This is a genomic window from Serratia sp. Sp408, from assembly GCF_057180665.1.
Window position 1 is genome coordinate 1 of record NZ_JBXUFT010000006.1, and the last position, 55361, is coordinate 55361.

Consider the following 55361-nt stretch of genomic DNA (forward strand, 5'->3'; position numbering starts at 1 on the left):
TTTGCCTGGCGGCAATAGCGCGGTGGTCCCACCTGACCCCATGCCGAACTCAGAAGTGAAACGCCGTAGCGCCGATGGTAGTGTGGGGTCTCCCCATGCGAGAGTAGGACACTGCCAGGCATCAAATAAAGCAACAAGCCCTACGTGAAAACGTAGGGCTTTTTGTTTTGTCTGTTATCTGCTGTATTGCTCGAGTATGGGCAGGCGCTCTGTCCGTCAGGAACGGATGTGAACCCCGCTGGCTGCGGCCGGTGGGGGTGAGCCTCGGGATAAGACGAATATTGCAGGACACGGTCAGGCATCAAATAAAACAACCAGCCCTACGCGCAAGCGTGGGGCTTTTTACTTTGGCAAAACCCTCTCCGCTGCAATTTTTTGGCCCCAATTACATTATTTTTTATCGCCATCACAACCATACGGTTTTCTGAACCGTGATGTTTATTTTCTTCGCCTGCTAACTCTATTGTTGTTAACTTATAAACAACAATAGAGTCACAATTAACGGCGCGATGCCATTTGGCCTGGAGAATATGCAATGACAGAAACAACCTCGGGTGTAGCAGACAACACGGCGGCGGAGGCGCACGATAAGAAACAGCGCATTTTTGCCATTGTGGGGGCTTCGTCAGGTAACCTGGTGGAGTGGTTTGACTTCTACGTTTACTCCTTCTGTTCGATTTACTTTGCTTCATCATTTTTCCCGGCAGGTAACAGCACCACCCAGTTATTGCAAACCGCCGGCATATTCGCCGCCGGTTTTTTCATGCGCCCGATCGGCGGCTGGCTGTTTGGTTATATTGCCGACAAACATGGCCGAAAGAATTCGATGATGATTTCGGTATGCATGATGTGTGCAGGATCGTTGGCGATTGCCTGTTTACCGGGCTATGCCGCGATTGGTTATTGGGCGCCGGTGTTGCTGCTGGTCGCACGGCTGTTCCAGGGGCTGTCGGTCGGAGGCGAATACGGCACCAGTGCTACCTATATGAGTGAGGTGGCGATTGCCGGTCGTCGCGGATTTTTTGCCTCTTTCCAATACGTTACTCTGATCGGCGGCCAGTTGTTGGCATTATTGGTTCTGGTGGCGCTGCAACAGGTGTTGTCTGCCGATGAATTGAAGGCCTGGGGCTGGCGCATCCCGTTTGCACTCGGCGCGGTGTTGGCGATTGTCGCGTTGTTTCTGCGCCGTGCGTTGAACGAAACCTCTGATGCCAAAACCCGTAATCATAAGGACGCGGGTTCACTAACCGGGCTGTGGAAGAATCGCCGGGCTTTCTTGATGGTATTGGGTTTTACCGCTGGCGGTTCGCTGAGTTTCTACACCTTTACCACCTATATGCAAAAATATCTGGTCAACACCGCGGGCATGGATGCCAAGCTGGCCAGCGGCATCATGACCGCCGCCTTATTTGTCTTTATGTTGCTGCAACCGGTGATTGGCGGGCTGTCTGACCGTATTGGTCGCCGCAATTCGATGCTGACTTTTGCCACCCTGGCAACGCTGCTGACGGTTCCTATCCTGTTTACGCTAAAAAGCGTCACCAATCCATACCTGGCGTTTGGCTTGATCGTCGTGGCCTTGTTGATCGTCAGTTTTTATACCGCTATCAGCGGTCTGCTTAAGGCCGAGATGTTCCCACCGGAGGTGAGGGCGCTGGGGGTGGGGCTGTCTTATGCGGTAGCCAACGCCATGTTTGGCGGCTCGGCCGAATACGTGGCGTTGTCATTGAAATCGTTTGGTATCGAAAATGCCTTCTTCTGGTATGTGTCCGGCATGTGCCTGTTGGCGTTGATAGTCTCACTGCGGCTGCATGCCAAGGGGAAAGAGATTCAGCTCTAGCTTAACGGGTGGCGTGGTAGAGACTATAGCCGGTTGCGGCGCCTGCCACGTCCCAGGCGAAGTCCTTCCAGCTCCAGCCGGAACCGCCTGCGCGACTGTCGTACAGCTCTTTGGCGGCACCAAGACCGATGGAAAACGCCAGGCCGAAACTGCGGCTATGAGGCTCACTCCAGCCCTGGCGATCGCCATAAGCGCTGCCGGCGGCGGCAAAGGTGGCGGAGGCGATGAAATGTTGTGCCTTGTCTTTTCCCGTCCACGCGTCGTTGGCCCAATGGCTACAGCCACTGAGCAGCAACAAGGGAAGCAAAACAGTCGATCGCAGCAAATGCATTATGAAAACATCCTGTTGTCATGGCGCATAAAAAACCCCAGCCTCGGCCGGGGTCGATTACAGCAAGTATAGCCGGATTAAAGTATACGGCTTATCAATCGGTCAATGCGGATCCGACGCAAACGGCGGATTAGCTTGCGCACTTTGATCGGGTACTGCTGAATGCTTTGCAACTCTTGGAAGTGGCTCACTACGGTGGTATGGGTGCGGATGCACTCCAACTCTCTGTGGCGCTGCTCGCGAATTTCCTGCTTGGGATCGTGGATCAGGATGGCGTTTTCCAGATCGAGGCGCCAGGCGCGCGGATTCAGGTTATTGCCGGTGATTAACTGCCATTCATCATCGACCCACATGCCTTTCAGATGGTAGCTGTTATCGCCGTCTTTCCATAGGCGAACAATCAGTTGTCCGGTATCGACATAACGCTGCAAGCGCGTCAGAAAACGGCGCAGGTTGATTTCGTACAGGTATGGCAGCGCGCCGATGATCTTGAACGGTTGATCTTCCGGGATATAAAAATCGTTGGCGGTTTTGTCACCGACGATGATTTCTACCTGTTTACCCTGACGCAGCAGATAAATGATATTGCGTACCAGCAACGCCGGCAGGTTGAAGTATGGTGTGCATAGCGTCAGTTTTTGGTCGGCGCAGGCCATCAGGTGATGAATGGTTTTGTTCAACACGCTTTGCTTGCCTAAACCCACCAGTGGCGTTACCGCCAGTTCATCATTACCTGCCTTGCCACGGAAGTGGTAGCCCGCTCTGCGTAGCGCAAAGCGAAAGTTCCGTGTTTCGTTTTTGATCTCCGGGCTGCTGGGGCGATCGCAGCGATCGAGGCGTTGCACGGCCCCGGCGGTCAGTAAATGCTGTTTGATGTAATCGATCATGGTGTCGGCCAGCACGACGTTGCTAATCAGCTGGTAACGGTCGTAACGGTATTTTTCATGCTGATGCAGATACACGTCGTTAATGCTGGCACCGCTATAGATCACGGTGTCATCAATGACAAAACCCTTCAGGTGCAGTACGCCCATGGCTTCGCGGGTATTTACCGGCACGCCGTATACCGGGACCGATGCGTCAGGGTGCTGGTCTGCCATTGAACAGTACCAGTCGGCATTGGTATTGGTCGCCTCGGCGCCAATGCGCCCGCGTTGTGCGCGGTGCCAGTCGACCAGTACGCAAACTTCCAGTTCAGGACGGTTTTGCTTGGCAAGATACAGCGCGTTCAGAATATCGCGGCCGGCATCGTCGTGTTCCAGGTACAGAGCCACCAGATAAATGCGTTGCGTTGCGTTGGCGATAGCATCGAGCAGGGCGGCGCGATAATCAGACGGCGTGTATAGAGTACGGACATCGGCCACCGTCTGGGGGAGTTTTGGCAATTGTGCAAGGTGTTGTTGATGTTTGCTACGTTTAAATTTTGACAACATCACAGTGCGCTTCTTCTCTCATAATTAGATGGCCGGAACGCCACATGCATTAAAACATTAAAATAAATAATCGGGCGATAATACCACTAGTTGCCTCGATTGTGCGTATGTTTTGGCGTTAAGTAATGGATTCGTAGCGCATTGCGACGCCGGTCACTTCTCGGTGCCAGTCCGTAGCGGCAGGGTCAAATTGACGATGCCGTCTTCAAGCTGTACGTCAACCGCAAAGCCCAGCTTTTCGGCCAACGCCACCATACCGCGATTATTCGGCATGGTGATACCGGTCAGGCGCAACAGGCCGTGGCTGTGGGCGTAACCGATCAGCTTTTCCAACAGCTGGCGACCCAGTCCCAATCCCTTAAGGTCGGAACGCACCAGGACGGCGAATTCGGCATCGGTGTTGTCGGGGTCGGACATCGCGCGCGTTACGCCGATAATTTCCTCCCCCTGGCGAACGGCAACAAAAGCCATCTCCCGATCGTAGTCGATCTGCGTCATGTTAGCCAAATCGTCATGGGTGAACTCGTTGATCTCACTGAAATAGCGATAATAAAGATCTTCTTTGGTGACGCGATCGATAAAGTGTTTCAATGCCGGTTCGTCTTCCGGCAGGATCGGCCGGAACAGGCAGTGCGATCCGTCTTTCAGCGTGATGGTTTCTTCCAGCTCATGTGGATAGGGGCGGATCGCCAGCCGGGCCTGAGGATCGCCGCTAAACGGTGCCAGCTGCATTGAAACGTCGAGCAAGGTGAATTCGTCGCCAGCGGCCAGTACCGGGTGAATATCCAGCCGGGTGATTTCCGGGCAGTCGAGGATCAGGTTGGAAACCTGTACCAGCAGCCGGCTCAGACCAGGAATATCCAGCGGGCGCAAGGCGCTGCGCCCACGGATCTTGCCGCCTTTTACCGCCTGCAACACCAGATAGCGCGCCAGTGCCATATTGAGCGGCGGCAGGGCAACCGCCACCTGATTTTCCTGACGCCATTCAAGGCCGCCTTCGCCCAGCATAATCAGTGGGCCGAAGATCGGATCCTGCTCCACCGCGATGCGCAACTCCTGCGCACCAGCGCGATTCGCCATGCTTTGCACCAACAGGCCGTGGATCCTGGCCTGCGGGTAGGTACGTTTGACGCGATCGAGAATGGCGTCTGCGGCGCGCTGCACTTCAACCGCGGTGCGCAGATACAGCATCACACCCTGAACCTCCGACTTGTGCGGGATGTCAGGCGAACGCAGCTTCAATGCGACCGGATAGCCGATCTGCTCGGCGATATGCACCGCTTCGGCACTGTCGCCGGCAATCCAGGTGGGTAGCGTGCTGAGACCATAAGCTTGCAGGATCGGTTGTACCTCGTGGGTGTCGAGCTGCTTGGCGCCTTCCTCCAGCGCCTGGTGTATCAACTGATGTGCTTCGGCAGTGTTGGCCGTCAGGCCGATGGGCAGCGCGGGCGTTTCCTTCAACTGCTTCTGATTGCGGCGATACTCCACCATATGCATAAACGCCGTCACCGCCCCTTCCGGAGTGCGGTAGGTGGGAATGCCCGCTTCGGTAAACAGCCGCCGTGCCTCCTGCGAGGAGTATTCGCCGCACCAGTTGGTTAACAGCGTAATGCGTTTGCCGCGTGGATGGCGGCGTATGGCGTCAATCAGCGTCTCGGCGGTGTCGGTGCCCGGTGCGGCGGCGCTGGGGGCGTGGATCAACAGCAAGGCATCGTAATCCGTACTGTCGAGCAGGGCTTCAACCGTGGCCAGATAGCGGGCCGGCGTCGCGTCGTCACGCAGATCGATCGGGTTGCCGAGGTGGATGACCTCAGGCAGCACGTTGCCGATTGCTGTCTGGGTGGCTTCGCTTGGCACCGCCAGTTTGCCGTTGCGACGCAGCAGTTCATCCAGCGCCATAGCCGCTGGCGCGGCGCCGTTGCTGACGACCATCAGGCGTTCGCCACGCAGCGGATGCATGTGGCTTAGGGTTTCTACTGCGGAAAACAGTTCATGAGTGTCCTGAACCCGCAACAGCCCGGCGCGTTGTATTGCCGCGTCGTAGGCCGCGTCCAACCCTTGCTGACTATTGAGCAGGCGCTGCGCCTGCTGGCTACGGCCACTCTTGATCACCAGAATGGGCTTATTGCGCGAAGCGCTGCGCGATGCCGACAAAAAGCGGCGGGCATCGTTGATATTTTCCAGATACAGCAAAATGGCGCTGGTTTTGCCGTCGCGTGCCAAAAAGTCCAGCAGGTCGTCAACGTCGATATCCAGGCTGTCGCCGAGCGCGATAAAATAAGAGAAACCGACTTCACGCTGTTGTGCCCAGTCAAGAACGGTGTTGGCCACCGCGGCGGACTGTGAAATAAACGCCAGTTTGCCTTTCTGTATCGGTACCGGCGAGAAACTGGCGTTGATGCCTTGCCACGGCGCCAGTAACCCCAGGCTATTGGGGCCGAGCAGCCGCATGGCGTAACGCTGCGCGCAGGCTTTCAACTGTGGGAACTGCGCCGGTGGTGACGACAGCACAATGGCGGTTTTGCAGCCGCGTTCGCCGAGCGCTTCAAGGAGTTCCAGATTACGGCTGGCGTGGGTGCAGAGTACGGCGAGATCGGGCGTTAGCGGCAGGCTGGCGACGTCAGGATAGGCCATTACGCCACATACCGCGTGATAACGCGGCGTGACCGGCAACACCGGGCCGCCAAAGCCACCGTTCAGCAGATTGCGCATCATCAGGAATCCGGCACGTCCAGGCTGTTGGGATGCGCCAATCACGGCAATCGATTTGGGACGCAAAAGCGCTTCCAGGCCTCGCTGGCTCATAACCTCACTCCTTAGCGGAAACGTTGTTGCCTGATTCTATACCCTTATTCCCTGCGCTGTATCTTTGTTGGTCGCCTTTGCTCGCTTCGGTCACAGAGTTGGCGTCGTTTTGCTGACCTGAGCGCGGGCCACGTAGTGCAGCACGTCAGCCAGGATCGCTTTGCGGCACGGCGTGCAGCGTCGGAGCCGCCGGCCGCGTAGGTTTGCCGGCCAGATATTGCTGGCGGAAATGGCTGAAGTGTTGACTGAGCCCCTGCGCAGCGGCGCCGTCACCTGCCTGGAGCAGCAAGGCTGCGGCCACTTCGGCGGTACAGTGCTGTTCTGTTCGGCTGGCTTCGCGCAGCTGATAGTCGGAGGCGGCGGCAACGTTCAATGAAAACACCGGAAAGCTATTGAGGTACGGGCTTTTGCGAAACATTTTGCGCGCTTCTGCCCAGGTGCCATCGAGCATGATGAACAGCGGCGGTTTAGCGTTGGCGGGCAGCTCGCTGCATACCGGCCGTTGGGGATCGGCGTAAGAGGCCGGGAACACCACATAGGGCTGGCGTTCGGGGTCGTTGATGGCAGCCAGCAGCGCAGGATCGATCTCGGTACGGGACCAGAGAAACGCCTGGGTATCTGGCAGAATATCGGCAATCAGCCGGCCGGTGTTGCTGGGTTTTAACGGCTCGGCGCCGAACATGATCAGGCAGAAGCGGCTGGTGGCCTGCTGCGGCGTAATGGTATCGCAAAGGCAGTTTTTTTGCGGCAGCAGGCAGCCCTGACAACGCGCCACGCGGCAGCCGCGCGCCAGAAACGGGCGGGTTGAACGATCCAGACGGAATTGACGCAGGCGAAGTACGGCGTTGTCGGTCATAGCAGTCCTGAATAAAACCGCTATTGTAGCGTAGAAAAAAGCCCGGCGGGAGTGCGCGCGGGCTTAAGTTCGCCTGGGCGCCGTACATAATGGCCGGCGGCGTACAGGGCGTTTATGCGTTAGACTAGCTCATTGAGCCAATTGTCAAATGGCGCTTTGGGCATGGCACCGTTGAGCATGTCGACCATTTTACCATCGCGGAAAAGCATAATGGTTGGAATGCTGCGGATGCGGAAACGGGCGCTCAGCTCCGGTTCGGCTTCGGTGTTGATCTTGACGAAACGAACTTTGCCGGCGCGTTCTTCGGCCACGTCTTCGAAAATCGGTGCAAAGTTGCGGCACGGGCCGCACCACGGTGCCCAGAAATCGACCACGATCGGCAGATCGTCTTTTAACAACTGGTCAAAGGTCGCGGCAGTGGCGTTGATGACGTCACCGTCGAATAATTCATGGCCACAGCGCCCGCACTTGGCGCCGTCTGTCAGACGATCTTCCGGAACGCGATTGGTGGCGTTACACGCTGCACAAACTGTATTCATGGTTACCTCGGATACGCAAGCTGGCATACCGCCCCGGCAGGGCGCAGGTATGCTTCTGTAATAGTGTCTATTATCGTTAAAATGATGTAATTGAACAAAGTGGTTTGTTCAATGAATTTAATAGTCGGGGGCTTTTATCGCCGTCATACTGCCGCATGTCTCTCTGTCGGTGACGGTGACTCGGCTCGGCAAGGGATCCTGCCCCGTCGGGGCAGGGATACGCGCAGGTGCTGCGGCAATGCGACGCGAATTATTGCGCATGGCGCAAGTTAGTGGCTAAGTGCACCGACATCAGGTAATCTTCGCGCCCTGCGCGTTGGTGGAGAAGACAATGAACGACTCATTTAGTGGCAAGAACGGCAAAGTTAAAGTGATGTACGTCCGCAGTGACGACGACAGCGGCGACGACCGTAACAAAAACAAACGTCCGGCAGGCAAGGGCCGTCCGGCAGACAATGCACGCGGCGCCCGTAGTGGCCAGGATAAACCGCGTGGCGGCAACGATCGTCGCACCAGCGATTCGCGCCGCAGTGATGGCGATCGTCCTCGTCGCCCGGCGCGCAGCGAAGAGCGTGGTGGTTATGATTCACCGTGGAAAACCGTGTCCCGCGCCCCGGACGACGAAGCGGCGTTCGATCACGGTGGCATCAGTGGAAAAAGTTTTATCGACCCGGAGCAGCTGCGTCGCCAGCGTGCGGAAGAAACGCGCGTCTACGGTGAAAACGCCTGTCAGGCGCTGTTCGCCAGCCGCCCGGACGCCATTGTGCGTGCCTGGTTCGTGCAGTCGGTCACGCCGCGTTTTCGTGAAGCGTTGCGCTGGATGGCGGCCAACCGCAAGGCCTACCACGTGGTGGATGAAGAAGAGCTGGCGAAGGCGTCCGGCACCGAACACCACGGCGGGGTATGCTTCCTGATCAAAAAACGTCAGGGGCTGGATGCGCAGACCTATCTGCAAAGCGCGCCGGCGAAAGACTGCGTGCTGGCGCTGGAAGAAGTCGGCAACCCGCACAACCTGGGCGCTATCGTGCGTTCATGCGCGCATTTCGGCGTGAACGGCGTATTGTTGCAGGATCCGGCGCTGCTGGAGTCTGGCGCAGCGGTGCGTACCGCCGAGGGTGGCGCGGAGCATATCAAGGCAATCAATGCAGATGACTTCCTGTCGGTGCTGGATACCTTCCGCAAGGCAGGCTACACCATCGTCACTACCTCCAGCCATAAAGGGACTACGCTGGCACAGGCCAAACTGCCGGCCAAAATGGTGCTGGTGCTGGGTCAGGAGCGCGACGGTCTGAGCGACAGTGCATGGCAGCAGGGCGACATGAGCATCTCCATCGGTGGTACCGGTAAGGTAGAAAGCCTCAACGTATCGGTGGCAACTGGCATTCTGCTAGCCGACTGGTGGCGTCAGAACCAGGCATAACCGCGGTTTTTCGCATAAAGAAACGGGCGCTCAAGAGCGCCCGTTTTATTTGGTCTGCGATCAGTGCGCGCCACCGCCGCCGCCGCCGGAACTGAATGGCGGTTTGGCGAACCACACCAGCGCCAGCAGGATCAGGAAGACCCCTGCGGCGAGCCAGAAGATCTCGTTAGCCGAGATAATCAGCCCTTGCGCGGTGATTTCGTTGGCGATGTAGGCCGACGACTGCTGCTGGCTCATGCCGAGCTGCTCCAGTTTGTGGTACATCTCCTGCGACTGCGGATTGTAAGGGTTTACAAATTCCGCCAACTGCGAGTGGTGTTGCGATTCACGCTGTGTCCACAGCGTGGTGGTAATCGAGGTACCAATCGAGCCGGCCAGCGTACGCACAAAGTTCGACAGACTCGACGCCGCCGCCATACGTTCCGGCGGCAGCCCTGACAGCGTGATGGTGGTCAGCGGCATGAAGAAGCAGGCGATGGCGAAGCCCTGGACAAACTGTGGCCAGGCCGAGGCGCCAAAGTCCATACCCGGTTCAAAGGTGTAGGCGCGCCAATAGAAGCACACGGCATACATAATGAAGCTGAACGTCACTAAGCGGCGCATATCCAGCCGGTTGCCGAACTTGCCGATGATCGGCGACAGCAGCACCGGAATCAGCCCGATAGGCGCCGACGCCAGTCCGGCCCAGGTGGCGGTGTAGCCATACACCTCCTGCAACAGCTGCGGCAACAGCACGATGGCGCCGAAGTACAGCATGTACGCCAGGCTGATACAGAGCACGCCGATGGTAAAGTTGCGCGACTTGAACAACGACAGATCCACCACCGGATGGTCATCCGTCAGCTCCCACACCACCAGGAACAGCAGCGCCACTACCGCTACCACCGTCAGGGTGATGATCTCGGTCGAATTGAACCAGTCCAGTTCCTTGCCCTGATCGAGCATTACCTGCAGTGAACCGATGCCGACTACCAGCAGAATCAGGCCGACGGTATCGATAGGCTTGATTTCGGTTTTGGTTTCCCGCCCCTTCAGCGTCGCCATGGCGGCCAAAATCACGAACAGCCCAATCGGGATGTTGATGAAGAAGATCCAGCCCCAGTGATAGTTGTCACTGATATAACCGCCGAGGATTGGCCCGAAAATCGGCGCGACGATCACTGTCATCGACCATAGCGCCAGGGCCATGGCCCTTTTGGCCGGCGGATAGTTGTTCAGCAACAGGCTCTGCGACAGCGGAATTAACGGCCCGGCCACCAGACCCTGCACCACGCGGAAGAAGATCAGCATGCCCAGACTATTGGAGATGCCGCACAGCCACGAGGCGAGGGCGAACAGCGCCGTGGACCACAGGAACAGGCGTACTTCGCCGAAACGCTTCGCCAGCCAGCCGGTGATCGGAATGGAGATGGCATTGGCCACCCCAAACGAGGTGATCACCCAGGTCCCCTGGGAGTTGGATGATCCCAGGTTACCGGCGATGGTCGGTATCGCAACGTTGGCAATGGTGGAATCCAGTACCTGCATAAAGGTCGCCATGGCAAGCGCGATCGTCATCCAGGTTAGCTGGGCTCCCTCAAGCGGTTTTTGTGCCAAGGTAGCCTCCCGCGCGCTTAACCGGCGTTCGCATGAATGACATCGGCGATCAACTGGTCAACCGGCGCCAGGTTCAATGCCAGCGCATCGCTCTGGTAGCGTGGTTTGTCGCGCACCACATCAGACAGCACACGGCCGTTGAGATCGGTGGTGTCGACCGTTACCAGCGTAGACAAACCGATGCGTAACGGATGATCGGCTATCTGCTTGGCATCCAGTTCGATACGTACCGGCAGGCGCTGAACCACCTTGATCCAGTTGCCGGTGGCGTTTTGCGCTGGCAGCAGCGAGAATGCGCTGCCGGTACCCATATCGATACCGACCACTTTGCCGTGATACACCACGTCGTCGCCGTAGACATCGCTGACCACGGTAGCGGATTGACCGATGCGCATATTGGCGATCTGGGTTTCTTTAAAGTTGGCGTCAACCCAGACGTGATCGGCCGGTACCACCGCCATCAACGGCGAACCGGCGGCGATTTGCGCGCCAACCTGCACGCTGCGGCGCGAAACGTAACCGGTGATCGGGCTGATGATGCTGGTACGTTGCAGCGCCAGCCAGGCGTCACGCATTTGTGCCGCCGCCTGTTTGATCGCCGGCTGTTGTTCCAGCGGCGTGTCCAGCACCATCGCCTGATTGGCGTTGTACTGTTGCACCGCCACGTCGAGCGCGGCCTTGGCACTGGCGACCGCGTCACGGGCGTGTTGCAGTTCTTCGCGGCCGATGGCGTCGGCGTTGCCCAGTATCACACGGCGCTTGAGATCATTTTCCGCCTTGCTCAGGTCAGTTTTGCGCAGGGCAATATTGGCCTGATACTGTTTGCTATTGATGATCAGCTGGTGGGTTTGGCGCACGCTGTTGGCCAGCGCGGTTTTTGCCCGCTCGAACGCCTGTTGGGCATCGGTCGGATCGAGCGTAACCAGCACATCTCCCTGCTTGACGTAATCGGTGTTATCGAAATTAACACGGTTTACGCTGCCGGAAACCTGGGCCATGATCTGGACCTGGTTACCGGCAACATAGGCATCATCGGTTTCCTGATGGTGACGCAGCACCAGGAACCAATACACTAAATAAGCCACCCCAATAACAATGAAAATAACCGTCAGCAGCAGCAGCCAGAATTTACGCTGCTTCTTTTTGCCTTTCGGTTGCTGCGGGGTTTGAGTCTCCGCGCTTACGCTCATGGTGTTCTCCACGCTCTAATTCCCTTGAAGGGATATCTATTATTATGCTTTCGAATCCGCATTGGTTGGGGCCTGATAGCCACCGCCCAGGGCACGGATCAATCCTATCTTCGCCTGCATCATATTGCTGCTGGCGACAACTTCCGCCTGTTGCTGCTGAATCAGCTGCGTCTGGCTGGATAACAGCTCGTCGCGCCCGATAATCCCTGCCTGGTATCGAGCGTTTGCGACACGGTACACCTGTTGCATCGATTGGGACGCTGATGCCGCCTGCTGCAACTGCTGGGCAGTGCTTTGCTGAACGGTAATGGCATCGGCAGTTTCCTGTACGGCATTCAGGATAGTCTGGTTGTAGCCTTCTACCGCCTGATCGTACAGCGCGGACTCTTCGCCCAGTTTGCTGCGCAGCGCGCCCGCGTGGAAGATCGGCAGCGAAAGGGCCGGCGCGATATTCCAGGCCTGGCTGGCGGCCTCAAACAGGTTCGGGCTGGTACCACTGGTATTGGTGGTGGTCAGGCCGGCGAAGGCGGAAATGGTCAGGCTGGGGTAAAACTCTTTGCGAGCGGCAGAAACGCGCTGGCTATACGACTCGACCAACTGGCGCTGCGCCGCAATATCCGGCCGTTTACCCAGCAGATCGGCGGTCAGTTCCCCTTTCGGCGCCAGCAGGCTGTCTGCCGGCAAGCTCACCGGACGCAGTTGCTGCATGGCGTTCGGCCCGTGACCGGTCAGGGCGGCAAGTTGGTGCTTGAGCTGTTCTATCTGCGATTGCAGTTGCAGAATCTGCTGCTTGGCGCTGTCAGACTGCGCCTTGGTTTGTTGCGGCACGTCAACGCCGGACAGGCCGGCCTGATATTGCTGCTGGCGCAGCTGGGTCAGGCGGTCGTTGTTATTCACTTCCTGCTGGAGCAGTTTTTCCTGCGCATAGTTGCTTTGCAACAGGTAATAGGCGGAAGCCACCGAACTGGTCAGCGTGAGGGCTGCCTGTTCCTGCTCGGCACGTGCGGCGTCGACCTGGGCCTTGGCGGCTTTGACCTGGTTGCGGTATTTACCCCACCAGTCAAATTCATAGGCCAGATTCAGCCCCAGCGAGTTGGAGCTTTCATAGATCGGCCTGTGCGGATACCCCAGCCCCATATTGACGTTTTGCGGAATGCGCTGACGGGTAGTGCCGGCGTTAAGGTCCAGGTTCGGCCCGTTGGCGGCGCTGGCTTCACCCATCACGCTCTGGGCTTCGCGCACGCGTGCGGCGGCCTGTCTCAGCGACGGGGAGCTTTGCAGCGCCTGGGTCATCAACCTGTCCAGTTGAGGATCGTTGAGTGAGCGCCACCACTGTGGGCTGATCGCCAGCGAGCTGACTTTCGGCTGTGCCAATTGCAGCTGCTGCGTATCCATCAGGGTCGATTGGGGCGCTATATTGTCGGTAGATGCACAACCCGCCAGCAGTAATACCGCGAACAGCGGGGTGAATCTCCAGTTAAACGGGGATCGCATAAGTTTGGTTACCTGAACAGAAATTGAGGATTAGGATAACTGTTCTGTGACTTCCATTTGATCCAGACGTGCCAGCAGCTTGCGCGTCAATTGCTCAAGCTGTTGCTGTTCATCGTTATTCAAGGTGGACCAAAGGAAATGCAGACATTGGTGCTGTGGCGGCAGCAGTTGAGCCAGGAATTCTTCTCCTTGCGGCGTCAAATGCAGATGCAGACAGCGGCGGTCATTGTCGCTTTCCCGGCGTTCAATCCATCCGCGTTTTTCCAGTTCGTCGGCGATACGCGTAGCATTGGTGCGCGACGAGCCGAGCGCCGAACTGAGCTCGGAAGGCTGGATGCTATGATTTTCCTGCGCATCCAGGGTAATCAGTGCCATAAACAGAGTTTCGTTAATCCCTTGCGCCTTCAGCATTTTATTGCGGTTTTCCAGCAATTTGCTTTGCATATGCATGCAAAGGCGCGTCAGCAGAATTTCCTGGTAGGGGAAGTTCTTTTGACGTTTTGCACGGCAATTCAGCATGTTTTCAATGGGAGTAAACGAGCTTTCCATAGTTTTTGGCCTCATTAATTTCGTTCGATATAGTAACGATAGTGATTAATAATGTAAACGTTCAGCACGGTGAATAATTTAGCAATTCGTGTCATTTGTAAGCCGTTTGTAAATGCCTAACGCTGGAAATGGCAGCATTTTGGGCGCTGGCGCACGAAATTGCCCATCACGTCAACTGAAAATCATAAATAATTTTAATGTAATGCCAAACGAGAGCGCACCAACCAAGGTGGAGAAAATGATGCTTTTGCTGCGATAGAAGCAGAGGCTTAATGCGGCAAAACCCACCAGCGTCGGCAGCAGTTTGTCAGGTTCGCGCATTACCACTGGGGTGCTGGAGACTACCAGCAGCGCGCAGATCGACGCGATGCCGATACTGTCGAGCAGCAGCGCCGTTTTGCCCCGTTTCAGGCCAGGTTGTCGCTGGCGTGTCGAGCTCAGACGCAAGGGCAGATAACGGAACAGATAATTGGCTGCGCCCACCAACAGACTGATGACGATCACTTCAGTTTTCATCAACGATCTCCGCCCGCGTCGGCTGCAATAGCGCAGCCAGGCAGCCGGCGCCGATCCCGGCCAGAATGGCCACCGGAATGGAGAAAAACACCACGCCAAGCAGGGCGCCGATCAGTGAGAGGGTGATAATCAAACTTTGCGGTCGTGTGAATGCCGCCAGCAGAAAACTGAGGAACAGCGCCGGCAGCATAAAGGCAAGAGAGGCTTCGATCACCGGAAACTGCGCTAATGGCCCATTGCCAAACAGCGCGCCCAGCGCGGTGCCGGCTACCCAGGACAGCCAGGAGCAAAGCGCGATGCCGAGCATCCAGTTTTCACTCCAACTGCGGTTGTCGCGCATCAGTTTGGCAGTGGCGGCAGCGAACACTTCGTCGGTCAGGCCGAAGGCCCAAAGCGCAGTTTTACCGGGTGACAGGCGTGAAACAATGCGGTGGCGCAACGCCGGACCGTACAGAACATGGCGAACGTCCATCGCCATCACCGTCAGGGCGGCGACCCACAGCGACATGCCGGCGCTTAACAGCGCGGTAATCACGAACTGGCTGGCGCCAGCGTAAATGATGCAGGAAAACAGCAGGCTTTCCAGCGGCGTAAAGCCCAGTTTGACGGTGCTGAGGCCAAACGCGAAAGCGACCGGAATATAGCCAACCACGATCGGCAGGCTATCGACCACGCCATTGGCGAAGGTGGAACGCACGGCTGGGGGAAGCAAATTCTCTGCGGCTTGGCTTTGCATGTTATCGGACACAGGGTAGATAGGAGGTCAATAGTTTATCTTCAGAACATTACCAGAGTGGGCGTAATGTTTATACCCTGTGCCGCTAATAAATTGCCGTTGTGATTGTTCGCTTGCTAATCAGATGCTCGCCGTGCCGGGGGCCTCATGGCGTTTGCCGCGCCACCAGGTCAGCAGGTTCAATACGCACAACATGCCGCCCGACGCCGCCACGCCGTTCCAGCCGGCATGTTGGTAGGCAAAGGCCGACAGCAGCGAACCCAGCGCTCCGCCAATAAAATAGCTGGTCATGTAGCCGGCGGTCAGCCGATTACGGGCGTCGGGCATGATGCGGTAAATTACGCTCTGATTGGTCACGTGAACCGCCTGCACCGCCAGATCCAGAACCACAATGCCGAGTAATAGTGCCCACAGTGATTGTTTAGCCATGGCGATGGGTATCCACGACAGCAGCAGCAAAATCAAGCCGACGGTGGTGGTCAGCCCGCCCTTGCCTTTATCAACCAGATGCCCGGCGCGCGTGGCGGCCAGTGCCCCGGCGGCACCCACCAGACCGAACAGGCCGATGGTCGCTTCGGAATAGCCAAACGGCGGCGCTGCCAGCAGAAAGGCCATCGAGGTCCACAGCACGCTGAAGTTGGCGAACGACAGCGCTCCCAACAACGCTCGGGTACGCAGCAGTGGCGTACCGCCGAACAGGGAAAAAATCGACTTCAGCAGTTGTGGATAATTCAAACCGCTATGCTGCTTGTAGCGCGGCAGGGCGCGCCACAGAATCAGCGCCATGGCAATCATCAGCACGCTGGCTACCCAGTAGATGGTTCGCCAGCCGCCAAGGGTGGCCAGGGCGCCGGCGACGGTACGTGCCAGAAGGATGCCCAGCAGCAATCCGCTCATGATGATGCCGACGGTTTTACCGCGTTTTTCCGGATGGGCCAGCGTGGCGGCCAACGGCACCAGAATCTGCGCTACCACGGAAAACAGGCCGGTCAGCGCGGTGCCCAGGATCATGATCGGCAGGGTGGTGGAACTGGCGGTAATCAGCATGCCGCCGGCGGCCAGCAGCGTCATGAAGACGATCAGCCCGCGTCGTTCGAACATGTCCCCGAGCGGTACCAGCAACAGCAGGCCGACCGCATAGCCCAACTGGGCGGCGGTGACGATAAAACCGGCCTGATTGACCGACAGGTTGAAATGCTGCGCGATGGTTTCCAGCAGCGGCTGGGCATAGTAATTGCTGGCGACCGCCAGACCGGTAGCGACGGCAATCAGGGCGATCAATACCGGACTCAGGCCCGGCTGTGAAGGTTGTTGGCTCATAAGATATCAATCAAGGAAAAAAGTTAGCCGAAGTATCAGGCAGGACGACGTGCGAAACCAATGTATAATTTTCATTTGATTAATCTCATTTTGCGATAAATGCCATGAACCTGAAACAGATCCGCTTTGCGCTGGCGGTGGCCGAAGAGCAGAGCTTTACCCGGGCGGCACAACGCTGCCATACGGTGCAATCGGCTCTTAGCCACCAGATTGCCAAACTGGAGGAAGAACTGGGATGTGCATTGTTCGAACGCACCTCGCGGCGGGTTACACTGACCACCGCCGGACAGGCGTTTATTCAACCGGCGCAGCGGCTGCTGGCGGCGAAACAGACACTGGTCGAAGAGGTGGTTGCGGCCAGCGGCACGGTGTCTGGCACCTTGACCATTGGTACCATATCAACCATAAACGCGATTGATCTGACCGAGAAACTGGGGAATTTCCACCGCCATTATCCGGCGGTGAATATCCGGCTGTATGTGGGGATGAGTGAAGCGCTGCTGGAGGATGTCCGCCAGCAAAAAACCGACGTGGCGTTTGTTGGTATCTGGCCGGGAGATATTGACATGTTGCCGGTGTCGCATCGGCAGTTGACCGATGAGCCGCTGGTGGCGCTGGTGGCGGCGCAGCATCCGTTGGCCAACCGTCAGCAGGTCAATTTGCATACCCTGTCACAAGTGCCGCTGGTGGACTTTTACAGCGGTACCGGCGCCCGGCGGCAGACCGATCGCGCGTTTCAGGCGGCAGGTATCAAGCGGCATGTCAGTTTTGAAATCGACCATATCGAATGGCTGGAGAATCTGGTGCGGCGAGGACTGGCGGCGGGCATTGTACCGATCTCGACGGCGCAGCGCCTGAATTCGCTGGTGTCGATTCCGATTGAGGAGGGACCGCGGCGGCAGGTGTATTGCGTGTGGCCGCAACCGCAGTCCAGAACCGCCGAGCGTTTTTTACAGTTCAGCGGGATAGATATGGCGCAATAGCGTTGGGGCGCAGCAACCTGCGCGCCCCGCGGCAATTATTGTTTCGCGGCCTGTTCCGCGCTTTTCACCCAGCCATCGAAGGTGGCCTGGTGCGCCTTGATCCAGCCATTGACGTGGTTTTCGATATCCGCTTCGGACGACTGGCCTTCATGCATCCGCAGGTTTTGCGCATTCACGTCGGCAATCGGCAGTTTCATGATGGCAAACAGTTTGGCGGCAGCCGGGTTGGCCTGTGCCCATTGCTTGTTGGCGGCGATGCGCATAGTGTTCACCGGGAAGCCGTAGTTGGCGCCGTTAGGCAGCTTGGTATCGACGTTTTTCTGTTCGCCTGGCAGAGAGGAGAACGGCACTTGCAGCCATACCACATCGCGGCCCGGTACCAGCACGTCGCTGACCCAGTACGGAGTCCAGGTGTAGTACAGGATCGGCTTGCCTTCTTTGTAGCGGGTAATGGTATCGGCGATCATCGCCGCGTAGTTGCCCTGGTTGTGCTCGACGGTGTTGCTCAGGTCATAGGCCTTCAGATGGTGATTGATTACCGCCTCGCAGCCCCAGCCCGGCGTACAGCCGGTCAGATCGGCCTTGCCGTTGCCGTTGGAGTCGAACAGTTTGGCGATTTTCGGATCCTTTAACTGCTCGACGTTGGTGATGTGATACTTTTCGGCGGTTTTCTTGTCGATCAGGTAACCCTGCGCTGCGCCGTCGACATAAACGCCTTCACGATAGAACTTGGCATCGCCGCCGGCAGCCTTGTACTGATCGGCATGCAGCGGATCCCAGTTCACCGCCAGGAAGGTGGCGTCACCGGAGGCGATCGAGGTGTAGGCAACGTTGTAATCCACTTCACGTGGCGCTTTGACGTCATAACCCAGTTTTTCCAGCGCCTTGCTGACCAGCAGCGTCTGGAAGGTTTCTTCAGAGATGGTGCTTTGTACCGGCTGTACGCTGACGCCCTTGCCGGGCAGATCGGCGGCGTAGGTCATCTGTGAACCGATAAGTGTGGTGAGGGCCACGGCCCATATTCCTGTCTTGCGCATAGTGAAATACCTTTAATAATGATGTTAAGCCGGGATTTCCGGCGCGTAAGGGCTATTTCGCTGCCGCAGCAGCCGTACTGACCCAGCCGTCAAAGGTGGCCTGGTGGGCCTTGATCCAGCCATCTACGTGGCGTTGAATATCGTCGGCGCTGTTTTCCCCGTTATGCATCCGCAGATTTTGCGCGTTCACGTCCGCCAGCGGCAGCTGCATGATGGCGAACAGCTTGGCGGCAGCCGGGTTGGCCTGGGCCCACTGTTTATTGGCGACGATATGCTCGTTATTGACCGGGAAGCCGTAGTTCTTGCCGTTTGGCAGTGCGGTATCCAGATCCTTCAGCGAACCGGGGTTGGCCGAAAACGGCACCGTCAGCCACACCACGTCGCGGCCGGGAACCAGTTCGTCGCTGACCCAGTAGGGGGTCCAGGTGAAGTACAACACCGGTTTGCCCTGCTTAAAGCGCGACAGGGTATCGGCGATGATGGCGGAATAGTTGCCCTGATTCTGCGTGACGGTGGCACTCAGGCCGTAAGACTTGATTTGCGTGTCAATCACCCGGCCACATACCCAGCCCGGCTCGCAGCCGGCCAGGTCAGCTTTGCCGTCGCCGTCGGCATCGAACAGCTGCGCCAGCTTGGGATCCTTCAACTGTGAAATATCGGTAATGTGATACTTGTCGGCGGTTTTTTTATCGATCAGATAACCCTGTGCCGCATTAGTGATATACGCGCCTTGACGGTAAAACTTTTGCTCGCCGCCGGCGTTGTTGAACATGTCGGTCTGCAACGGATCCCAGTTCACCGCCATATAGGTGGCGTCACCGGAGGCTATCGAGGTATAGGCGACGTTGTAATCGACTTCGCCGGTTGGCTGGACGTCATAACCCAGTTTTTCCAACGCGCGATTGACCAGTTCGGTTTGGAAGCTTTCTTCGGCGATGGTGCTTTGCAGTGGTTTCACCGTGACGCCTTTGCCGGGGAGATCGGCGGCGAACGCCTGTGTGCCTAGCAATGAAGTCAGGGCAAAGGCCCAAATTCCTGTCGAGCGCATAGTGGTTCCTCACGTTTTAACGATGCAGCCTCTGCCCCCGGCGCTAATGCCGGCCAGGGGCAGGAGCGGTCAAGACTTCTTGATGAAGGGGCGGCTGAGCAAGCCGATTGGGCCATGAGCGTACCAGCGCCCCATGCCCTTGGAGCGGCGATCGCGCCCCAGCGACTGGGTGAGGCGATCGAGAATGATGGCCAGAATGACGATACCAACGCCGCCAACCGCCGCTAACCCCATGTCCAGACGGCCAATACCCCGCAGCACCATCTGGCCCAGACCACCGACGGCAATCATCGAGGCGATCACCACCATCGACAGCGCCAGCATCAGCGTTTGGTTGACGCCGGCCATGATGGTCGGCATCGCCAACGGCAGTTGAACTTTGAACAGTAGCTGACGCGGGCTGGAACCAAAGGATTCCGCCGCTTCGATCAGGTCTGCCGGTACCTGGTTGATCCCCAGAATGGTCAGACGCACGATCGGCGGCAGCGCAAAGATAATGGTCACCACTACGCCCGGCACGTTACCAATACCGAACAGCATCACTATTGGCACCAGATAGACGAACGCCGGGGTGGTTTGCATGGCATCGAGCAACGGCCGTATCACTTTGGCCGCATGCCGACTGCGAGCCAGCCATATCCCCAACGGCAGGCCGATAATGATGCAGAAGAACAGGGCGGTCAGTACCAGCGCCAGCGTCACCATGGCCTGCGACCAGGCGCCAATCGCGCCGATGGCGATCAGCGACACCAGCGTTGCCGCGCCCATGCCGAGGCTCGACAACTGCCAGGCGATCAGCGAGAACACCAGAATGGCAATCGGAGACGGCATGCCAAGCAGCAACTGCTGAAAGCCGCTGAGAATGAAATCGACCGGGACACGGATGCCCTGGAACAGCGGGCGGAAATGCAGTACCAGCCAGTCGATGCCGTGTGTAACCCAGGAGTCCAGCGGCAGCCAGGTTTTATGGAACGGATCGAGCAGGTTGAAGTGTTCCGGCTGCGCCGGCGCGCTGTTGAGCCAATCCGCTCCTTGCGCCGCAGGGTGGGCGGCATCCGGCGTCGCCGGAGGTGGATTGGATGACCAGGCATCGGCACCGCCGCTGGCGGCGGGAGTTTGTGCCGGCGCGTCGGCCGCGGCGGCATTTGACCAGGGATCGCTATTGGCGGCGGCAGGCGCAGCCTGAGCCGCGGCATCCTGGGTTGGGGCGGCGGAAGTGGCCGCCCAGGGATCTTGGGTAGTATCACTCATGCGCTGGGCCCTCTTTATCTAAAGCCTGCAACAGCTTGGCTTTGGAGATGATTCCGATATAGTTGTTTTCGTCGTCGACGACCGGCACGGCGCAGGGCGCCTGTGCTACCAGCGAAATCAGTTCGCTGAGCGGCATATCGGCCGGAACCGGCGCGGGGGCATCCAGCAACGCGTCGTCGAGTTTTTTGTTCTCCGACAGCGCCTTTTCCAGCGAGTCTATCGACACCACGCCGATAAACCGTTTGCCGCGTTCGAGGACGTAACCATAATCGCGGTCTTCGTCGCGCAGTAGCTGCAAGGCCGAGCGCGGTCCAAAGCCGGGGGTTTTGCGAATCAGGGTGACCGGTCGGCGCTGGGCGATATCCTTCGCGCTGAACACGTGGCTGATATCGACGCCGCGGAAGAAGGTGCGGACATAGTCGTTGGCCGGATTGTTCAGTATTTCATCCGGCGTGCCGACCTGAATCACTTCGCCGCCCTGCATAATGGCAATACGGTCGCCAATGCGCATCGCTTCGTCCAGATCGTGGGAAATAAACACGATGGTGCGTTGATGTTTGGCCTGCAGTTTTACCAGCTCATCCTGCATTTCGGTACGGATCAACGGATCGAGCGCCGAGAAGGCTTCATCCATCAACAGAATATCCGGGTCATTGGCCATCGCGCGAGCCAGGCCGACACGCTGGCGCATACCACCGGAAAGTTCGTCGGGATAAGAATGGGCGTAGTTGTCCAGCCCCACCTGCCGCAATGCGTCCAGCGCTTTTTCCTGCCGCTCCTGTTGCGGCACGCCGGCTAATTCCATACCGAACGCGGTGTTATTTAGCACGTTCATGTGCGGCATCAGCGCGAATGACTGGAATACCATGCTGATCTTATTTCTGCGTACGGTACGCAGCGCGGAGTCTGATATTTTGGCAATATCCTCTCCGTCGATCAGCACCTCACCACGAGTGGGTTCTATCAGACGATTGAGAAGGCGTACCAGGGTGGATTTTCCGGAACCGGAAAGGCCCATGATGACAAATATTTCGCCTTCTTCAATGGCCAGATTGGCATTTTTAACGCCGAGCGATAATCCGGTTTTTTCAAATAGCTGGTCTTTATTGAGACCTTTGTCTATCAGTTTAAATGCCCGTTCTGGATGCTCGCCGAATATTTTATATAAGTTCTTTACTTCGAGTTTAATTGCCATGCAATTTGCTGTTTCCTCTGGTGTATTTCAAACGATAAAAAACTTCCTAGTAGAAAATAATAGTGCCCTATACCCTATCACAGTGAGTATCTGAGACAAGCCTCAATATCCCGCAAATGTGTCGAACGGTGGTTTACATCATACTTTCCATTAGTTATGGTAATGTGGCGAGCAATCAAAATTATCGTGCTTCGTCGGGCGGAATAATGGGCGTGAAGCGGCGGTTTTTTAACGAAAATAATTGTGCGATAAACAAGGGATATTTCGCCATTTCGCCGGCGTTACAGGCAATAAAAAACCCGGCAAACGACCGGGCAAAATTCATCAGTATTCAACCACAGATAGCGACACCGGGCAGATATCGCGGCACCGATGCCAACAGGCCAATATGACAGTCAGATGTCGCCTGATGCCTTACGATATAATCGCCTCGGATGACCAATATTACCGTATACCATTTCCACTCGGACAAATTGCGTATTGGCGCAATATTCCAGATAACGCCGGGCGGTGGTCTTGCTGATCCCGGCCTGTTCAACGATATCCTCCACCGCCAGAGCGCGATCCGGCTGGTTAACAAACAGCGTCTGTACCCGTTCCAGCGTATTGGGTTCGATGCCCTTGGCGCTGGGCTCGTTGGAGAATTGCTTGGACTGCAGGTTATACAGCGCGTCGACGCTGCTTTGGTCGATCACCTTGAAGCTGCGCTGGGTCTGCACGAATTGCATAAAACGCTCCAGTGAGTTGCGCAGCCGCTTATAGGACACCGGCTTGATGATGTAGTCGAAGGCGCCGTTGCGGATCGCCTGGCTGCAGGTATGCATGTCGCTGGCGGCGGTGATGAAAATCACCGAACAGCCGGGTGTTTTCACCGCTGGCTGTTCCATCAGTTCGATGCCCTGACCGTCAGGCAGGTAGTTGTCCAGCAGGATCAGACGCGGTTGATGGCTAATGACCTGGCTTTTGGCTTCCGCCAGGGTAGTCGCGTAGGCTACCACGCGCAGGTTAAAATTATTTTCGATAAATTCTGCGTGCAGCGTTGCCAGCTGTGGTTCGTCTTCGACAATCAGAACGTCGAGTGCTTGATGATGCATCATTCATTCTTCCAAATGTTCAGGCTTTCGGGATAAACAACGAAAAAATGGCCCCGTGCGGATCGTTGTCCGACACTTCTATGCTGCCATGGGCCTGCGTCACATGGCTGGCTACCAGGTGCAGGCCGATGCCATGATCGCCTTTTTCCTTGGTGGTGACGCCGTGTTCAAACAGGGTTTCACGGATCTCCGGTGCCAGACCGGTGCCGTGGTCCGCCACTTCAATCACCAGTTCATTACCATTGTCATTGATATAAAGTTCTACCGCGTCATGCGGCGCGGCGCAACGCAAGGTTGCTTCCACCGCGTTGTCCAGCAGGTTACCGACGATCGACATCAGCTCGGTTTCATTCAGCGCCGCCGGAATGTGCTGCAGTTGGCAGGCGGGGTCAAAGCGCAGTTCTACCCCTTTTTCGCGTGCGGCGGCATACTTGCCCAGCAACAGCCCCGACAGTGCCGAGGAATTGAAGCGCTGCGAGATAAAGTCGAGCACTTCCTGGGCACCTTCCGACTGCGCCTCGACGTAGCGAATCGCCTCGTCGTAACGCTGCATATGCAACAGGCCGGCCAGGGTCGCCGTCCAGTTCAGCTGTTCATGACGCAGGATGCGCAGCGTATCGGCATAGCGTTTAACCTGGCTGAGTTGGCTGCTGAGGGTATTGATGTCATTTTTATCGCGGAAACTGATCACCCAGCCCTGCAAGCTGTCGGCTTCCATTATGCGCACCCGACTGGCGATTACCCGAATACCGTTGAAGCGACACGCCTCATCGTGGGTATCGTGCCCAAGCTGCGCGGCGGCAAAGAAATCCGGCTGTGCCTGAATCACTTCGCCGATGCGGCGGCCGATCGGGTCGCTCTCCGATTGGCGCAAATTCAATAATTCGCGCGCGGCACGGTTGAAGGTAATAATGCGCAGCTGTGGATCGATGGCAATCACGCCTTCGTAAATCGCTTCCAGCAGCGCTTTTTGCTGGCGTACCAATAGCGCAATCTCTTTCGGTTCCAGCCAGAACATTTGCCGCTTCAGGTTTTTTGACAGTAGCCAGGAAAAAATAAACAGCGCAACCAGCAGCAGGGCGATAGCGCCGACAATTTGTGTCAGAGTGCGGGCATTGACGTTATCAATATGGGATTTAAGGTAGCCGACGGAAACAATGCCGATCACCTGATTATTTTCGTCCACAATAGGTGCTTTACTGCGTAACGATATTCCTATGCCGCCTTTGCGAATCGAAATAATACTTTTTCCTGCCAGGACGTCCTTATTATCCCCGCCGACCATCGGCGTGCCGAGACGATCCTGATACTGCGAATGGTATAAATGTCGCGCCTGTCGATCGCCAATGACAATATAACTGGCATCGCTGCGGGCGCGGATTTTTTTCATCAGCGTATCGATGGCGATAATATCGTGACGTTGCACCGCCGCGCTCAAGGTCGGGATCAGCGCGATCTCCCGCGCCTGCACCTGGGCGCGGGCACCCAGATCGCGGTGCAACTGGGCATCAAGCCGATAGTAGGTATAGGCGCCAATCAGCGTCAACAGCAGGCTGGAGAACGCTACCAGACAAATAAACAGCTTGATCTGAAAGGATAAGTTTAATCGCATGCCGGCCGTTCACCCTCAAGCGTGCCAAAAGACAGGCAGGCATGATACACGCCAGAGGCAAGATTGAGGGCGATCAAATTGCGATTGTGCGCGTTACGTTATACTGAGCGTTCGCCGCCGTCAGCGATGTGTTAATAATCCTGTAATGTTTATATTCTCCGTAGCATTAACGCCATAGAATCCACGTCATATTTTACATAATCATAATAAACACCATACAATCCATTAACACCATTAAAAACCCTTTTTAAATTTGAACAGCATCACAACCGATAATCCGTGCCTTTTCTTATGATGGCCGAACAAACCAATAAGAGGCCGGATTATGAGCACAACTGATGATTCTTATCTCGTCGCCAATGATAAAGCCGCAGAGGTTCCCCTGCGCGAAAAATGGTGGCGGGTGTTGGATAATTACAAGATAGGCATCATTCCGTTGCCGTTCTTTATTCTGGCCGGCGTACTTATTTTACTCGATTGCCTGGCTGGGAAACTGCCGAGCGATATTGTGGTCATGGTCGCTACGTTGGCATTTTTTGGCTTTGCCTGCGGTGAGTTCGGTAAACGCCTGCCGCTGGTTGGCAAGATGGGAGCGGCGGCGATTTGCGCTACCTTTATCCCGTCGGCGCTGGTGCATTATGGCCTGCTGCCGGACGTGGTGGTGCAATCGACCACGGTGTTCTACAAGTCGACCAACATTCTGTATCTGTATATTTGCTGCATCATCGTCGGCAGCATCATGAGCATGAACCGCCAGGTATTGATTCAGGGTTTCCTGCGTATCTTTGTGCCGATGCTGTGCGGCGAGGTGGTTGGTATGCTGGTGGGTATGGGCGTTGGTATGGCGCTGGGACTGGAGCCGTTCCAGATCTTCTTCTTTCTGGTGTTGCCGATCATGGCCGGCGGGGTAGGCGAGGGCGCGATCCCGCTGTCGATGGGCTACGCGGCGATCTTGCATATGGAACAGGGCGTGGCGCTGGGTCGCATACTGCCTATCGTGATGCTCGGCAGTCTGACGGCGATCGTGATTGCCGGTCTGCTTAACCAACTGGGCAAGCGTTATCCTCATCTGACCGGCGAAGGCAGCCTGATGCCAAGCAAAACCGCGGGCGAGGTGGTGTCGGCCAGCAATAAAACCATTGGCAATGTCGACGTCAGCACTTTGGCCTGCGGTGCGCTGCTGGCAATACTGCTGTATATGGTCGGCATGTTGTTGCACCGTATGATTGGGCTGCCAGCGCCGGTCGGCATGCTGTTTGCCGCAGTGGCGGTGAAACTGGCGCACGGGGTTTCACCGCGCATTCAGGAAGGCTCGCAGGTGGTGTATAAATTCTTCCGTACCGCAGTCACCTACCCGATTCTGTTTGCCGTCGGCGTGGCGATTACCCCATGGCAGGAGCTGGTGGACGCGTTCACCCTGCAAAACCTGGCGGTGATTGTCTGTACCGTGAGCGCGCTGGTAGGCACCGGTTTCGTGGTGGGCAAAAAGATCGGTATGCATCCCATTGATGTGGCAATTGTTTCCTGCTGCCAAAGCGGTCAGGGCGGTACCGGCGACGTTGCCATTCTCACGGCAGGCAATCGGATGTCGTTGATGCCGTTCGCCCAGATAGCCACTCGCATCGGCGGGGCAATCAACGTCTCGCTGTCATTACTGGTACTGTCACACTTTTTCTAGTCAACCTGTTCTTTGCCTTGCCCCGCCCCCGCGGGGCTTTTTTATGCCTGATTGCGCGCGGCAAACGCCTGACTAAACCAGTCGATAAATACGCGCACCCGCGGCGACAGTTGGCGGTTGCGCGGGTACAGCAACGATACCGGCATCGGCGTGGGCGGATACTGCGCCAGCAACGGCAGCAGCGAGCCGCGAGCCAGATCTTGCTGCAGGTGGTAATGCGGCACCTGAATAATCCCCAATCCCAGCCGCGCCGCCGCCACCATACTGTCGCCGCTGCTGACGGTGAGCGTGGTCGGTAGCGTGATTGAGCGTGGCTTGCCATCGACCAGAAACTCCAGCGGCATCAAGCTGCCGGTGGCAGAAGAGCGGAAGCCGATCATCCGGTGGTTGGCCAGCGCCTCAAGTGAATCCGGTACGCCGAAGCGCTGCAGATAGTCCGGCGAGGCGCAGGTCGTTTCGCTCAGGGCGCCGATGTGGCGCGCTACCATATCGCTGTCCTTCAGCTTGCCGACGCGCACCACGCAGTCGACCCCTTCACGCAGTGGGTCGATCAGCCGATCGCCTTCGCTCATAAACAGCTCGATGTCCGGATAGCGGGCTAAAAAGTCCGGCAGCCCCGGCAGCAGAAAATGACGCGCCAGCGTACCGTGCACGTCAATACGCAACAGGCCGCGCGGTTTGGCGCCGGCGAACGCCATTTCGGCATCCTCGATATCCGCCAGAATGCGCAGGCAGCGCTGATAGTACGCTTCGCCATCCAGCGTAGGGCTGACGTGGCGCGTGGTACGTTGCAGCAGCCGTACCTTGAGCCGCGCCTCCAGCTGTTTGATGGCATCGGTGACGGTCGAACGGGGTAGCGCCAGATCCTGCGCCGCCTGCGTGAAACTGCGTTGTTCCACCACCCGGGTGAAAAGCCGCATTGCATCGATTCTGTCCATTGCCATTGTTCGCTGATTTCGGATAGTGATAACGAATATTAGGGGATTATCCGCCAAGCAGAAAGAGGCATGATGTTTTTAGCGCAGTAAACACCGTTAACTCACCACCAGGAGTATCCAATGAACAGTCCACAGCAACAGGTTGCTATCGTCACTGGTGCATCGCGCGGCATTGGCGCGGCGATCGCCGAACGACTGGCCGCCGATGGTTTTACCGTGATTATCAACTATGCCGGCAATCAGACGCTGGCCGACGCGCTGGTACGCAAGATTGAACAGGCAGGAGGTCGGGCGTTGAGCGCGCAGGCCGACGTCAGCGACGCGGCGGCGGTGGCACGGATGTTTGAGCGTGCCGAACAGGCCTTTGGCGGCGTCGATGTGCTGGTAAACAACGCCGGCGTGATTGCGCTGGCCCCTCTGGCGGAGATCGACGATACCGAGGTCGATCGGGTGATCGACATCAACCTGAAGGGTACCGTCAACACGTTGCGTGAAGCCGCCAAACGTCTGCGTGACAATGGCCGCATCATCAACTTTTCGTCCAGCGTGGTGGGGTTATTGCAACCCACTTACGGCGTGTATGCCGCCAGCAAAGCGGCGGTTGAAGCGCTGACCAGCGTGCTGGCGAAAGAGCTGCGCGGGCGCAATATCACCGTTAACGCCATCGCACCGGGCCCAACGGCAACCGATTTGTTCCTGGAAGGTAAAACGCCAGAATTGATCGAACGGCTGGCCAAGATGGCACCGCTGGAACGGCTGGGCGAACCGCAGGACATCGCCGCCACGGTGGCTTTCCTGGCCGGGCCTGACGGCGCCTGGGTCAATGGCCAGACTCTGCGGGTCAACGGCGGCATTATCTGATCGGATGCCGCACCCACATGGTAGCGCGGGAGTGGCCGCCATGTGGGCCGCCAGCAGGCGATAGTCCGACTGCCGGCAGCCAGGCGATCAGAACTCCCAGTCTTCGTCCTCGGTGTTGACCGCTTTGCCCATCACGTAGGACGAACCGGAACCGGAGAAGAAATCATGGTTTTCATCGGCATTGGGTGACAGCGCCGACAAGATGGCTGGATTGACCTCCGCCATCGACGGCGGGAACAGCGCCTCGTAACCCAGGTTCATCAGCGCCTTATTGGCGTTGTAATGCAGGAAGGTTTTCACGTCCTCGGTCCAGCCAACGTCGTCGTACAGCTCTTCGGTGTAGCGCACTTCGTTATCGTACAGATCCTGCAGCAGATCGAAGGCAAAGCTTTTCACCTGCTGGCGTCGCGTTGCGCTCACCTGTTCCAGTCCTTTTTGGAACTTGTAGCCGATGTAGTAACCGTGCACCGCTTCGTCGCGGATGATCAGGCGGATCAGATCGGCGGTATTGGTCAGTTTGGCGCGGCTCGACCAGTACATTGGCAGATAAAAGCCGGAATAAAACAGGAACGACTCAAGGAACACGCTGGCGACTTTCTTTAACAGCGGATCGTCGCTGCGGTAGTGCGCCAATATGATGTCGGCCTTTTTCTGCAACGCGCGGTTTTCTTCGCTCCAGCGGTAAGCATCGTCTACGTCACGGGTCTGGCACAGCGTCGAGAAAATGGAGCTGTACGAACGCGCATGTACCGCTTCCATAAAACTGATGTTCGAATATACCGCTTCTTCATGCGGGGTGATGGCGTCGTCAATCAGCGTCGGCGCACCGACGGTGTTCTGGATAGTGTCCAGCAGCGTCAGACCGGTAAACACGCGAATGGTCAACTGCTGCTCCTTGGCGGTCAGCGTCGCCCATGACGGGATATCGTTCGACAGCGGCACCTTTTCCGGCAGCCAGAAATTGGAGGTCAGTCGGTTCCATACCTCCAGATCTTTGTCGTCTTCGATTCTGTTCCAGTTGATTGCCTGGATGCGTTGCATTTTCATAAGATCCCTCACAGCGCGCAGGACACGCAGCCCTGAACTTCGGTGCCTTCCAGCGCCATCTGGCGCAGGCGGATGTAATAAATAGTCTTGATCCCCTGACGCCAGGCGTAAATCTGCGCGCGGTTGATGTCGCGGGTGGTGGCGGTATCGCGGAAGAACAGCGTCAGCGACAAACCTTGATCGACGTGTTGAGTCGCAGCGGCATAGGTGTCAATGATCTTTTCCGGCCCGATCTGGTAGGCATCCTGGTAATAATCCAGGTTGTCGTTAGTCATATAGGGGGCAGGGTAGTAAACGCGACCGATTTTGCCCTCTTTGCGGATCTCGATCCGCGAGACGATCGGGTGAATACTGGAAGTCGAATTGTTGATGTACGAAATCGATCCGGTTGGCGGCACCGCCTGCAGATTCTGATTGTATAAGCCGTGCAGCATCACTGACTGGCGCAGCGCCAGCCACTGCTCTTGCGTCGGGATCTCTACGCCGGCCTCGGCAAACAGCTGCCGCACCCGCTCGGTTTGCGGCTGCCACTGACGATCGACATATTTGGCGAAGTAGTCGCCGCTGGCATAGGCCGAGTGTTCAAAGCCGTCAAAGGCGTTACCGCGTTCAATCGCCAGCTGATTGGACGCGCGGATGGCGTGATAGGCCACGGTGTAGAAATAGATATTGGTGAAATCGATGCCTTCTGGCGAACCGTAGTAGATACGTTCACGCGCCAGGTAGCCGTGCAGGTTCATTTGGCCAAGGCCGATGGCGCGCGAGGCGCGGTTGCCTTCGGCGATTGATGGCACCGAACGGATGTCACTCATCTCCGCCACGGCGGTCAGGGCACGGATGGCGGTGTTGACCGCTTTGCCAAAGTCGGCGGCATCCATGGTTTTCGCAATGTTCAACGAACCAAGGTTGCAGGAGATGTCCTTGCCGACCTGCGCGTAGCCGAGGTCGTCATGATACTTGCTGGCGCGATTGACCTGGAGGATTTCCGAGCACAGGTTGCTCATGTTGATACGACCGGCAATCGGATTTTCGCGGTTTACCGTATCTTCAAACATCATGTACGGATAGCCGGATTCAAACTGAATCTCCGCCAGCATCTGGAAGAAATCGCGCGCGTTGATGCGTGACTTGCGGATGCGCTTGTCATCAACCATCTCGCGGTATTTTTCGCTGACGCTGATGTCCGAGAATGGCATGCCATAAACCCGTTCTACGTCGTACGGCGAAAACAGGTACATCTCTTCGTTGTTTTTTGCCAGTTCGAAGGTAATGTCCGGGATCACCACCCCCAGCGACAGCGTTTTGATGCGGATCTTCTCGTCGGCGTTTTCACGCTTGGTATCAAGGAAGCGCAAAATATCCGGGTGATGGGCGTTGAGGTACACCGCGCCGGCACCCTGGCGTGCGCCCAGCTGGTTGGCATATGAAAACGCGTCTTCCAGCATTTTCATGATTGGAATCACGCCGGAAGACTGGTTTTCGATGCGCTTTATCGGCGCGCCGACCTCGCGAATATTGCTCAGCAGGAACGCGACGCCACCGCCGCGCTTGGACAGCTGCAGCGCCGAATTGACCGCGCGGCCGATGGATTCCATGTTGTCTTCAATACGCAGCAGAAAGCAGGAAACCAGTTCGCCGCGCTGGCGTTTGCCGCTGTTGAGGAAGGTCGGCGTCGCCGGTTGGAAACGCCCGGAAATCATCTCTTCCACCAGATCTTGCGCCAGTTGGCGATCGCCGGCCGCCAGCGTCAAGGCCACCATGCAAATCCGATCTTCGTAGCGCTCCAGGTAGCGTTTCCCGTCGAAGGTCTTCAAGGTGTAGCTGGTGTAATACTTGAAGGCGCCAAGGAAGGTTTCAAAGCGGAACTTCTTCGCATACGCCTGCTTGAACAGCTGCTTGATAAAGGGGAAGTCGTACTGCGCCAGTACCTGTGGCTCGTAGTAGCCTTCCTCCACCAGATAGCGCAGCTTTTCTTCCAGGTTATGGAAGAACACCGTGTTCTGATTGACGTGCTGGAGGAAGTAATGCCGCGCCGCCAGTCGATCCTTGTCGAACTGGATGTGACCTTCGGCATCGTAAAGATTGAGCATCGCGTTAAGCGAATGGTAATCCTGCGCGTTGGTTGCGGGGGTCAGTTCTGTCGTTGCCAAAATGCGGTTACTCCCTGTCGAACGTTTGCAACGTCTTGTGCGGTGCCAAGTAGCTCAAAACGATATAAAAAAGGCACCTGGCATTTTTTGGCGATGATATCGCCGGCAATGCCATACGCTGCGCCGAAGTTGGTGTTCCCGGCGGCAATCACGCCGCGCAGGAAACTGCGGTTCTGTGGCTGGTTTAGAAAACGGATCACCTGGGTGGGCACTGCGCCGGTGCTGCCACCGCCGCCGTAGCTCGGCACAATCAGAATATAGGGCTGAGCCATCAGCAACGGGCTGCGGCTGCCGGCGATCGGAATACGCATCGCCGGCAGGCCGAGTTTCTCAATAAAGCGGTGGGTGTTCTCCGAACTGCTGGAGAAATAGACCAATGGATTCATGGTCACACCTCACGATGCCGTGGCGTGGGCCAGTGCGCCTATTTTATCCGGGCGGAATCCCGACCAATGATCGTCACCGGCGATAATCACCGGAACCTGCTGGTAACCTAATGATTTTACATGGGTCAACGCCTGCTGATCCTGAGTGAGATCGACCACCTGATAGTCCAGTCCCTGCTTATCGAACGCACGATAGGTCGCATTGCACTGGACACAGTCAGGTTTGCTGTAAATAATAATCATCATGATTCGTATTCACCTTTTATCTTGAAGGAAAGGCGGATAAGCCAGAAATAATTCGTTCAAAGGGCAGTTTCTGGCGGTGTAATCAACCGGTAAGCATCCCTGTGGTTGACGTTTTAAATACTATATATTGATCCTGATTTTATCAACCGCACCATATATGGTGTTTTGTCGCAATTTGATGGCAGGGCGCAGCAGGACTGGATTTAGGCGGGGAAATTTATTTTTGTCGGTCAGTGGGCCGGCAGTGCCGGCCCGGTAACATCACTTCTTCATACTGACCGCCAGGCGATTGAAGGCGTTCATGATGCAGATGGCGAACGTCAGATCGCTGATCTCGGCCGCGCTGAAATGCTCTTTAAGCGGCTCAAAGACGCTGTCCGGCGCATGGCTGGCGGCGATCAACGTCACCGATTCCGCCCATTCCAGCGCTGCGCGCTCACGCTCGCTGAACGCGTTGCTGACCCGCCAGCCGGCCAGCATGTCCACTTTGCCGTGACTGGCACCGCTTTCCCGCAGCGCCTTGCCATGCATCTCCAGGCAGTAGGCGCAGCCGTTAAGCTGTGAAACGCGCATGAATATCAGCTCGATCAACGGTTTTTCCAGCGGGCCGTGCTCTAGAGCGAGCAGGGCGCTGACCATGCTTTTGTACGGCGCCGGCGACAGTTCGACATAGTTTAAACGTGGCGTAATCATCGGAGTTCTCTTCTCGGTTAGGTGTCGGCAGCCACTTTAACCACGATATGGACTATGCTATAGAGCCATAAAATGATTATTTAACCAGGCCATAATGCGACCATTCTTTGCTTCCCTGCGGCTGGACAGCCAACTGGCTGAACCGCTGTATCGGCAGATTTATCTACGTATCAAACAGGCGATAGGACAAGGCGCGCTGCCGGCAGGCAGCCGTTTGCCGTCGGTGCGTGGTTTGGCGAGCGATCTGGGGGTGGCGCGCGCGACGGTGGAAAGCGCGTATGCGCAACTGGTTGCCGAAGGATTTTTACAAAGTCGCGGCCAGGCGGGCACCTATGTCTCGGCGCAATTGCCGCCGCTAGCGCGGCAATTGACGTTGGCGGCGGCGATGGCGATGCCGACGGTCAAACCGCCTGCGTCGCCGTTCAGCCCGGATGGCGCAACGCTGGCGCCGTTCCAACTGGGATTGCCGGCGCTGGACGCCTTTCCACGTGCGGTGTGGCAACGGATCGTCGCGCGGCAACTGCGCGCTACCACGGCGCTGTCGTTGGCGCACCCGCCAGCCAGTGGTTTGAGCGCCTTGCGTGAGGCGATTAGCCACTATCTGGCGTTGTCGCGCGGTATTCATTGTGGTCCGGATCAGATCTTTATCTGCAGCGGCTATCAGGCTCAACTGGATCTGATCGTCAATACGCTGTTGCAGCCGGGCGATGCGGTGTGGCTGGAGGATCCCGGTTACCCGATTACGCGACCGTTGTTACACGCCGCCGGCATACAGACGGTGCCAGTACCGGTTGATTCGCAAGGCATGAATATAGACCTCGGTATGGCCCGGCGGCCAGACGCCCGCATGGCAGTGTTGACGCCGACTCACCAAAGCCCGTTAGGTGTGTCGCTCAGTCTGGCTCGGCGTATGGCGCTGCTTGAATGGGCACAGCAACGGCAGGCGTGGGTTGTCGAGGATGATTATGACAGCGAGTTTCGTTATGTCGGCCGCCCATTGCCACCGTTAAAGAGTCTTGATGGCCAGCAGCGGGTGCTGTACGCCGGTTCGTTCAGCAAAACGCTGTTCCCGTCGTTGCGTCTGTCTTATCTGGTAGTGCCGGCAGCTCAGGTGGCGGCGTTTGAGCAGGTTGCCCGCCAGCGTCTGTGCGGCAGTCCTCCGTTGATACAGGCCAGCGTGGCGGCATTTATCAGCCAGGGGCATTTTTACCGACATCTGAAGCGCATGCGGCCGCTGTACCGCCAACGCCGACAATGGTTGGCTGACGCATTGCAGCAGCAGTTAGGCAGCGTTTTGAGCGTGGCGGCGCAGGCGGGAGGGATCCAATTGCTGGCGCGATTGACAACGGGAAGCGACAGCGCGCTGGCGGCGGCGGCATGGCGTGACGGGTTGGCGGTGCAGGCGCTGTCTGACTGGCAGCAGACGTCCGCGCTGCAGCAGGGCATCTTGTTGGGGTTTACCAATTTTACCCAGCAGTGGGAGGCGGAGCAGGCGGTGGCGAGGTTGGCGGCGGCGTTGGTCAGCCTTAATTAAACGGCCCGCGGTTTCCCGCGGGCCAGACGCACATTTGTCTTATCTTTATGATGACTGCAAGGGGTGTTAACGCCGGGCGAGCAGAACGCCGAGTACGATGCCAACAGCGGCTCCGATACCCACGCCCTGCCAAGGTTTGTCATGCACATAATCGTCGGCGTGACCGACCGCATCGCGTGCGTGCTGTGTCAAACTGGTGGAGCCATTAAAACGCGCACGGGCGTCGCGTAATACGCCTTTGGCTTTATTGTGCAGCTCACTCAGTTCCTCTTTGGTCTTGTCGCCTGAAGCTTTTAACACTTCATCCAGTGTATCGGCCAACAAGGTAAGGTCCTGATCGATGTCTCGTTCAACTTTTTCTGTTTTCTTAAACATTCGACTCTCCGTTTGGACACATGTCCTTTAAGTGTAGACCATTTCTTAAAATGTGTCGGCGATCGCACAAAATACCGAATTTTATTTTGAGGCCTGGCGCGGACTGTCAGGTTGTACATTTGGTTACTCGGCGAAACCAATCACTCACTGAACGGCAACATCGCTTGCACTAGTATCTGCTGCAACGGCCCCACCGGGGCTTGCCGAAAAACACTCTGAGGAAGCAAAGATGAAAAAAGTATTAGCACTGGTTGTTGCCGCCACTATGGGTCTGTCTTCTATGGCTTTCGCTGCCGAAACCACCGCGGCGCCTGCTAGCGCACCGGCTGCGACCACCACGACCAGCGCAGCTGCCGTGAGCAAGACTCCGGCGAAAACCACCCACAAGAAAACCCACAAGAAGTCGAGCAAGAAAGCCGCTGTGCAAAAAGCGCAGGCCGCCAAAGCCAAGAAACACAGCAAAAAAGCACCTGCTCAAAAAGCACAGGCAGCAAAAAAGCACCATAAAAAAGCCACCAAGAAAGCCGCAGCACCTGCCGCTTAATCTCTCGGCCCCAACGACGCCGTCAGGGCGTCGTCTGATATAGCCCGATGCCAACACCCGGCCCCTTCCGGGTGTTTTTTATTGGAGCGTCTATGATAAACCGCTATCTGTTCGAGCTGATGTTTAGCGCGGTGGCGCTGTGCGGCGCGATCGTCGCCTGGCCGTTGTTCGCCGAGAATTTTCTGTAATTAGCCAACCAGCGGTGTTTCGTGCAGATGTCGCCACTGAATCTGCGCGTCAAGCTGGGTAAATACTACGGTAGAATAACGCAGCGTAGCCGTCTGGCCAGGCAGCGTTTGCCGCTCTCGGTAGTTCACCACCGCGCCGCCCGGCCATTGCGCCAGCAGCGTCATCTCTTCAATGGCGATGCGCAAGCCACGCTTGGCCGCATGATGAGCCTGAAAAAAAACGCGCAGCGCTGGAAAATCCAGTTTGCTGCCGTTGAGCGCAATCAGGGTAAAATCGGCATCAAATCGTGCCAGTAGCGCGTCGAGCTGGCCTTCGCCTTGCCCCAGCCAGTTTTCGATCGCCACGTGGGCGTCCAACACTTCGTTAAAATAACGGTTCATGATATCTCCTGTTGCAGATGGATATGGCGCACCACCGCCCGATTGGCGATGCGCAGGCACAGCAGCAATGGGATTGGCGTTGCTGCGGCGGCCAGATAAAAACTGGTTTGGTAAGCGTTAACGCCGGGTGCATAACGTTGCAGCAGGTTGAACGCCAGGCTCAGCAGCGCCACGCCAAAGCAGAAACTGAGCTGACGATTGATATTCCATAGTGCGCTGGCGTCGGCCAGACGCGCGTCGTCAAGGGTCAGGAAGGCGCTGCTCTGTGCGGTACTGCTGCATAAACTGCCGCCAAATCCCATCATCGCAAAGGCGGCAAGTTGCCATGCGAGCTGGTCGGCGGCGCTGATGTGCGCCAGCGTCAGGATCCCCAGCCCCTGCATGATGCAGCCGAGAATAAATAACGGGCGTGGGCCAAGACGGTTGAAGCTTTTGCCGGTCAGCGTAATCGCCAGCAAAGAGGCCAGAGACCAGGGGATCATCAGCGCGCCCACCGCGGCGGCCGACATCGCCAGCTGATTTTGCAGGTATAACATGGCGAGCAGATTGACGCCGAGAAACAGTCCGGGAATGGTCTGGTAAACCAGCATCGAAATACGTAGCAGCGGGTTTTGCATCAGGCGCAGATCGAGCAGTGGGTGCGGGTGGCGCAGGCTATGGCGCAGATAGATAGCCATAGCCACGCCAGCGCCGACCAGCAGCAGCGCCGCCGAGCGTTGCGTCTGTGGTTCGCCCAACCGGCTCAGACCAAGCAGCAATAAACTCAAGGTAGCGCAGGCGCTGAGCAATCCCCAGACATCCAACGGCGAACGCTGCGACGACGGTGCATCACGGCGTAGCCACAGGGCGGACAGCAGCAACGCCAGTAGCGCCAGCGGCAGATTGGCGAAGAATACCCAGCGCCACTCCAGGCGATCGACGATGAGCCCCCCCAATAGCGGGGACAGCGCCGGCGCCAGCAGACCCACCAGCATGATGGCGGCAGACAGCCGGGCGCGTTCATGGCTGCGATACAGCTGATAGGTCAGCGTCTGACCGATCGGGATCAGCAGGCCGCCGCCGATGCCTTGCAATACTCGCCAACCAATCAGCGCGCCAATCGTGCCGGCAAAACCGGCGGCGGCGGTGGCGAGGATAAATACGGTCAGTGACAACAGAAACACCCGTCGTGCGCCGATGCGCTGCGCCAGCCAGGCGCTGAGGGGAATGACCAGCGTCAGGCCGAGAATATAGCCGGTGCTGACCCAGGCCAGTTGGTTGACGCTGGCGTGCAGCGCGCGGCCAATCGCCGGGTAGGCGATGTTGGCAATGAACATAGTGATCAGATCGACAAAAAAACCAAGCAGATAGATGAGCGCGACGCGAGTACGATACGGCATAGGGCCTCCGGTTGAAGGCGTGCAGTGTAGCGGGGGGAAAGCAGCGGATAAATCGGCGCCAGGCGGTTACACTGTCAAAATAATTTTGACAGTCATCGAGGATTCCATGCTCAATTTACAGCGGCTGGCTATTTTTGTTGCCGTGGTCGAGGCCGGTAATTTCACCGCGGCGGCAAACACGCTGGGGCAAAGCAAAGCGGTGGTCAGCTTTAATATCAAGCAGTTGGAAAGCGAGCTTGGCGTATCGTTGTTGGCGCGCAGCACGCGGAAACTGTCGCTGACCGACGCCGGCGAACGGTTTTATCAGCGCAGTCTGCGCCTGTTGCAAGAGGCAGAAAACGTCTTGGATGACGTGCGGCGCGACCACCACGGCCTGAGCGGCACCTTGCGCATTACCAGCACGCCGGAATATGGCGCTCACGCGGTGGTGCCGGCGCTGGCGGCTTTTGCCCAGCTGCACCCACGGTTACGTATCCAGCACGTTTCTTCTTCTCAGCATGCGGATTTGATTGCCGAGCGCTTTGACGTGGCGATTCGTCTGGGGCGCATGGCAGATTCAAACCATCGTGCGGCACGCCTCGACGATTTCGCCATTTTGCCGGTCGCGTCACCGGACTATCTGGCGCGACAGCAGATTGTTTCGCTGGCGCAACTGGCGCAGGCGCAGTGGATTGTTCACAGCCGATTAGCGTCTCCGCTCAGTTGGCAGGTGGTAACGCCGCAACGGCAGGCGGTGCTGTTCGACGTTGAAACCCCTGCCGCGCTGACGGCCGACAGCGCGACGGCGCTGCTGGCGTTCGCCCTGCACGGCGCCGGCGTTGCCCTGCTGCCGGACTGGCTGGCTCGCCCGGCACTGCAGCGCGGGCAATTATGTCAGCTGTTGCCAGACCACCGCTTCCCGACACAGAGTATTTATGCGCTTTACCCCAATACGCGCCACGTACCGGAGAAGGTGCGGGCATTTATCGATTTTTTGCGGTCCTGGTTAGCCAAGGGTGAATAAACTGCAATACCGTGGCAATGGTCTGTTGATGTACTGCTGCACGCTGCGCCGTTGTCGAGTCACAAATAAAGCTTTCCCCCTCCTGCGCCAGCACGGTTTTTGCCCGTGGGGTGCATAAGGGCAAGAAATCAAAATGACTGCTGTCAGGGATTTGCACGCTGGTAATGGGGTGCCTGCCGGCATACTTCGCCAGCGACGCCCCCCCCAGACCGTCCGCCGTTGCCAGATAGCGCTGCGCTTCGACAATCAGCAGCGGGGCGGAAAGCGAGCCCAGGCTGGCGGGCAACAGGTAGGATGCCATGCCGGGATCGAGCGCAATGGCAAAGCGAACGCGGCGATCCTGATAGTCATGGTTGAAGCGCTGGGCTGACAGCTGCCGCAACTCAACCTTGGCCTGCGTATAAAACTGACAGTTGGCTGAATGCGGTGCGCGATGGCAGCCGTGAATAAACTGGCGTAGATCAAGGCGCCCGCCGACCAGTGCAATGGCGCTGTAGCCGCCTTTGGAATGCCCGATAACGCCAATGGCGTTGGCATCGATCCGTTGGCTCCAGCGCGCATCGTCGAGCATGGCGCCGATCAGCGCGGACATATCCTCGGGTTGCAACCATAGGCGGGCAGACTGCGCCGGGAGAGAATTGCCGGTAGTACTGCCGGGATGATTGGCCGCCGCTACGATTATCCCTTGTTCAACCAGAGCCTTGGCCAGCCAGGCCTGACTGGCGTTGTTACCGCCGCTGCCGTGGCTCAGGATCACCAGCGGGAATCGGCCCTGGGCAACGGGCGCATTAATCCTACTCGGGATACCAGCAAACACCGGGTTGGCTGCCAGCACATGTTGCGGGCCGCTATCCTCGGTGGGGTAGTAAATGCGGCTGTCGAGTACTCTGCCGTTAGCATGAAAGGTGTGTTGTGCGTCGGCAAGTTGATAAGGGGCGGCGTTGGCGAATGAACCGATCAATGCCAGCAAGATAACGAATGTCTTCATGATGCTTCCTTGACAGGGAAAGCGGCCAATTTGCAGCAGGGGGATAGGTTGTGGCGACCTCGATCGCGATTTAGGTCGTTAACGGTTTGTTTTTGCAAGCTTCAGATTTTACACTCGCGGACACCTTCCCGGTTATTGCGAACCCTGGCCATGCCGCTTATTCCACTGACATTTGTCTTTGCTGCCGTGTATCTGGCACTGTTGATTCGCCTGGGGGCTCCCCAGCGTCAGCGCTGGGTATTTCATCTGTTACTGCTATTGTGCATCTGGCAAAGTCTGTTGGTCGGAGTGCGTTATGGCTATCATTTCAACCAGTTCAACGCGCTACAACCCTATGGCGCTATCGCCATTCCCGCGCTGATTTATCTGGCGCTTACCGCGAGCGCGCAAGGCGGGCGTTGGCACTATGGTCTGGTGGTGGCGATGCCGTTGGCGATTGCTGGTTGGGCGCAGCTGTGGGCACCCTGGCTGTTGGATGGTCTGATCATTGCGGCCTATCTGGGGTTTGCCCTCGCCATGCTGTTGTTTTTACGGCAGGGGGAAAACAGCTTACCCAGGGTAGCGCTGACGGAAAGTTGGCTGAGTCTGCGCCTTTGGCGCGCGCTTGGCATGCTTTTATTGGCCGGTGGCTTAGCTGAAACGGCCATCGCCTGGGATTTTGCCTTTCATGCCGGGGAGCATGCTGGTGCCATCGCTACCTTGAGCAGCCTGCTGGTGGTGCTGGGGCTTGGCGCCATTCTGCTGCGGGCGCATTTACCTGCGCATACGGTGGAGGAGCCTCCAGTTGAAGCCGAGCAGCACAAGCCGACCGAGGAATGGTTCGCGCTGATTGAGCGCCGCCTCAGGCAGGATGGCCTGTATCTGGACGCTGAGCTTAACCTGACTCGTCTGGCGCGTAAGGTTGGCTTGCCGGCACGCAAGGTGTCCCAGGCGATTAATCAGCATGCCGGGATGAACGTATCGCAATTTGTGAACCAAATGCGCATTCATCAGGCAGCTCATTGGCTAAGCGCAAGCGATCGGCCGATTACCGACATTATGCTGGAGGCCGGTTTTACCACTAAATCCAATTTTAACCGCGAATTTCAGCGCATTTTGGGCCTCAACCCCAGCGAATGGCGCAAACGCCATGCGTTAGCCAAGCAATAATGGTCTGGCCGTCGCTATGATCCCGGTTTACCGCCGCTTGGGGGCGAGGGGGGGATTCCCGGTGGCAGGTAGCCAGCGCTGTCGTTGCCAACCAAAGCGTTGCCTGCGCAATCCTCGCTCCCATTGGGGAATGACCGTGTATCGTTAGCTGCCTGCGATGCGTGAAACAGCCACGCCAGCCTTGGCTCAAGCTGATGATTAAGGATTATTCCGAAACCCGGATGCACTCTGAGAAATTTATTGTTTCAGCCAATGATTCCGGTAAGGTCGCACTGCGGTTCAGAATGAGAGGAGGAATCGATGTATTTACGGCCGGATGAAGTGGCTAGAGTGTTGGAGAGTACCGGTTTTGAACGTGATTATGTCACCGATCAAGCCTACGGCTACCGCAAGGGCGATCACTATGTGTATGTTAACCGCGAAGCGCGGATGGGCAGAACTGCGTTGGTGATACACCCTGCGTTAAAAGAGCGCAGCGTGCACTTTGCGACCCCGACGTCGCCAGTGCGTACCAGCGAACAATATACTGAATTCCCATTGGATCTCACCGGCGACACGCCAAACCTGCGTTACGGCATTCCGCACGGCTTCAGCTCGCGCGAAGCGCTGTCCCGCTATCTTTACAGTATGTTCCTGTAACCAGGGAGCGCAGTCCGCTGCGCCCATGGCTCACCCGTTGACGATGGCATCCAGATTGAAGCGCTCGTTATAGGCGCGGCGAAACTGCGCCAGTTCAAACGCATCCAAATCCAGTTCAGCAAAGTAAAACAGCGCCGACTCGGTGTGTTCGGCGTGCAACTGCGGCGACAGACCCGCGCGGATCAGGGTTTCGCGCCACAGGCCTATCTGCGTATCGTCCGCCTGTTTGATAAAGGTGACATAAATAAACAGCAGGTAGGCCGCACGGTGCATTTCTTCGGTGTAGCCGTTGTTCAGCATCCGGATGAAGCGTTGGCCGTTGTGCCCGCCCATTTCCTGCACCATCGATTCAACCAGCATCGGTTTGACCTTCAGCCAGTTCGCCAGAGAATCAATGGCCTTGCGGGTATCGGAGGTCAGCAGGCGGTAACCGACAATAAAGACCACGATCAGGGCGGCGATAATAATCCACGTCATTGGGGTGTCTTGTACTCGTTAGTTGCCAGCAACTGGCCAGGGGCGCCGCTGACGGCGCCGGTGATGTCAGTGTTGTTCGCCGCTGAAATTATCCGCTGCCCGTGGTGGCTGATTATGCACACGGTGATTGAAGGTGGCGGCATCCTTGGCCAGCGCATCCAGGTGGGCGCCGAGCATTTTGATTTGCTTCACCAGCGCATGCTGTTCCGGCACCGAGCTGGCGGTGCTCAGTTTCCGCGCCAGCTGTTCGTTCTGTGCACGAAGGGCAGCTTCGCGTTGTTGAGCTTCCAGCAATTGTTGTTGCAGTGCGTGATAGCGTTGTTGCCATTCGCGGTGCTGCTTTTCGAAGCTGGCCTGCAACTCATTCATTGCATTCTGAAACTGGATTTCCAGTTCGCGCATTGTCATGGGCTCGATCCTTTGCGGCACTCAATATTGGCTGGCAGTATAACGAAAACTACGCGCAAGCTCACCCGCTGGTGACAAAAGCAGACAATCCCCAGCGATAAATCGTCACTTGCAACCTCGCCATGGCGTCTTACAATCAAGCTCATCCCCCCGCAATACAGGAACCTCGGTCGTTTTCGGTATTAACTTCTAGGTGAGTGGCAGCGAGATGAACAACGAAGAAAAAGGTTTTTTTGAGCAGGCAATGGCCGACGTTACCCCCTTATCTGGGCGGCAACAGACGCTGTATCTAAAAGCCGACCATCGGGAGGACCAGCGCGCGCGCCGCGCCGCGCAGGCGCTGCAACAGGAAAATCCGCTCAGCAGCGACTTGCTGGAGATTATTCCCTGCGATGTGCCACTCGAATACCGGGGCGAGGGTATTCAGCAAGGGGTGCTGGAGAAGCTGCGCCATGGCCGTTATGCGCCGCAGGCCAGCCTGAACCTGCTGAAACGCCCGGTGGAAAGCTGTCGTCAGGAGCTGTTCCGCTTTATCGTACTGGCGCAGCAGGAAAACCTGCGTTCGCTGCTGGTGGTGCATGGCCGTGGTCGTGAAGATGAAAGTCATGCCAACATTGTGCGCAGTTACCTGGCCAAATGGCTGGCGCAACTGGAACCGGTGCAGGCGTTTTGTCGCGCACTGCCGCGCGACGGCGGCGATGGAGCCTGTTACGTAACGCTGCGTAAATCGGCGCAGGCCAAAGCGGATAACTTTGAGCGCCATGCCAAGCGCAGTCGCTAAGCGGGCAACCCGCGTCAGGCCGGCAGCGGATTGGCTATTTCGATCAGGTTGTTGTCCGGATCGCGCAGGTAGATCGAGACGATCGGCCCGTTGGCGCCGGTGCGTTCTATCGGACCTTCTTCAATAATCACCCCCAGATCGTCCAGCTCCTCCATGACCAGCGCCAGCGGGGTGGCGGCGATAAAGCACAGATCCGCCGAACCGGGCGTCGGGCGATAGGCCTTTGGTTCGAACTCGTTGCCAGCCTGATGCAGATTGATCTTTTGCTGACCGAAGGCCAGCGCCTTGCGCTCGTCGGCGAAAGTGATGATATCGAATCCCAATACCTGTTGGTAAAAGCGGCAGCTGCGTTCAATGTCTGCCACGGTTAACACCAGGTGGTCCAGTTTATTTATCTTCATGGTAAAGCGCGTCGTCGTTGAGGTGGATTAAATCGGCCAATAGCGTGCTTGGCTATTGGCCGTGGCTAATTATTTATCGAACAGTTTATGATCCAGGGAATAATGCCCGGCACCGGTAACCGCCAACAGCAGCAGGCCGCCAATGATGCTGATATTTTTAAAGAAGTTTATTTCATTGCCCATCATCTCCGCACCGGTCATATTCCAGAACGGGTGGCCGATAAACGCCGTACCCAAAACATACAGAGCAAAAATAACCGCGATAGGTCGCGTGAAAATGCCGACGATTAACGCGATGCCGAAAATAAATTCAACCACCACGGCAATAATCGCGGCAAAATACGGCATTGGCGTGCCGTAGCCTTCCATTGACGTGACCGTGCCGCCAAAATTGGTCAGTTTCATCCAGCCAAAAATAATGAACAGGATCATCAGCAATATTCTGGAGAGCAGAATAACGCCGTCTTTTGAGCTATCACCCATGTTGAACTCCTTAGCCACTGCTGAAAATTATTGTTGCACTGCTGATTAAAGCGTAGACCAGTTGGCCGGTTTTTCTAGGCACAGCAGGGGATTGCGCACGTTTTTACGCCGCTGACGGGGCCGAGGGTTTGTTGGCTATACTTAAACCAATTCAGCACTGGGTAAACGCACTCAGCCGGCAGCATCCTTTAAACCGTGAGATGAAAATATGGACCTGGAAATATTACAAGACGACACCCGTTTCTTTATTAATGACCAGCAGGGTAACGCTATTGCCGAGATTTCTTTTGTGCCTAGCGGTGACAGATTAACCATTATCGATCATACCTGGGTAGACGAAACGCTAAAGGGTCAGGGCGTAGGGAAAGTGCTGGTGGCTCGGGTAGTGGAAAAAATGCGCCAGCAAGGGCGCAAGATTATTCCGCTGTGCCCATTTGCCAAACATGAGTTTGACACCACGCCGGCTTATCAGGATATTCGCGCATAAACTTGCCAAGGCGGCCGAATACTGGGGGAGGCGACCTCCCCAATAATGGATGTGTTAATGGTGTTTAGTTTATGGCGAGCATTACTGAGCGGGTTTCTGCGCGGCAAGAATAAATATCATCGGGCGCTCCTTTTCTTCATCCAGCGCCGGGTTGTCGTGGATTTGCCGTGCTGAAGGCCCCCATTCATTCAGATAGGTGATAGTAAATCCTTGCTGTATCAACATATTGACGTAGCTGCCCAACATGCGATGTTGCTTGATCACCCCTTCCGCCAGCCAGTTGGAAATACGCTCGCCCTCCTGCTGATAGCTATTGACCGGCCACGATTGTTGCCCATCTTCGGCGACCAGCCAGCCCTGCTGCCTGGGGGCGCTATAAATCGGGTGTTCGGCGGTGAAGATAAACTGCCCGCCCGGTACCAGCGACTGAAATACCGTGGCGAACAGTTTCTGCAGGTTGACGATGTAATGCAGCGTTAGCGAGCTGTAGGCCAGATCAAAACGCTCCGCCGGCAGTTGCAGCGCCTCCAGATCCTGTTGGCGATAGTCAATCGCCGCATCGTTGGTCATTTTCCGCGCTTTATTCAACATTTTCTGCGACAGATCGAGCCCCAGCACGCTGGCGGCACCCTGCTCGCGCGCGCTACGGCAGAACCAGCCATAGCCGCAGCCAAGATCGACCACCTGCTTGCCGTGCAGGTCCGGCAGAATACGGCGAATGGTTGGCCATTCCGGCGCGCCGTCGAGGCCGTTGACCGAACGCTCAAGTTGGGCGTAGCCGTCAAAGAAGCGCTGATTATCATAGATATTTTGTGACATAGAGACTCCTTTTTTACCGTGCCGCATGCTGCGGCAGCTGCCAGAGAATACGCGTTGGCATCCTGGTTCTCAATCATGCCGGCAGGGTAGCGTTCTGATTAGGTTGTGCCAGCGCTGACAGGTCGGCTTTGGCTGGTTTGTTATTCCGCTGGCACGTTACCTTATTCGGGCGTTAACGGATTACGTACCAATACATCACGGGAGAACGGGATGCGACTTTATATTTATCTATTGCTGGCGGGCTGCTTGACATTATCTGGCTGCGTCGCTGCGTATTATCGCTAAGGAGCAAGGATGCGTCATTTTTTATTATTGTGCCTGGTGCTGTCATTAACGGCCTGCGCCTCGCTTTATTACCGGTGAACGAATGAAAAAAATCATACTGTTTGCCGCGTTGGGGTTAAGCGGCTGCGTCTGCGTGTATGGCCCGACCAAAAGCGGCAACGTGCCGCAGTCTGATGCGAGTGCCTCTCCGGCGGTGGCGCCCGTTGACGCGACAACGCTGATTGGCAACCGGCGGCCGGACGAACTGTTCAGCAAGGCGGAAGCATGGTTTGCCAGTAAAGGGATCACGCCGGTGGTCAGCAATGAGCAGAGCGGCATCATTGCCACGATTGGCGACTCCCCGGCGCTGGCGCAGAGCTATCTTGATTGCTCTGCGTTAGGACAATCGCAGCCGCTGCAGCGACAATATCGGCTGGTGGTACAGGCGTACAGCGCTGGGGAGGGCAGCCGAGTCAGCGCGCAGGCCAGTGGAACGGCACGGTTAACCGCTGCAGATGGTAACGACAAGATTAAACCGGCCGAATGTCGCTCAAACGGCAATTTTGAAAAGGATATGCTGGAGACGCTGCGGAAATAACCTGGATTCTGCAAGGTCTTTTTCGCATTGACGAGGGCATAGCTAACTGATATTACGTCTCATTAGCATTGTTGTCGGGGCTCCCCCCGAATGAATCGTACCGATCAGGAAATCTTATGCCGTTGTTTTGTTGTCGTTTTAAGTGGGTGGTAACCAGCTTGCTGTTGGGGACGCTATTACCGGCAATGGCCATGGCCAAGCCCGATCTGCAGCGCAAGATAGGCGTGACCGTGGCGGATACCGGCGCGCGTGATTACCGCTTTAGCGACCTGCGCCTGGACTCGGCAGACGGCAAGCGCCACTATCGCATTCGTATCGCCCAGCCGAACCAGGCGCCGCCGGCGCAAGGGTATCCGGTGGTGTATTTTCTGGATGGCAACGCGGTATTAATGGAGTTAAATACCAAGCTGCTATCCCGCCTGGCGGCCGGGGCGCATCCACCGCTGTTGGTAATGCTGGGTTATGACAATGACTTGCGGATTGACGCGCCGAGCCGGGCGTACGATTACACGCCGAAACCCCCGCAGGAAGCGCAGCAAAAGCCTGTGCCGATGCCGCATTGGCCCAACGGCGGAGCCGATGAGTTCCTGCAATTGATTGAACAGAAAATAAAACCGGCGGTAGCTGCGCAGGTGGCGGTCGATCCCCAGCGACAGACGCTGTGGGGCCATTCGTATGGCGGCGTTTTTGTGTTGCACACGCTGTTCAATCAACCGCAGGCGTTCCAGCGCTATATCGCCGTGGAGCCGTCGCTGTGGTGGGGAAACGGTTTTATCCTCAAAGAGGCGCAGGCCTTTATGCAACAGCGGCCGGCGCTACGGGCGCAATTGGCATTATGGGAGGGTACCCGGCGTCAGCAGCAAAGGGCGAGCGGAGATGCACCTCCCGGGGCAGGCAACGCCTCGCCGTCCGAGGGGACACAGCAACTGGCGCAGCGGCTGTCGACGCTCAACGGGCTACGGGTGAATTATCACGCATGGCCACAGCAGGGCCATGGCGGCATGCTGGCAGCGGCGGTCGCACCGGCGTTGCTGGAGGCGTCGGAGTGAGTAATGCCAGGCGTTAGGCACAAAAAAGCCTGCAAACCATAGGAATGCGGGCTTTTTCGTTATTGCCACCGGGTCTGTCTGGAACTGGGGGGATTGGGTGGGGGAGTCTGAATACGTCGCAGTAATACATCGTGCCGCCATCCGGCCTGAACCAGACGCTGTTCGGGATAGCGACTTCGGGCTGAGGAGGCGTCTCAATCGTTAGCGTAGCCATGTTAATAAGTCTGTGAAATTTACCGACGACTTTCAGCGGATAACCTTCATCCATGGTGCTAAAGACAAAATTTCCCGAGCGATCGCAACGCCCATCGTCTATTCGTGTTCCGCCAGTCCCTGCTGATGCCGTCACAGCGGTAAAAATCTGGGGATTCAGATCATAGAGGCCAGTCTTGCACTCTGTCAGTGCAGAAAACGCTCAGACAGCCGATCGCCGAACAACATGATGACAAGACCGGTCAGCATGACCAGCATTCCCCCCAGCTTGAGCAACGAAACCGGTCGTCGTATGGCGCCCAGCAGACCAAAATGGTCGATCATCTGAGACGAGATCAACTGTCCGACAATTGCCAGCCCGAGTAGGGCTGAAAAACCGATTTTCGGCGCGAGCACGACATAACTGAACAATGCGCAGGCACCGATCAGACCGCCAGTCAGACTCCACAAAGGCTGAGACGGAATGGTCGTCAGCGAGGTGAATAATCCCCCGCGCAGCAGCGAATAAACCCCAAGGCTAAATGCCCCGGCCGCGAAGGAGAACAGTGCGGCGGTGACCGAATCGCCTCCGAGTCCTTGAGCCAGTTGGCTGTTCAACGTCGTCTGCAGGGTAATCCCGAGACCTGCGGCAAAAGCGATTACGTAATAGGTCATGCCCATGCGTGTTGTCCCTGTCAGTGCGCCGGCTTCAGCGGCAGGAAGGTTTCCGCAAAAATGTCAGGCGCATGCCCGGCGGCGGCAAACAGATGTTCACGCGATTCATCAATCGCGGCGCGAAGACGCGCGCTGTCCACGCCCTGGACTTTTCCGTTCTGCTTGACGATGCGCCCGCCAATCATGACGGTATCAATGTTACTGCGTTCTGTAGCATGTACCACCGTGCCAAAGGCATTGCCGGACGGATAGAGGTTGATGTCGCCGGCGTTAATCAGGATCAGGTCAGCCTGTTTGCCCGGCGTCAGGCTGCCAATCTTGTCCTGCAGTCCTGCGCAGGCAGCGCCATCGACGGTCGCCGCTTTAAGAAGTTGCGCTGCCGGGAGTGTTGTCAGCGAATGCTCTGAATCACAGCAGTGCTGCTTATGCATGCCCATCACCCGCTGTAGGTAAAATGCCACGCGCATTTCCATAAACATGTCGGTACTGTAGGACGTTTCATTGTCAACGCTCAGACCGGGGTTGATGCCATGACGTTGCGCAGCTTCAATAGCAAACATACCGTCTTCGATGCCATAGTGCGCATCGGAGCGCGGGCAGACGTTCACTCGCACACCCGCTTCCCGCAGGATCTTCCATCCCTCGTCAGGCAGCGCTGTGCAGTGATTGAAAATATTGTCTGTGCCAAGAAGGCCCTGTTGATGCAGCGATTCAAGCTCTGACGCCATCTCAGCGCCAAAGAATTCAGTGACGATTGGCAGTCCCAGCCTGCGAGCTTCGGCCCACAACTCTGGCTCCAACTGAGCCATGCCACCAAGAGAAACAAGGCTTTCAGAATTGTTCGTGAAATACTTTTCCTGTAGACGCTGCCAGTTACCCGGCCAGTGCGCTCTGTCCCAGTCACCTGATACCGGCGCTCCGGAGGCATGGATGGCACGAATGCCCGAGTCAAGCAAGGCCTCTACGGCGGCGTCCGAATGCGCAGCGGTACGACTGTTATGGGAATTATCAATGATTGTAGTTATGCCCGCGTCAATAGCTCCCAGGGCAGTCAGCAGGTTACCGATATAAATATCGCCGGGGCGATAGTATTTGGCGAAAGAGAAATGCGTGGCGTTGCTGTAGTCGTCTAGACAGGTGGCATTAGGGTTGATGCGGCGCAACTGTCCTTCCCATGCGTGACGGTGAGAATCCACCATCCCCGGCATGGCAATCATGTTCGTGGCATCTATCTCGTGGGCACTTTGCGCGTCCAGGTTCTGACCCACGGCGGTAATGGTTGATCCGGTGATAAGAATATCACCGCGCTCAATATTACCCACATTATCATCCATGCTCAGTATGGTTGCGCCACGGATCAACGTTACCGGTGGGTTTTCAGTCTGATTATTAACAATATTTCTAATGTAATCGGTCATTTAAAGTGTCTCTTTTCTCATCAACAGGGAAAAGATACGTCACTCTATTAATATGAAAAAGATGCTTAACGCGTTTTCATTATTCATAATTCACGAATAATGATGTTAACTATGGGCAGATTTATCGGCACTGGGGAGAAGGAATGTGGATCGTATTCAGGCTATGCAGATCTTTACGCGGGTGGCCGAAGCCGGAAGCTTCGTGCGCGCGGCGGAAACGCTGTCACTGCCTCCGTCGACGGTAACCAGCACCATAAAAGGCTTGGAGAAATACCTGCAGGTGCGTCTGCTTAACAGGACAACGCGGCGGGTGAGCCTCACCCCTGAAGGGTTACAGTATCTCGCGCAGTGTCGGGAAATACTCTTCTTGATCGACCATGCGGAAGCCAGTCTGACGGATTCGGTAAAGCGGCCGCAGGGGCGCTTGCGGGTAGATATGCCCGGTGGAATCGCCCATTTCATTGTCATGCCAAACCTGAAAGACTTTTTCCGACGTTATCCGGATATCTACCTGATGGTCGGGGTAAACGATCGTCAGGTCGATCTGATTCAGGAGGGCGTGGACTGTGTGATCAGGGTTGGAGAGCTCAATAACTCAACGCTGGTCGCCCGCCCGCTAGGCCGGTTTCGCTGGGTCACCTGTGCATCGCCGGACTATCTCAGGGAATACGGCATTCCGCAATCGCCTGAAGAATTGTCCCGGCATCGGGCGATCCACTATTTTTCCGGTCAAGCCAAACGTGCGAACGAAATGCGCTTTGCCCGCGGCGCTGAAACACGGTCCGTACCTATGAATGGGGGGACCGCCGTTAATGAAACGGGCCTCTACATCAAAATGTGTCTTGATGGTTTCGGACTGGTGCAGCTTGCCGAGAGCGTGGTCTCAGAGTATCTGCAGGCGGGGAAGTTAATCGAGGTTCTGGCTGACTGGCAGCCACCGTCAATACCGGTGAATTTGCTTTATCCGCATCAGCGTTTTCTTTCTCCCGCCGTGCGCGTCTTTGCTGACTGGGTAGCCGGGCTGATCCACAACGCCAGCCCCGGCCAGTAAATACGAAGAGCATCCCCTCTGCGCTCAGAAGGGGATAAATGTAAGCGTGTTTGAACAAACACAGGGAAGAAAGCGGGGCCACACAGTCGCCATCCTCCAGCCTGGAAAACATCAGGAGGACGACCTGTCTCCTGAAGACAGAGGCCAAGATTCAACTCCATGAGGATGCGGGTTCCAGATGTGCGTTTCGTCCTGCAGCCATGCCGGTACCGGCGCCGGCCACCGCGACCGCCGCAGTCACCAGCAGCGGCATAGCTCAGCCGCCGGACCAATCATGCACTTTACCCAGCAGCAGGGGGCCCATGGCGGCCATCAGATAACCGACACATTGTGCCATGCCTTACAGGGCCGCCGCGTCGCCGGCGTTCTGGGCAGGGACTTAATACAACCATCGCCCGGCCTTGGCGGAGTTAATAAGCATCTCCAGAGTGAAATCGGGAACCTGAGTCAGCTTTTCACTATCGGGATAGTAGGTATCTATGCTGAAACCCTTGCTGTTTACATTGAATTGATTAAAGAAGTCTCTCATTAGCTCCTCTGCTTCTTCACGCTCGAAATGTAAATCGGTGTCTATATCCGTTTTGACAGTCCATTTCTTCTTGAAGAATGGAATGATCGACCAACCATCATGTTTTTTGACCAAAGAAAATACAGCCTGTTGCACTTTGTCTATGGTCATAACCTGTCCTCTGCACGAGCAATTTTGTTGTAGGTTGTCATGGTCCGGATTGTGATGATTGAAACATCGCTGGCCAGTATCACCCACCCGATGACAGGGATTGTCCTTCCGGCAAAAGTGCCAATATTCGCGACCATCCTGATCTTGAACGTTTTAAGGTTTAGTGGGCTACCGATAACATTGGGCATTTTTATGCCGAACGGGAATTGACTATTCTTGAACACATTTCTCGCCATTTTGCTGGCTCTGGATGTTCCCGAGATCGCTCCACTAGGTTTGGTTCGTGTTAACAAGTCTCGGCGGCCCAAGAGGATAGCCGTTGCGGCAAAAGTATCTTGTTGACCTAATTGCTCAAGCGTTTTCTGCACAAAGATGGTGAGCAATAGTTCATAGGCCGTTGTAGAAGTAAGTTCCACCTAGCTCTTCAACTGTATCCATAGGAATTCCTTTTCATTAGCATAGTTGTACGATAACCAAGCATATTAAGGGATTCAATCAGCAAGGTGATTGCTTTACCTTTGCCCACAAAAAAAATTTATAGGAAAACTGATCACCCTATACACTAACGAATATTTATTATTTATTTTCAACGTGTTATTGGGTGAACGGTTACCTTCACACTATGCAGTTGACCTGCTTCAACGCGAACCATTGCTTGGCCACATTCAGGAAAATGCTTTCTTGCGCTATCTGCTGCTGTTCCGCTTCTGCAGCCTCTTTAGCCTGCGGGTCAATGCCTCTCGCCAGTATCGCGAGCTTTTCGGCACGTATTTGCCGGGCGTCGGCAAGTGACAGGGCCGGGTAGGCACCGAGGCTAACCATAGTCCGTGAACTGCTGCCGGGGCGGAGGTAGCGGAAGCGCCACAATTTCTTGCCGGTGGTTTTGACTAACAGGAACAGGTCGTCACCGTCATGCAGGGTGAGGTCTTTCTCGATTGCTTTGGCTTTTTGTACTGCGGTATCTGTGATGAGGCGTGCAGTCCGCGCCATGTAAGGGTTCTTCCATAATTGGTATACGTTTATGGCATACATTTTAACGCATACCTAAGGAAGTGCTAATAACCAGCTGATTTTACTGACTATTCTTGAGGTGCTACAGACACAAAAAAGCCCGCAAACCATAGGGATGCGGGCTTTTTCGTTATTGCCACCGGGTCTATCTGGTATCACTGGTGGCCTGTTTGGTGGAGCTGGGGGGATTTGAACCCCCGTCCGAAATTACTACACCGTCGGCACTACATGCTTAGTCCAATCTTTACATTCGCCGGTCAGCTGCGGATGGACACGCCACTAACAAACTATCCTGATTGGGTTTAACGCTTCAGCCCCAGGCAAGGCATCCACGCGATCTCTTTTAGGTTTGACCTCTCTTGATCCCCGTCCTAAGAGCGGAGGCTAGGGAGAGAGGGCTCTGAGCAGGGTATTAAGCTGCTAAAGCGTAGTTTTCGTCGTTTGCGACTATTTTTTTGCGGCTTTTTACGAGGCCAACCGCCCCTCGGCATGCTCCTAGGGCTTCGCAAATCCCGTCGAATCCAGAATCAGCCCCAAGTAACTAATCGGCATTATATCAGAAGTCTGCGCCGTAACGCCAGTGGCTTAACGGTTTGCGTGCTTCATGATACGGGCTTTCGCCGTTTGCCATTCACGATCCTTGATGTTATCGCGCTTATCGTGTTCTTTCTTACCCTTGGCCACGCCAATCTTCAGCTTGACCCAGGCATTTTTCCAATACATTGACAGGGCGACAACGGTGTAGCCCTCGCGGTTGACGCGCCCGAGCAGTGAATCCAGTTCACGCTTGTTCAGCAGCAGCTTACGCGAGCGGGTTGGATCGCATACCACATGCGACGACGCCACGTTCAGTGGCGTAATGGTGGCGCCAAACAGATAGGCTTCACCGTCGCGAAAGGTAATGTAACTGTCGCTGATGTTGGCCTTGCCTGCGCGCAGTGATTTAACTTCCCACCCTTGCAGGGACAGGCCAGCCTCGAATTCGTCTTCGATGAAGTATTCAAAGCGGGCACGCTTGTTTTGCGCAATGGTGGCTGAGCCGGGTTTGTATGCTTTTTTCTTTGTCATAGTGCGTTCATTATACTGGATGCGCCAGCGAAAGAAATCCTTTAGCGTTCAATGCCTGAGCAAATTTTCTCATTTTTGCCAGTGGTAGGGCGTAGCAGATTTTTTGTCTGAAGCCAGATAAATGTTATTATCTGTACGTTTTATGTTTCACAGGAAATGATATGCCCCAGATTAGTCGTTCTGCCTTGGTGCCCTTTAGCGCCCAGCAGATGTACCAGTTGGTTAACGATGTTCATTCTTATCCCGATTTCTTGCCTGGTTGTACCGGTAGTCGGGTGCTTGATGCTTCCGCAAACCAGATGACCGCGGCGGTTGACGTTGCCAAGGCGGGGATCAGCAAGACGTTTACCACGCGCAACACGCTGCAGGATAACCACAGCATTAATATGCAGCTGGTTGATGGCCCGTTCCGCAAACTGATGGGGGGCTGGCAGTTTACGCCGCTGAGCCCGGAGGCCTGCAAGGTTGAATTGCACCTGGACTTCGAATTTACCAATAAACTGATTGAGCTGGCGTTCGGCAAGGTATTCAAAGAGCTGGCCGGCAGCATGGTTCAGGCCTTCACGCAGCGTGCAAAAGAGGTCTACAGTGTCTGAGATACGCGTAGAGGTGGTGTATGCACTACCGGAACGGCAGTATCTGCGACAGGTTACGTTAGACGCCGGCAGCAGCGTTGAGCAGGCCATTGTGGCGTCCGGCCTGTTGGAATTACGTAAAGATATCGATTTGCACAGCAACAAGCTGGGAATTTACAGCCGGCCGGCAAAATTGGCCGATGTGCTTAACGATGGCGACCGGGTTGAAATCTACCGGCCTTTGATTGCCGATCCCAAAGAACTGCGCCGGCAACGGGCAGAGAAAGCAAAAAAATAAGGCGCTCCAGGCGCCTTATTTCTTACCAAAACCCCATTAACCGCTGTTCCGAGTTGCAGCCTGCCACTGTCATGCAAGGGATGGAGCTTCTCGCATGGGCCGGAAAAGGGCCGTGCTGATTATTTGGTCAACGCCGGCTTGTTCTGGATATCGGTCAGTACGCCTGCGCTGTCAAAGGTCAGCGTCAGCGTTTGCTGCGTGATCTTTTCATGGCCAGGCTGCTGGCGGAACACGTAGAACCAGGTCTGGGTTCCGAAAGGATCTTGCAGCATCGGGGTTCCGAGAGTGTAAGCGACTTGCTGCTGGGTCATACCCTTGTGGATTTTTGCCACGTCCGTTGCCGTCAGGTAATTGCCCTGATTGATGTCGGGGCGGTAAACCACTTTTTCAAAAGTAGAACAGCCTGCGGTCAGCATCACAAGAGCCACAGCGGCAGCAGTCAGCATTTTACAGCGCATAGTAATCACATTCCTTTAGGGCATAGGATGCCGATGATAATAGACCTTGCAGCAGTTGGAAACCGGAAATCTACCGGTTACTCCTTCATCTTTCACGTTGTTGCATTGAAATCGTCCGGGTTGCAGCGCTAAAGTCAGACCGCAGGAATGCAAAAAAGTTGGGCTTTTTTATGCCGCGAGCAGCTCCTTGGCGTTGGCCAACGTATTTTTTGTTACTTCGCTGCCGCCAAGCAGTCGCGCCAACTCTTGCAGACGGGCGCGTTTGTCCAGCGGCGACATCTGCGTTTCGGTTTCCGTGCCGTCGGTTTGCTTGCTGACAAAGAAGTGCTGATGACCACAACCGGCCACCTGCGGCAGGTGGGTCACGCACATAACCTGGGTGGATTCGCCCAGTTGACGCAGCAAACGCCCGACGATGGCCGCCGTTGGGCCGCTGATACCGACATCCACTTCATCGAAAATCAGCGCCGGGGTTTCCATTTTGCGCGCGGTAATCACCTGAATTGCCAGGGCGATGCGAGAAAGCTCGCCGCCGGAAGCAACTTTGGCCAGCGCCTGCATCGGTTGCCCCGGGTTAGTGGACACACGGAACTCAACGCGGCTGGCGCCTTCGACGCCCAGGTGTTCCGGTTCAAAGTGTACGTCGATGCAAAACTGGCCGTGCGGCATCGACAGTGCATGCATGCTTTCGGTAATCAGGTGAGTCAGTTCGTCGGCATACTGCTGACGCTTTTGATGCAGCTGTTGCGCCAACGCCAGCGCGTGCTGGTGATGCAGCGAAACGGCCTCGCTCAGATGCTGTTGATCGCTTTCCTGTTGCGAAAGTTGCTGCTGTTCATCCAGCAGTTGCTGATGCAGCAACGGCAGTTCCTCCGGCGCGACATGGTGCTTGCGCGCCAGACTGATTTGCCGCGAAATGCGTTGTTCCAGCTCGTGCAGCCGATTGGGATCGAGATCCATCCGCTCGGCGTAATGACGCAGTTCGTCGCTGGCCTCGCTGATCTGGATCGACGCCTCTTCCAGCATGTCGAGCAGGCTGGAAAGCCTGTCGTCCATGCCGATCAGCTCCACCAGCAGCTGCTTGGAACTGTACAACTGGCTGAGCATGTTGTGCTCGTCATCATCGGCCAGCAATTGCAGCGCGT

56 protein-coding genes, 1 rRNA gene, 1 other RNA gene and 3 pseudogenes (1 of these 61 running past the window's edge) are annotated in these 55361 nt (G+C 56.4%); 18 read left to right on the top strand and 43 right to left on the bottom strand.

Going from position 1 to position 55361, the window contains the following annotated elements:
* Positions 1-4: 4 nt before the first annotated feature.
* A 5S ribosomal RNA gene (gene rrf / locus AC2AXP_RS16890) occupies positions 5-120 on the top strand.
* Positions 121-535: 415 nt separating this feature from the next.
* Complete coding sequence (locus tag AC2AXP_RS16895; protein WP_039991822.1) at positions 536-1840, top strand: MFS family transporter; 1305 nt, start codon at positions 536-538, stop codon at positions 1838-1840.
* A 1-nt stretch (position 1841) separates the two neighbouring features.
* Here the strand turns inward: AC2AXP_RS16895 and AC2AXP_RS16900 are convergent, their stop codons facing one another.
* The 5 genes from AC2AXP_RS16900 to trxC form a co-directional block, all read right to left on the bottom strand.
* Positions 1842-2171, bottom strand: a complete 330-nt coding sequence (locus AC2AXP_RS16900; protein WP_004959327.1) for a YfiM family lipoprotein — start codon at positions 2169-2171, stop codon at positions 1842-1844.
* 77 nt (positions 2172-2248) lie between these two features.
* Positions 2249-3604: a CDP-diacylglycerol--serine O-phosphatidyltransferase gene (gene pssA / locus AC2AXP_RS16905; protein WP_484381823.1), complete on the bottom strand. Its 1356-nt coding sequence runs from the start codon at positions 3602-3604 to the stop codon at positions 2249-2251.
* Between the two features lie 153 nt (positions 3605-3757).
* Positions 3758-6409, bottom strand: coding sequence for a bifunctional acetate--CoA ligase family protein/GNAT family N-acetyltransferase (locus AC2AXP_RS16910; RefSeq protein ID WP_004959332.1), 2652 nt, complete (start codon positions 6407-6409; stop codon positions 3758-3760).
* 145 nt (positions 6410-6554) lie between these two features.
* The gene (locus AC2AXP_RS16915; RefSeq protein ID WP_004959334.1) at positions 6555-7265 is read right to left on the bottom strand and encodes a tRNA-uridine aminocarboxypropyltransferase; all 711 of its coding nucleotides are present in this window, start codon (positions 7263-7265) and stop codon (positions 6555-6557) included.
* Positions 7266-7384: 119 nt separating this feature from the next.
* A complete protein-coding gene (gene trxC / locus AC2AXP_RS16920) occupies positions 7385-7804 on the bottom strand; it encodes a thioredoxin TrxC (protein ID WP_004959337.1) in 420 nt (139 codons plus the stop codon).
* Between the two features lie 331 nt (positions 7805-8135).
* On the opposite strand from trxC, the gene AC2AXP_RS16925 reads away from it, so the two are divergent.
* Complete coding sequence (locus tag AC2AXP_RS16925; RefSeq protein WP_004959340.1) at positions 8136-9224, top strand: tRNA/rRNA methyltransferase; 1089 nt, start codon at positions 8136-8138, stop codon at positions 9222-9224.
* A 60-nt stretch (positions 9225-9284) separates the two neighbouring features.
* Here AC2AXP_RS16925 and emrB read toward each other — a convergent pair whose 3' ends face one another.
* The 7 genes from emrB to AC2AXP_RS16960 form a co-directional block, all read right to left on the bottom strand.
* Complete coding sequence (gene emrB / locus AC2AXP_RS16930; protein ID WP_039991823.1) at positions 9285-10820, bottom strand: multidrug efflux MFS transporter permease subunit EmrB; 1536 nt, start codon at positions 10818-10820, stop codon at positions 9285-9287.
* 17 nt (positions 10821-10837) lie between these two features.
* The gene (gene emrA, locus AC2AXP_RS16935) at positions 10838-12010 is read right to left on the bottom strand and encodes a multidrug efflux MFS transporter periplasmic adaptor subunit EmrA (protein ID WP_004959345.1); all 1173 of its coding nucleotides are present in this window, start codon (positions 12008-12010) and stop codon (positions 10838-10840) included.
* A 42-nt stretch (positions 12011-12052) separates the two neighbouring features.
* A complete protein-coding gene (locus AC2AXP_RS16940; RefSeq protein ID WP_004959347.1) occupies positions 12053-13504 on the bottom strand; it encodes an efflux transporter outer membrane subunit in 1452 nt (483 codons plus the stop codon).
* A gap of 30 nt (positions 13505-13534) precedes the next feature.
* Positions 13535-14053 carry a transcriptional repressor MprA gene (gene mprA / locus AC2AXP_RS16945; protein WP_004959349.1) on the bottom strand — a complete coding sequence of 173 codons (519 nt, stop codon included), beginning with the start codon at positions 14051-14053 and terminating at the stop codon, positions 13535-13537.
* A 171-nt stretch (positions 14054-14224) separates the two neighbouring features.
* Positions 14225-14569 carry an L-valine transporter subunit YgaH gene (gene ygaH / locus AC2AXP_RS16950; RefSeq protein ID WP_484381824.1) on the bottom strand — a complete coding sequence of 115 codons (345 nt, stop codon included), beginning with the start codon at positions 14567-14569 and terminating at the stop codon, positions 14225-14227.
* Positions 14559-15305, bottom strand: coding sequence for an AzlC family ABC transporter permease (locus tag AC2AXP_RS16955; RefSeq protein ID WP_484381825.1), 747 nt, complete (start codon positions 15303-15305; stop codon positions 14559-14561). Before AC2AXP_RS16955 ends, ygaH begins: the two co-directional genes overlap by 11 nt.
* 120 nt (positions 15306-15425) lie before the next feature.
* Complete coding sequence (locus tag AC2AXP_RS16960) at positions 15426-16625, bottom strand: MFS transporter (RefSeq protein ID WP_004959356.1); 1200 nt, start codon at positions 16623-16625, stop codon at positions 15426-15428.
* A 104-nt stretch (positions 16626-16729) separates the two neighbouring features.
* On the opposite strand from AC2AXP_RS16960, the gene AC2AXP_RS16965 reads away from it, so the two are divergent.
* Entirely contained in the window at positions 16730-17608 is an 879-nt protein-coding gene (locus AC2AXP_RS16965; protein ID WP_004959358.1) for a LysR family transcriptional regulator, read from the top strand.
* A 35-nt stretch (positions 17609-17643) separates the two neighbouring features.
* Here AC2AXP_RS16965 and proX (AC2AXP_RS16970) read toward each other — a convergent pair whose 3' ends face one another.
* The 6 genes from proX (AC2AXP_RS16970) to AC2AXP_RS16995 all read right to left on the bottom strand — a co-directional run bounded on the left by proX (AC2AXP_RS16970) (position 17644) and on the right by AC2AXP_RS16995 (position 24845).
* On the bottom strand, positions 17644-18645 hold the full coding sequence (gene proX, locus AC2AXP_RS16970; protein WP_004959361.1) for a glycine betaine/L-proline ABC transporter substrate-binding protein ProX: 1002 nt from the start codon (positions 18643-18645) through the stop codon (positions 17644-17646).
* A 52-nt stretch (positions 18646-18697) separates the two neighbouring features.
* On the bottom strand, positions 18698-19693 hold the full coding sequence (gene proX, locus AC2AXP_RS16975; protein ID WP_198773951.1) for a glycine betaine/L-proline ABC transporter substrate-binding protein ProX: 996 nt from the start codon (positions 19691-19693) through the stop codon (positions 18698-18700).
* Between the two features lie 69 nt (positions 19694-19762).
* Positions 19763-20944: a glycine betaine/L-proline ABC transporter permease ProW gene (proW, locus tag AC2AXP_RS16980; protein WP_004959366.1), complete on the bottom strand. Its 1182-nt coding sequence runs from the start codon at positions 20942-20944 to the stop codon at positions 19763-19765.
* Complete coding sequence (gene proV / locus AC2AXP_RS16985) at positions 20937-22139, bottom strand: glycine betaine/L-proline ABC transporter ATP-binding protein ProV (RefSeq protein WP_004959369.1); 1203 nt, start codon at positions 22137-22139, stop codon at positions 20937-20939. Before proV ends, proW begins: the two co-directional genes overlap by 8 nt.
* A gap of 395 nt (positions 22140-22534) precedes the next feature.
* The gene (locus AC2AXP_RS16990) at positions 22535-23233 is read right to left on the bottom strand and encodes a response regulator (RefSeq protein ID WP_039992601.1); all 699 of its coding nucleotides are present in this window, start codon (positions 23231-23233) and stop codon (positions 22535-22537) included.
* Positions 23234-23252: 19 nt separating this feature from the next.
* Positions 23253-24845 carry an ATP-binding protein gene (locus AC2AXP_RS16995; RefSeq protein ID WP_088499768.1) on the bottom strand — a complete coding sequence of 531 codons (1593 nt, stop codon included), beginning with the start codon at positions 24843-24845 and terminating at the stop codon, positions 23253-23255.
* A gap of 325 nt (positions 24846-25170) precedes the next feature.
* Between AC2AXP_RS16995 and AC2AXP_RS17000 the strand changes: the two genes are divergently transcribed.
* Positions 25171-26523, top strand: a complete 1353-nt coding sequence (locus AC2AXP_RS17000; protein WP_004959381.1) for a 2-hydroxycarboxylate transporter family protein — start codon at positions 25171-25173, stop codon at positions 26521-26523.
* Between the two features lie 41 nt (positions 26524-26564).
* Here the strand turns inward: AC2AXP_RS17000 and AC2AXP_RS17005 are convergent, their stop codons facing one another.
* Complete coding sequence (locus tag AC2AXP_RS17005; RefSeq protein WP_039991824.1) at positions 26565-27461, bottom strand: LysR family transcriptional regulator; 897 nt, start codon at positions 27459-27461, stop codon at positions 26565-26567.
* A gap of 120 nt (positions 27462-27581) precedes the next feature.
* Between AC2AXP_RS17005 and AC2AXP_RS17010 the strand changes: the two genes are divergently transcribed.
* Complete coding sequence (locus AC2AXP_RS17010; protein WP_004959386.1) at positions 27582-28322, top strand: SDR family oxidoreductase; 741 nt, start codon at positions 27582-27584, stop codon at positions 28320-28322.
* Between the two features lie 87 nt (positions 28323-28409).
* On the opposite strand, the gene nrdF is transcribed toward AC2AXP_RS17010, so the two are convergent.
* From nrdF to AC2AXP_RS17035, 5 genes are all read right to left on the bottom strand, one after another.
* Positions 28410-29369, bottom strand: coding sequence for a class 1b ribonucleoside-diphosphate reductase subunit beta (gene nrdF, locus AC2AXP_RS17015; RefSeq protein WP_004959389.1), 960 nt, complete (start codon positions 29367-29369; stop codon positions 28410-28412).
* Between the two features lie 8 nt (positions 29370-29377).
* Entirely contained in the window at positions 29378-31519 is a 2142-nt protein-coding gene (gene nrdE / locus AC2AXP_RS17020; protein WP_484381826.1) for a class 1b ribonucleoside-diphosphate reductase subunit alpha, read from the bottom strand.
* A complete protein-coding gene (gene nrdI / locus AC2AXP_RS17025) occupies positions 31501-31905 on the bottom strand; it encodes a class Ib ribonucleoside-diphosphate reductase assembly flavoprotein NrdI (RefSeq protein ID WP_004959395.1) in 405 nt (134 codons plus the stop codon). Before nrdI ends, nrdE begins: the two co-directional genes overlap by 19 nt.
* Before the next feature lie 9 nt (positions 31906-31914).
* Entirely contained in the window at positions 31915-32151 is a 237-nt protein-coding gene (gene nrdH / locus AC2AXP_RS17030; protein WP_004959397.1) for a glutaredoxin-like protein NrdH, read from the bottom strand.
* A 261-nt stretch (positions 32152-32412) separates the two neighbouring features.
* A complete protein-coding gene (locus AC2AXP_RS17035) occupies positions 32413-32844 on the bottom strand; it encodes a carboxymuconolactone decarboxylase family protein (RefSeq protein ID WP_004959401.1) in 432 nt (143 codons plus the stop codon).
* Positions 32845-32935: 91 nt separating this feature from the next.
* Between AC2AXP_RS17035 and pdxR the strand changes: the two genes are divergently transcribed.
* Complete coding sequence (gene pdxR / locus AC2AXP_RS17040; protein ID WP_484381852.1) at positions 32936-34378, top strand: MocR-like pyridoxine biosynthesis transcription factor PdxR; 1443 nt, start codon at positions 32936-32938, stop codon at positions 34376-34378.
* A gap of 66 nt (positions 34379-34444) precedes the next feature.
* Here the strand turns inward: pdxR and AC2AXP_RS17045 are convergent, their stop codons facing one another.
* Positions 34445-34753 (bottom strand): DUF883 family protein, encoded by a 309-nt coding sequence (locus tag AC2AXP_RS17045; protein WP_004959407.1) that lies wholly within the window; start codon positions 34751-34753, stop codon positions 34445-34447.
* A 229-nt stretch (positions 34754-34982) separates the two neighbouring features.
* Between AC2AXP_RS17045 and asr the strand changes: the two genes are divergently transcribed.
* On the top strand, positions 34983-35297 hold the full coding sequence (asr, locus tag AC2AXP_RS17050; RefSeq protein ID WP_004959410.1) for an acid resistance repetitive basic protein Asr: 315 nt from the start codon (positions 34983-34985) through the stop codon (positions 35295-35297).
* Positions 35298-35485: 188 nt separating this feature from the next.
* Here the strand turns inward: asr and AC2AXP_RS17055 are convergent, their stop codons facing one another.
* Both AC2AXP_RS17055 and AC2AXP_RS17060 read right to left on the bottom strand, forming a co-directional pair.
* Positions 35486-35866: a DUF4440 domain-containing protein gene (locus AC2AXP_RS17055; protein WP_484381827.1), complete on the bottom strand. Its 381-nt coding sequence runs from the start codon at positions 35864-35866 to the stop codon at positions 35486-35488.
* Positions 35863-37245 carry an MFS transporter gene (locus tag AC2AXP_RS17060; RefSeq protein WP_484381828.1) on the bottom strand — a complete coding sequence of 461 codons (1383 nt, stop codon included), beginning with the start codon at positions 37243-37245 and terminating at the stop codon, positions 35863-35865. The genes AC2AXP_RS17055 and AC2AXP_RS17060 overlap by 4 nt, the downstream gene beginning before the upstream one ends.
* 106 nt (positions 37246-37351) lie before the next feature.
* On the opposite strand from AC2AXP_RS17060, the gene AC2AXP_RS17065 reads away from it, so the two are divergent.
* A complete protein-coding gene (locus tag AC2AXP_RS17065) occupies positions 37352-38248 on the top strand; it encodes a LysR family transcriptional regulator (protein WP_039991826.1) in 897 nt (298 codons plus the stop codon).
* Here the strand turns inward: AC2AXP_RS17065 and AC2AXP_RS17070 are convergent.
* Positions 38208-39236 carry an alpha/beta hydrolase family protein gene (locus AC2AXP_RS17070; protein ID WP_484381829.1) on the bottom strand — a complete coding sequence of 343 codons (1029 nt, stop codon included), beginning with the start codon at positions 39234-39236 and terminating at the stop codon, positions 38208-38210. The two genes, AC2AXP_RS17065 and AC2AXP_RS17070, sit on opposite strands and share 41 nt — an antisense overlap.
* A gap of 150 nt (positions 39237-39386) precedes the next feature.
* On the opposite strand from AC2AXP_RS17070, the gene AC2AXP_RS17075 reads away from it, so the two are divergent.
* A complete protein-coding gene (locus AC2AXP_RS17075) occupies positions 39387-40385 on the top strand; it encodes a helix-turn-helix domain-containing protein (RefSeq protein ID WP_198773957.1) in 999 nt (332 codons plus the stop codon).
* A gap of 300 nt (positions 40386-40685) precedes the next feature.
* Positions 40686-41024, top strand: coding sequence for a DUF2002 family protein (locus AC2AXP_RS17080; RefSeq protein WP_004959435.1), 339 nt, complete (start codon positions 40686-40688; stop codon positions 41022-41024).
* Positions 41025-41054: 30 nt separating this feature from the next.
* Here AC2AXP_RS17080 and AC2AXP_RS17085 read toward each other — a convergent pair whose 3' ends face one another.
* Positions 41055-41501 (bottom strand): DUF1198 family protein, encoded by a 447-nt coding sequence (locus tag AC2AXP_RS17085; RefSeq protein WP_004959438.1) that lies wholly within the window; start codon positions 41499-41501, stop codon positions 41055-41057.
* A 66-nt stretch (positions 41502-41567) separates the two neighbouring features.
* Positions 41568-41909 carry an MbeD/MobD family mobilization/exclusion family protein gene (locus AC2AXP_RS17090; protein WP_004959440.1) on the bottom strand — a complete coding sequence of 114 codons (342 nt, stop codon included), beginning with the start codon at positions 41907-41909 and terminating at the stop codon, positions 41568-41570.
* Between the two features lie 208 nt (positions 41910-42117).
* Between AC2AXP_RS17090 and smrA the strand changes: the two genes are divergently transcribed.
* Complete coding sequence (smrA, locus tag AC2AXP_RS17095) at positions 42118-42690, top strand: DNA endonuclease SmrA (RefSeq protein ID WP_004959443.1); 573 nt, start codon at positions 42118-42120, stop codon at positions 42688-42690.
* A gap of 14 nt (positions 42691-42704) precedes the next feature.
* On the opposite strand, the gene AC2AXP_RS17100 is transcribed toward smrA, so the two are convergent.
* Both AC2AXP_RS17100 and AC2AXP_RS17105 read right to left on the bottom strand, forming a co-directional pair.
* Positions 42705-43091 (bottom strand): VOC family protein, encoded by a 387-nt coding sequence (locus AC2AXP_RS17100; RefSeq protein WP_004959445.1) that lies wholly within the window; start codon positions 43089-43091, stop codon positions 42705-42707.
* A 69-nt stretch (positions 43092-43160) separates the two neighbouring features.
* A complete protein-coding gene (locus AC2AXP_RS17105; protein ID WP_484381830.1) occupies positions 43161-43574 on the bottom strand; it encodes a DoxX family protein in 414 nt (137 codons plus the stop codon).
* A 214-nt stretch (positions 43575-43788) separates the two neighbouring features.
* Here AC2AXP_RS17105 and AC2AXP_RS17110 point away from each other — a divergent pair, with 214 nt between their 5' ends.
* A complete protein-coding gene (locus AC2AXP_RS17110; RefSeq protein ID WP_039992603.1) occupies positions 43789-44061 on the top strand; it encodes a GNAT family N-acetyltransferase in 273 nt (90 codons plus the stop codon).
* 81 nt (positions 44062-44142) lie between these two features.
* Here AC2AXP_RS17110 and AC2AXP_RS17115 read toward each other — a convergent pair whose 3' ends face one another.
* Positions 44143-44880 carry a class I SAM-dependent methyltransferase gene (locus AC2AXP_RS17115; RefSeq protein WP_198773959.1) on the bottom strand — a complete coding sequence of 246 codons (738 nt, stop codon included), beginning with the start codon at positions 44878-44880 and terminating at the stop codon, positions 44143-44145.
* Between the two features lie 367 nt (positions 44881-45247).
* Between AC2AXP_RS17115 and AC2AXP_RS17120 the strand changes: the two genes are divergently transcribed.
* Positions 45248-45742 (top strand): hypothetical protein, encoded by a 495-nt coding sequence (locus tag AC2AXP_RS17120; RefSeq protein WP_371902356.1) that lies wholly within the window; start codon positions 45248-45250, stop codon positions 45740-45742.
* A gap of 116 nt (positions 45743-45858) precedes the next feature.
* On the top strand, positions 45859-46791 hold the full coding sequence (locus tag AC2AXP_RS17125) for an alpha/beta hydrolase (RefSeq protein WP_484381831.1): 933 nt from the start codon (positions 45859-45861) through the stop codon (positions 46789-46791).
* A 115-nt stretch (positions 46792-46906) separates the two neighbouring features.
* Here AC2AXP_RS17125 and AC2AXP_RS17130 read toward each other — a convergent pair.
* The 3 genes and pseudogenes from AC2AXP_RS17130 to AC2AXP_RS17140 all read right to left on the bottom strand — a co-directional run.
* Positions 46907-47170, bottom strand: a pseudogene (locus tag AC2AXP_RS17130) (SMP-30/gluconolactonase/LRE family protein); the annotation flags it as partial.
* Between the two features lie 20 nt (positions 47171-47190).
* Positions 47191-47664: a DMT family transporter gene (locus AC2AXP_RS17135; RefSeq protein WP_371902358.1), complete on the bottom strand. Its 474-nt coding sequence runs from the start codon at positions 47662-47664 to the stop codon at positions 47191-47193.
* Between the two features lie 14 nt (positions 47665-47678).
* Positions 47679-49076, bottom strand: a complete 1398-nt coding sequence (locus AC2AXP_RS17140) for an amidohydrolase family protein (protein WP_273870115.1) — start codon at positions 49074-49076, stop codon at positions 47679-47681.
* A 145-nt stretch (positions 49077-49221) separates the two neighbouring features.
* Here AC2AXP_RS17140 and AC2AXP_RS17145 point away from each other — a divergent pair, with 145 nt between their 5' ends.
* A complete protein-coding gene (locus AC2AXP_RS17145) occupies positions 49222-50127 on the top strand; it encodes a LysR family transcriptional regulator (protein ID WP_198773964.1) in 906 nt (301 codons plus the stop codon).
* 379 nt (positions 50128-50506) lie between these two features.
* Here the strand turns inward: AC2AXP_RS17145 and AC2AXP_RS17150 are convergent, their stop codons facing one another.
* The 5 genes and pseudogenes from AC2AXP_RS17150 to smpB form a co-directional block, all read right to left on the bottom strand.
* A complete protein-coding gene (locus AC2AXP_RS17150; protein ID WP_413515215.1) occupies positions 50507-50806 on the bottom strand; it encodes a DUF1493 family protein in 300 nt (99 codons plus the stop codon).
* Positions 50803-51244: pseudogene (locus tag AC2AXP_RS17155) on the bottom strand (STM2901 family protein). Before AC2AXP_RS17155 ends, AC2AXP_RS17150 begins: the two are co-directional and overlap by 4 nt.
* Positions 51245-51439: 195 nt before the next feature.
* Positions 51440-51796 (bottom strand): annotated as a pseudogene (locus AC2AXP_RS17160) (integrase arm-type DNA-binding domain-containing protein); the annotation flags it as partial.
* Between the two features lie 192 nt (positions 51797-51988).
* Positions 51989-52352, bottom strand: a transfer-messenger RNA (tmRNA) gene (gene ssrA / locus AC2AXP_RS17165).
* A 50-nt stretch (positions 52353-52402) separates the two neighbouring features.
* Positions 52403-52885: an SsrA-binding protein SmpB gene (gene smpB, locus AC2AXP_RS17170; RefSeq protein ID WP_004959495.1), complete on the bottom strand. Its 483-nt coding sequence runs from the start codon at positions 52883-52885 to the stop codon at positions 52403-52405.
* Positions 52886-53046: 161 nt separating this feature from the next.
* On the opposite strand from smpB, the gene AC2AXP_RS17175 reads away from it, so the two are divergent.
* Together AC2AXP_RS17175 and AC2AXP_RS17180 are read left to right on the top strand one after the other, a co-directional pair.
* A complete protein-coding gene (locus AC2AXP_RS17175; protein WP_004959498.1) occupies positions 53047-53481 on the top strand; it encodes a type II toxin-antitoxin system RatA family toxin in 435 nt (144 codons plus the stop codon).
* Positions 53474-53758 carry an RnfH family protein gene (locus AC2AXP_RS17180; protein WP_004959500.1) on the top strand — a complete coding sequence of 95 codons (285 nt, stop codon included), beginning with the start codon at positions 53474-53476 and terminating at the stop codon, positions 53756-53758. Before AC2AXP_RS17175 ends, AC2AXP_RS17180 begins: the two co-directional genes overlap by 8 nt.
* A 119-nt stretch (positions 53759-53877) precedes the next feature.
* On the opposite strand, the gene bamE is transcribed toward AC2AXP_RS17180, so the two are convergent.
* Positions 53878-54216 (bottom strand): outer membrane protein assembly factor BamE, encoded by a 339-nt coding sequence (bamE, locus tag AC2AXP_RS17185; protein ID WP_039991831.1) that lies wholly within the window; start codon positions 54214-54216, stop codon positions 53878-53880.
* 168 nt (positions 54217-54384) lie between these two features.
* On the bottom strand, positions 54385-55361 hold the 3' portion of the coding sequence (gene recN / locus AC2AXP_RS17190; RefSeq protein WP_039991832.1) for a DNA repair protein RecN. 685 nt of this gene lie beyond the right edge of the window; the window shows 977 of its 1662 coding nt (coding positions 686-1662); the start codon falls outside the window, past its right edge; its stop codon occupies positions 54385-54387.

Bases quoted from the DNA above. Each gene is read 5' to 3' on its own strand.
- AC2AXP_RS16895 (WP_039991822.1), top strand. From the start codon at position 536: ATGACAGAAACAACCTCGGGTGTAGCAGACAACACGGCGGCGGAGGCG.
- AC2AXP_RS16900 (WP_004959327.1), bottom strand. From the start codon at position 2,171: ATGCATTTGCTGCGATCGACTGTTTTGCTTCCCTTGTTGCTGCTCAGT.
- pssA (WP_484381823.1), bottom strand. From the start codon at position 3,604: ATGTTGTCAAAATTTAAACGTAGCAAACATCAACAACACCTTGCACAA.
- AC2AXP_RS16910 (WP_004959332.1), bottom strand. From the start codon at position 6,409: ATGAGCCAGCGAGGCCTGGAAGCGCTTTTGCGTCCCAAATCGATTGCC.
- AC2AXP_RS16915 (WP_004959334.1), bottom strand. From the start codon at position 7,265: ATGACCGACAACGCCGTACTTCGCCTGCGTCAATTCCGTCTGGATCGT.
- trxC (WP_004959337.1), bottom strand. From the start codon at position 7,804: ATGAATACAGTTTGTGCAGCGTGTAACGCCACCAATCGCGTTCCGGAA.
- AC2AXP_RS16925 (WP_004959340.1), top strand. From the start codon at position 8,136: ATGAACGACTCATTTAGTGGCAAGAACGGCAAAGTTAAAGTGATGTAC.
- emrA (WP_004959345.1), bottom strand. From the start codon at position 12,010: ATGAGCGTAAGCGCGGAGACTCAAACCCCGCAGCAACCGAAAGGCAAA.
- AC2AXP_RS16940 (WP_004959347.1), bottom strand. From the start codon at position 13,504: ATGCGATCCCCGTTTAACTGGAGATTCACCCCGCTGTTCGCGGTATTA.
- mprA (WP_004959349.1), bottom strand. From the start codon at position 14,053: ATGGAAAGCTCGTTTACTCCCATTGAAAACATGCTGAATTGCCGTGCA.
- ygaH (WP_484381824.1), bottom strand. From the start codon at position 14,569: ATGAAAACTGAAGTGATCGTCATCAGTCTGTTGGTGGGCGCAGCCAAT.
- AC2AXP_RS16955 (WP_484381825.1), bottom strand. From the start codon at position 15,305: ATGCAAAGCCAAGCCGCAGAGAATTTGCTTCCCCCAGCCGTGCGTTCC.
- AC2AXP_RS16960 (WP_004959356.1), bottom strand. From the start codon at position 16,625: ATGAGCCAACAACCTTCACAGCCGGGCCTGAGTCCGGTATTGATCGCC.
- AC2AXP_RS16965 (WP_004959358.1), top strand. From the start codon at position 16,730: ATGAACCTGAAACAGATCCGCTTTGCGCTGGCGGTGGCCGAAGAGCAG.
- proX (WP_004959361.1), bottom strand. From the start codon at position 18,645: ATGCGCAAGACAGGAATATGGGCCGTGGCCCTCACCACACTTATCGGT.
- proX (WP_198773951.1), bottom strand. From the start codon at position 19,693: ATGCGCTCGACAGGAATTTGGGCCTTTGCCCTGACTTCATTGCTAGGC.
- proW (WP_004959366.1), bottom strand. From the start codon at position 20,944: ATGAGTGATACTACCCAAGATCCCTGGGCGGCCACTTCCGCCGCCCCA.
- proV (WP_004959369.1), bottom strand. From the start codon at position 22,139: ATGGCAATTAAACTCGAAGTAAAGAACTTATATAAAATATTCGGCGAG.
- AC2AXP_RS16990 (WP_039992601.1), bottom strand. From the start codon at position 23,233: ATGCATCATCAAGCACTCGACGTTCTGATTGTCGAAGACGAACCACAG.
- AC2AXP_RS16995 (WP_088499768.1), bottom strand. From the start codon at position 24,845: ATGCGATTAAACTTATCCTTTCAGATCAAGCTGTTTATTTGTCTGGTA.
- AC2AXP_RS17000 (WP_004959381.1), top strand. From the start codon at position 25,171: ATGAGCACAACTGATGATTCTTATCTCGTCGCCAATGATAAAGCCGCA.
- AC2AXP_RS17005 (WP_039991824.1), bottom strand. From the start codon at position 27,461: ATGGACAGAATCGATGCAATGCGGCTTTTCACCCGGGTGGTGGAACAA.
- AC2AXP_RS17010 (WP_004959386.1), top strand. From the start codon at position 27,582: ATGAACAGTCCACAGCAACAGGTTGCTATCGTCACTGGTGCATCGCGC.
- nrdF (WP_004959389.1), bottom strand. From the start codon at position 29,369: ATGAAAATGCAACGCATCCAGGCAATCAACTGGAACAGAATCGAAGAC.
- nrdI (WP_004959395.1), bottom strand. From the start codon at position 31,905: ATGAATCCATTGGTCTATTTCTCCAGCAGTTCGGAGAACACCCACCGC.
- nrdH (WP_004959397.1), bottom strand. From the start codon at position 32,151: ATGATGATTATTATTTACAGCAAACCTGACTGTGTCCAGTGCAATGCG.
- AC2AXP_RS17035 (WP_004959401.1), bottom strand. From the start codon at position 32,844: ATGATTACGCCACGTTTAAACTATGTCGAACTGTCGCCGGCGCCGTAC.
- AC2AXP_RS17045 (WP_004959407.1), bottom strand. From the start codon at position 34,753: ATGTTTAAGAAAACAGAAAAAGTTGAACGAGACATCGATCAGGACCTT.
- asr (WP_004959410.1), top strand. From the start codon at position 34,983: ATGAAAAAAGTATTAGCACTGGTTGTTGCCGCCACTATGGGTCTGTCT.
- AC2AXP_RS17055 (WP_484381827.1), bottom strand. From the start codon at position 35,866: ATGAACCGTTATTTTAACGAAGTGTTGGACGCCCACGTGGCGATCGAA.
- AC2AXP_RS17060 (WP_484381828.1), bottom strand. From the start codon at position 37,245: ATGCCGTATCGTACTCGCGTCGCGCTCATCTATCTGCTTGGTTTTTTT.
- AC2AXP_RS17065 (WP_039991826.1), top strand. From the start codon at position 37,352: ATGCTCAATTTACAGCGGCTGGCTATTTTTGTTGCCGTGGTCGAGGCC.
- AC2AXP_RS17070 (WP_484381829.1), bottom strand. From the start codon at position 39,236: ATGAAGACATTCGTTATCTTGCTGGCATTGATCGGTTCATTCGCCAAC.
- AC2AXP_RS17075 (WP_198773957.1), top strand. From the start codon at position 39,387: ATGCCGCTTATTCCACTGACATTTGTCTTTGCTGCCGTGTATCTGGCA.
- AC2AXP_RS17080 (WP_004959435.1), top strand. From the start codon at position 40,686: ATGTATTTACGGCCGGATGAAGTGGCTAGAGTGTTGGAGAGTACCGGT.
- AC2AXP_RS17085 (WP_004959438.1), bottom strand. From the start codon at position 41,501: ATGACGTGGATTATTATCGCCGCCCTGATCGTGGTCTTTATTGTCGGT.
- AC2AXP_RS17090 (WP_004959440.1), bottom strand. From the start codon at position 41,909: ATGACAATGCGCGAACTGGAAATCCAGTTTCAGAATGCAATGAATGAG.
- smrA (WP_004959443.1), top strand. From the start codon at position 42,118: ATGAACAACGAAGAAAAAGGTTTTTTTGAGCAGGCAATGGCCGACGTT.
- AC2AXP_RS17100 (WP_004959445.1), bottom strand. From the start codon at position 43,091: ATGAAGATAAATAAACTGGACCACCTGGTGTTAACCGTGGCAGACATT.
- AC2AXP_RS17105 (WP_484381830.1), bottom strand. From the start codon at position 43,574: ATGGGTGATAGCTCAAAAGACGGCGTTATTCTGCTCTCCAGAATATTG.
- AC2AXP_RS17115 (WP_198773959.1), bottom strand. From the start codon at position 44,880: ATGTCACAAAATATCTATGATAATCAGCGCTTCTTTGACGGCTACGCC.
- AC2AXP_RS17120 (WP_371902356.1), top strand. From the start codon at position 45,248: ATGAAAAAAATCATACTGTTTGCCGCGTTGGGGTTAAGCGGCTGCGTC.
- AC2AXP_RS17125 (WP_484381831.1), top strand. From the start codon at position 45,859: ATGCCGTTGTTTTGTTGTCGTTTTAAGTGGGTGGTAACCAGCTTGCTG.
- AC2AXP_RS17135 (WP_371902358.1), bottom strand. From the start codon at position 47,664: ATGGGCATGACCTATTACGTAATCGCTTTTGCCGCAGGTCTCGGGATT.
- AC2AXP_RS17140 (WP_273870115.1), bottom strand. From the start codon at position 49,076: ATGACCGATTACATTAGAAATATTGTTAATAATCAGACTGAAAACCCA.
- AC2AXP_RS17150 (WP_413515215.1), bottom strand. From the start codon at position 50,806: ATGACCATAGACAAAGTGCAACAGGCTGTATTTTCTTTGGTCAAAAAA.
- smpB (WP_004959495.1), bottom strand. From the start codon at position 52,885: ATGACAAAGAAAAAAGCATACAAACCCGGCTCAGCCACCATTGCGCAA.
- AC2AXP_RS17175 (WP_004959498.1), top strand. From the start codon at position 53,047: ATGCCCCAGATTAGTCGTTCTGCCTTGGTGCCCTTTAGCGCCCAGCAG.
- bamE (WP_039991831.1), bottom strand. From the start codon at position 54,216: ATGCGCTGTAAAATGCTGACTGCTGCCGCTGTGGCTCTTGTGATGCTG.